We start from the raw sequence: 57,671 nt of genomic DNA, 5'->3' as shown, positions 1-57,671 counted from the left end.
CTTCGCCAGCCCCAATGATGATAATATTCATGAATTGCTTGCTCTGGTGAGCCTCGGCATTCTTTCAACTTAGCTTAACTATGCCAGCAAAAAATCCACACCTATGAGGCTTCCTAAAAAAGAACAAGCAAGTGACTCGAAGTCACTTGCTTGTGTAAAACTATTCGCTTCTTAGCCGAAGCTCATTCTCTTAGAATCCCCATTCGGCGTTGTGCCCACGGGTGTCAATGTGCGTGAAACTGCTGTAGCGCCCCACGCCCCCCTTGAAGAGACCAGCGTTTCTCAGCTTGCGAGCATTCGAGCTGACTGTCCAAGCTGATACACCGCGGAACTTCACATCAACCGCTCTATTCTCCATATGCTGGGAACGGGAACGTCCGCGGACGGCACGGTTGTATTGCGGGCTGCGGTAAATGGAGAGCAGGTCATCCACTGGCGCATTCAAACGGGCTGCCAATTTGTCAATAACACGCAGGGTTCCTGCGATGTGACTCCACATGTGACGAGGAGGCAAACTGTTTGTGGTTCTACCACGGGTCTTAAAATGTGGCTTAAGCACCATACGTGGCGTAACGTTTTTCAATTTCAAACCTTTGATGTAATTCGCATAGCGGAGAACATCGAGGCCCTTTTGGTTTACCCAACTCTGTGGAATACCTTCAACTGACTTTGTACTGTAGAAAAGTCCGGCCTTCGCTTCTTGAGCTGCCATGAGTAGACCACTGCCGAACGCGGTCAACAACCCCAAGAAACGACGACGACCCACCTTCCTCAGAGTCCCTTCACTGGTTATCGTATCGTTTCGCATTGCAAGATTAGTGAAACGATTTTCATGATTTGGCCAGAGAAAATTTCGTAATTCGCTGATTTTCCTGCAATTACACTCTTTTTTAGTATTTTTTTGAACAGTACTTTGCCCTATCTGTCTAAGAAGGGGTGCAATTAATGCTCAAAATGAAACCTATACCTCTCTGGATTTCATTAACTTACGACAAACATCAGCATCATCTTTCACATGTAATTACCATGTGTTCAGAAATCGAGATCTTTGCGCGCGATTAGTAATTTTTTTTATCCTCATCAACCTCCTCTTTCCAGGCCTTGAGCATGTCGTAGATACAAAATAAACAGAGCATCACCACGAAGAGGCCTACCCCTCCCCAGAAGACCAAAAAGCGTACGGGTCCATCATCCAGCCAATCATCAATCAGCCAGGTCCCCAAAGCGATCGCCAGGACCAGCATGATGACTTGCTGCATCATCATCTTCCTCCGCAAATCTCTGCTATTCAGAACACCGCGAGCAATGACAATGCAGGTCTGGACGATTCCTCCTTGCTTCATCCCCCCCCTCCTTCCATGGCCTCATAGGCTTTCCAAAACGCCTGAGTCTGCTTGTCACATGGACAAACTTCCACGACCAAAGGAACCTCGCCCGCTTCGACCTCCATCTCTTCCGCAGAGTCTGCCCGCATATAATCCATTCCCCACATCGCCGCCCAAGCCTCAAAGCTGTAGCCGTGTGAGTTAGCAATCACATCCCTTACTTGCCCATCCATCTTCGCCACCCTCGGCAGGCGGTCAAAAATCTTCCCCCCTCCGTTATTCAAGACGACAATCACGCGTCCCCCCCCCTCACAACCATCGAGCAAAGCCGGCGCTGAGAGATCGTACATGGCGGTCAAATCACCCACCACACACCAGGCATCATCGGTACCGTAGGTCAGACCCGCCCAGGTAGCCAGCTGACCATCAATCCCATTCGCACCACGATTAGCTCGGATGATTTCTATAGGATGCTCACGCTGGGAAAATTGCGCCCATTCACGGATTGGCAGACTATTTCCAAGATAAAGCGTATCGGCGATACTCGCATAAATAGACAAGGTACGGATCATGCTCGGCTCACTATCCGGGTATGACTCAAGCAACTCATCAATCTGGCTCCAGCGTCTTGAATTCTCTTTAAGTAGATCCAACACATCCCCCACTTCACCGATTTCCCCCACACCACGGATAATCCGCCCGATCTGACCAGTGATTACCTGGCTCTCACGGGCCAGCCCCGAGAATCCCGTTCTCGAGAGGGAAAGCACTTCCACTTCCGGCATCTCCTCAAGATCGCGCCAAAATCGACCGACAGGCACTTCTCCAATGCGCAAGACCTTAGCCGGCTTCACCTTCTTAAGCACGCGATCCCCATCGGCAAGCACCAGATTGCCCAATAACTCGCGCAAGCCACTGGTAGCATCTGCGAGAACTGGAACCTTGATCTCCTGCAGGAAATGCATGACCTCACCACGATCCTCGGGCTCCAGACCCCCCAGACAGACCACCACACCTTGCCAGCAAGCATCAAAAAACTTCAACAAGCCACCTACTTCCAGCTTTTCCCGTACAGGCTTAAATTCTGCCAATTGAGCATCACTGGCGATCATCGCATCCGTCTCCTCCACACAGACATTAACATGCCAAGGACGACGCATACTCCATCCAGAAAAACACTCCTCCGCCCCTGTCCGCACATCAATACAACTTTCGGCATAGGCATTAAAAATGCCTACCTGATCGATCACTTGCGGTGCTCCAGAACCACGATACCCCGCAGGTCGGTCTGCACTGATAACCACCAAAGGACGACCTTGATAATGACTCTCGATCACTGCTGGCAAAAGCTCAGCCACAGCAGTACCACTTGTCGTGACTACAGCGCAAGGCTCCCTTGAATCCATCATTCTACCGAGAGCAAAGAAGCCTGCAGCTCGCTCCTCAAAATGAGACCAGACAATCACCTCCTCAGCCCCGGCCAGAGCCGCTACCAATGAGAGGTTTCTAGCCCCTGCACAAACCACATATTCTCGTATTCCTGCGCTCAGGCAGGCATCAATCACCTGTTTTCCAATGGAAGTCTCACTCACTGTGAGCATTCGTACAAAACACCACTCAAATGCAAAGGTCTAATTGTCGTAACTCGCGATCAACTCGATAAAGGGCTTTAGATACTGCTCGGCCTTCGCCTCACCAATCCCTCGAACACGTAATCCCGCCTCCATCGAATTGGGTCGCAGGCGGGTGAGATATTCCAAGGTTTTGTTGGAAAAAACCACATAGGGAGGCACCCCCTGATTCTTGGCAATCTCATTGCGCAACTCCTTAAGCTGAGCAAATAGGCGCCCATCAAACCCTACTTCGCCCATCCCCACACTGGAATCAGTGACAGGTGATTCAGCTGCATAACGCTCCGGCCAGACTAGCTTACAATCAGACTTACCGAACATCACCCGTTCTCCCGCCGGAGTGAGCGTCACCAGGGGATATTCACCTCTCTGGGTATAGATCAAGCCTCCCTCATGCATCCCTCGGAATAATTCGTTGGTGTAGGCTGTTCCCATATCTTTGAGCAGACCATAGGTGGACAACTCATGCAGATTATTCTTCAGAACCTCTTGGGATTTACTCCCCACCAGCATCTGGACGATTCTACCTCGACCGTACCGCCCTTCCCACTTACCTCTGGTTTTCTGACTCATTCTCGCCACACCACTGAGTGCCTTCTTCAGAATCAGAACTTCCGCCTCATCTCCCTCACGGAGCTCCCCCCCGAACTTACTCATGCAGACATCACAGCTACCACACTGAGAAGCATCTTTCTCCCCAAAGTACTCCATGATCCACTGCTGGCGACAAATACGAGCATAGCATAGCTCCACCATGGCACCCAGCTTGTCTCTATCTCTACCCTCTTTCTCCTCAAGCGCTTCACGGTCCAGACCGATACGCGAGGTCAACACATCAGGCTTGAGAAGACGAGTTCCCCTGACCCGGGATCCCGGTACATCATAGCGCTCAATCAGGCCATTCTTAACCAACACCCCAAGCGCACTACCCACTGACATGGCATTCTTCACATCTGCGCCTTGAGCAATCTGGTCCAAGGTCTCCCTGATTTCAAAATTGCCGTCAGCCTGGTTCTGCAAATGCTGATACACCGCACAAACCGTGGCATAGCTCGGATTAGCCCCTTCAATGAAAAATTCCTGAGTACGAGTGTCGGCGTAGTTAAACAACAACTCACAAAAGGCAGCCTCACCATCACGCCCTGCACGCCCCGCCTCCTGATAATAGGCCTCGATACTCCCCGGCACCTCAAAGTGAATCACAAAGCGAACATCCGGCCGATCAATCCCCATCCCAAAAGCATTCGTGGCAATGGCGACATCCGCCTCCTTGCTAATGAAGACATTCTGGGTCCTCTCACGCTCCTCATCACTCATCCCACCATGGTAGGCAATACAGCTCACCCCCCAATCATAAAGCATTTCAGCCACCTCCTCCACACGCTTGCGCGTAGCACAATAGATGATTCCGGTTTTCCACTTCTTGATAACCTCCTTGATGCGCATGTACTTCTGCGTGCGCTTTTCCACAGGAGTCACCGCCAAGGACAGATTCGGGCGGGCAAAGCCACTCATCATATTGAAGGGCGACTGAAGTTGGAGCACCTTCATGATATCCTCGCGCACCACGGAAGTAGCGGTTGCCGTCAGTGCAATACACTGCGGGCGACCTATCCTCTCCAGCGCCTTACCCAAACGCATGTAATCCGGACGAAAGTCATGCCCCCATTGACTCAGACAGTGAGCCTCATCAACTGCAAACAAGGCCACCTCCACTTCCTGGATTGCCTTTACAAAACCCTCAGCCCGGAAGCGCTCCGGCGCCACGTAAACCAACTTAAATTCCCCTGAGCGCATTCGTAAAATTCGCTCACGTTGCTCAGCCAGCCCGAGGGTCGAGTTAATCATCGTCGCAGGGATCCCCTTTGCATTCAGGGCATCCACCTGATCCTTCATGAGGGCGATCAGAGGACTCACCACAATGGTCACCCCACGCAAACATAATGCTGGCAACTGATAACAGAGGCTTTTACCGCCACCTGTCGGCATGACGACCAATCCGTCACTTCCCGAAAGAATCTTTTCGACCACTTCCTCCTGCCCCTCAAGAAACGCCCCAAAGCCAAAGTACTCTTTGAGCGCCTCAAGCGGCTGCTTTACTAGTCGTCCATTCACACCCTCGGTCATCGCGATTCAGCCTAATGGCCACACAGGCTCTCTGGAAATAGAAAATTTAGATTTCCTGAACGATCCATCCAAACACGTAAAAAAGCCATCTCCCCAAAAAGGAGATGGCTAAAATTTTTGTATCCGGTCAAGCCGGTCAAAGACTTACTTGATGCCCTTCTTAGAGAGCTTGGTACCTTTGGTGGTACCTTGGCGAGCCTTGAACTTAGGATTGGTCTTGCAGATAACGTAAAGTGTGCCTTTGCGCTTCACCACTTGGCAATCCTCGTGGCGGCGTTTCATGGAGGCGAGTGAAGAAAGAACTTTCATGATTGGAAAAACTTACGGTTTGAGGGGCGGAAAATAGCCATCGAGGCTGCCTTGTAAAGCAATTTCTCATATATTGACTAAAAATCCCGCAGAATTTACACGATCTTGGATTTATCCTCATTTCTAAGAGCGTGACGAAGTAACCTAAGGTACTCGTCTCGAGACACTTCATATCCTCCGAACTGTTTTAAATGCTCCGTCATCCACTGAGTATCCAAGAGCTCAGCCTCTTCTTCCCTCAACCAATTAACCAAGTGGACCAAGGCAATCTTACTGGCATCCGTCTTCCTTGAGAACATACTTTCGCCAAAAAAGGCGCGACCAATACGCACCCCATAGAGCCCTCCCTGCAGTCCATCCTCATCCCAGCACTCCACCGAGTGCGCGTAGCCGAGATTAAACAACTCGCTGTAGCTTTCTATGATGACGTCATCGATCCATGTTTTGTCCCGCTCTGCACACCCCTTCATCACCTCAAGAAAAGCCGTGTCCATACGAAGCTCGAACGGAGCTTTCCTCAAAGCACGCCTCAAGCCCTTTGGAATATGGAAACGCTCATCCAGCGGAATCACTCCGCGCATCAGCGGAGAAAACCAAATCAGCTCTCCATCATCCGCCATCGGGAAGACCCCCTCGGTGTAGGCTCCTAACAAAATATGTGGTGGAATGAGCTCCATCTCTGACAAGATGCATCATCTCACTAGGGTTGCTCAACCCAAAACAAATGACTTGTTAAACTTTCACATTCCTGAAAGCTACGCTCGACACCACAGGAAAGCCGTACAAGACTATCCTAACTTTCTCATCCAAGTCGCCCCACCAGACCAACTTTCTTCCGATAAAATTTCCTCCTGATGCTCATCGCTGACCGCCATGTAGGTAAACAAATCTTGGGAACCACAGTATTCGCCGTGATTATTCTCAGCGGCGTCTTTTTGCTGGGTAATATCTTCAAGGAGGCACGCCCCCTCTTCGTGGGTAAGCACCCTTCACCCTTCCTCGTTTTTCAATTCATCCTCAGCGTGCTGCCCTTCTCGCTGATGTTCACCATCCCCTTCTCTTTCCTGGCAGCCGTCATGCTGGTATTCGGCAGGCTCTCTGCCGATAATGAGATCGTAGCCATGCGCATGGCCGGACGCAGTATCCCTAGAATTGCCGCTCCCGTATTCGTCATTGGCGCGCTTCTCTCCGCCCTCTGCTTCTGGCTCAATGTGGAAGTAGCTCCTCGCTCCAAGGCCAATGTGAAAAACATCCTCTTGGAAGCAGTGAAAGAGGATCCCAATAAGTTTCTCGATCCCGGAGTCGTCCAGACACAACTGGAAAACAAACGCATCTATGTGCGGGACAGGAAAGGCGACACCCTCTACGGAGTCCACATTCATGATATTGGAAACGAGCAAAACGGTTACAAGCTCAAGTCCTACATCTATGCCGAACAAGCCGAACTCTTCATCGACATGGTGAACAACGAGCTCCAACTGAAGCTCGTCAATGCCACCATGGAGACCGTCGATAAGAACGGCACCAGATCCCCGGTCTCTATCGGTGAAGTGGAGCCTGTGATTTTCAACTTCAAGATGGACTCCAAAAAGCGCGTCAGGGCCTCCTACCTCTCCAACAAGGAAATCGCCGAGTACCTGAAAGAAAACCCAGACCTCGTGAAGAAGAAGCGTGTAGATTTTGTCAATGAAGTCACCCACCGCCGCTCGTTTTCTCTAGCCTGCCTGGCTTTTGCCTTGATTGGCGTACCCCTGGGAATCGGAGCGCGTAGACGTGAAACCTCCACTGGCTTTGCCCTGTCACTCGGCATAGGCCTCTGCTATTTCCTGTTCCACATTTTTGCCAATCAATCGAAAGACGCAAACACCACGACAGCCATCCTGTACTGGATGCCTAACGTCCTCGCACTCGTACTTGGCATCATTCTCTTCCGTCGTGCACGTTCGAGATAGTCAACCCGCTGCCAATAGATTAGTATCGCTTAACCATTTTTTTGCCACGCATGGGTAAACCAAAACATCCAGTCCGAAACCTTTGGCGCGCCACCGTCGCCTTTTTCAAGGAAAACGCACTGGATCCCTTGCCCATCCGCGGCCCACTGAGACGCTATAACAAAACGAAATTTGCAGCCGACTCCAAGGCGTCTCTGAACGTCGCCCTACTCACTTTACCTCAGGGCATGGCCTATGCTGCCATAGCCGAGCTACCCATCTATTACGGAATCATCTGCTCCATCATCGCAGGCTTCGTAGCCCCTTTCTTCTCCAGCTCCAGGCACACCATCCTAGGCCCCACGAATGCGACCGCCTTCATGCTGTTCTCCTTCTTCGTGTCTCACCCCGAAGTAGACTATGAGCAGAAATTGCACATGATCCCTCTGTTGGTATTCATGGTGGGAGCTCTCTCGGTTTTGGGAGCCTTTTTCAAAGTAGCGGACCTACTACAATACGTCTCCAGATCTGTGCTGGTGGGCTACATCACTGGGGCAGCGCTTCTCATCATCACCAATCAAACCAAACACCTGCTGGGCATTGCCGAACAAGTGAACGAGGCGGGCGCCAAGACCTTCTTCACCATCGTGGAGGTCATCGGCTCATTTTACGCAGACTACCAGTGGCAACCACTATTACTTGGAGCTCTCACACTAGCACTCTATCTGTATCTTCAGAAAAGGTTCGCTCTCCTACCCAACTTCGCCATCTGCCTCACGCTTTCTTCACTGATAGGACTACTACTAAGACTCTTCGCCCCATCATTTGGTGGCCTGGAAACCTTTCAAGCCTTCCACAGCTTTGAATTCACCCCGAGACTCCCTAGTTTCAACTTCGACGACATCTCCTTTCTCTCAGGTGTAGCCTTTGCAATAGCCTTCCTCGCATCATTGGAGAACACCGTAATGGGCAAGTCTCTTGGCTCCCGCTCTGGAGACCGCCCCGATGTAAACCAAGACATGCTGTCTATCGGTATGGCCAATATGGCGGCATCCCTACTAGCCCCCATGCCAGCATCTGGCTCCCTGACCCGCTCAGCACTGAATTACGACTCTGGCACCCGTACACGCTTCGCCTCCATTTTCTGCTCCATTCTCTGCATGGGTGGCTTCTACGCTCTGGTGGAGCTCACTATCGTCGAGAACATCCCCAAAGCCTCCTTGGCTGCTCTTGTAGTTGGCATCGCCATCTCACTGATCCGTTGGCATAACATCCGCATTTGCCTGCGTTCCACCAAAGATGATGCGCTCGTTATTTTCACCACCTTTACAGCCACCCTCCTGACACGTCTGGACTACGCCATCTTCATCGGTGTAGCGCTCTCCATCACTCTCTTCCTCAGAAAGGCCTCCAAGCCATACCTAGTGGAGTATGAAATCAGCGATGAAGGCAACCTCCGTGAGCTAGGTGAAAAGCGTCAACGCCCCAATCCAGCCATCTCGATCGTACACGTTGAGGGGGACCTCTTCTTCGGAGCTGCAGAGCTCTTCCGCACCCAAGTCCAGAGAACAGCTGCAGACCCTAACCTCAAAGTCATCGTTCTCCGCCTCAAGAACGCCCGTCATCTGGATGCCACCTCAGTCATGGCTCTTGAAGACCTCATCAAGCACATGCGCAAGCAAGGCCGCCACGTCCTCATCTCTGGAGCCACCAGAGAGGTGTACAAGGTGCTCAAGCTCTCTGGCGTGCTCGACACCGTCCAGAAAGGTTGTGACCGCAAACTGGGAGAGACGAACATTTTCATCTACTCCCCGTCCAACCCCAATCTCTCTACAAGAGATGCCCTACTCCGTGCCCAAGAGCTTCTCGGCACCACCAAGGCGGACATCAAGATCTACTACGATCCCTCTCACGCAAAATCCTAGAGCTTGCCAATCGGCCATTCCGAGTTATCTATCCCTGAGCAGAGCCACTGGCTCCACCTCCATTTTTCACCAACATGCGCAAAACACTCATCATCGACCTGGCAACCCTGCCAGAAGAAGGAAAAGAATTCTCAGGAGAGCTAGATCCGACTGTATTCGATCTTCCGAAGGGAGATGCCCAGCCTCAAGGCCCACTTGAGTACGACCTCTATGTGCAGCGATTTGAGGATGAACTCCTGTTTCGAGGAAGCATTTCCGCAGCCTTCCAATTTGAGTGCGTCCGTGATAACCAGCTATTTACGCAGACAATTTCTATCGAAGAATGCGCGATCGCCATCGAGATCGAATCGTCCACTGTAGATGCCACTGAAGCCTTACGTGAAGAGGTTTTGATCAACTTCCCAGCCTACCCTCGCTGCGATGAAGCGGATGAACCTCATGAATGTAACATCGATGAAAGGTATTTAGCAGTAGACAAACCCACCGATGATGGTGTAGACGAAGCGCCCCCGAGCGAAGGTGACGATCCATGGAGCGCCCTTGACTCATTTAAACACCTTTCAGATTAACAATTAACCGCCTTTCGAGGCACCAATACTATGGCAGTACCTAAGCGTAGAACATCCAAGATGAAGCAAAGAATGCGTCGCGGCGCTAACCGTTGGCGTGCACCTAAACTCCAGACCTGTTCCGAGTGCGGCAGCCGCGTTCCAGGTCACATCGCATGCCCATCATGTGGTTACTACGGAGAGCGCCAAGTTCTCGACGTAGACGCCCTCTAATCGCAGCGCTTCGATAGCGAACCGAATTTTTGCAAAACGACGCGGCGACTAGTTTGCCGCGCGTTTTTTCGTGTCTGGCACCAGATACATTCTCCACACCTTCACATTTTTCCACGGAAATGAAAATCGCACTGGATGCAATGGGCGGCGACCACGCCCCTATGGTCAATATCGTAGGCGCTAAAGACGCACTCGCCCTATACCCTAAAATCACCAAGCTTTTTCTGGTTGGTGACGAGGACACCCTCAAAGCCTCATGCAAAGAACATGGGCTTACCGACCAGCGCGTCGAAATCATCCATGCCTCCCAGGTCGTAGAAATGCACGAGTCAGGTGCCAAGACTCTACGCTCCAAAAAGGATTCCTCCATTTCCGTAGCCACCAGTCTCGTCAAGTCCGGGGACGCTGATGCTGTCATTTCTGCCGGTAACACTGGAGCAGCAGTCGCTGCAGCCACTCTCAAGCTCCGCACATTGAAGGGCGTCGAGCGTGCAGGCATTGCCTCCCCGATCCCCAATGAGCACGGCATCTGCAACCTCCTCGATGCAGGAGCCAACCCAGAGGCCAAGCCTGAGCATCTCGTGACCTATGCCGTCATGGGCTCCATCTATGCCAAGCAGGTCATTGGCGTCAAAGATCCGATCGTAGGCCTGATGTCCAATGGAGAAGAGGACGAAAAAGGCACTACCTTCACCAAGGAAACCTTCGCCCTCCTCCGCCAACTGGAGGCCACAGGCAAAGCTCCTTTCAAGTTCAAGGGCAATGTGGAAGGTCACGACCTCTTCCAGACCAAGCTCGACGTCATCCTGACCGACGGTTTCACCGGAAACATCATTCTCAAGACCTGCGAAGCCACCGCCAAGGCGATGTCCAAGTGGCTCAAGCTCGAATTCAAGCGCTCACCATTCCGCCTCCTCGGCGCAGCCATGGCCAAAGGTGCCTTTAAATCGGTGAAAGAGCGCTCCTCTTACGAATCCTACGGCGGCTCCCCACTTCTCGGCGTGAATGGCGTGTGCATTATCGCTCACGGAGGATCCTCCGCCCTTGCCATGCAAAATGCGATCCGCGTGGGTATGGAGACCGTCGAACAAGGCGTGAACCCGCACATTGAAGAGGCCCTCGCAGCCCTTCAGTAAAAAAGCCTTAGCCTCTCCCCCCACTTATTTCCCTAGCCCGGAAAACTTTCTTTAAATTACCACTTTCATATAACGTTATATATATCACGTTATATGTGTGAACCCTAAACGCATACGTCTTAAAGACATAGCCGAGGCAGCCGATGTCTCGGTGATGGCAGTATCTCATGTTCTCAACGGTTCTGGCCAGGGGCGCGTCTCCGTCAGCAAGGAACTAGCTTCTCATATCCGCCAGATCGCGGATGAAATGCATTATCTGCCCAACCATGCAGCGAGAGCACTCCGAGGGTCATCCATTCGAGTGATTGGCACCATTAACACGGGCGCCATGCACCCTGTAGAACAGCGTGCACTCGTTGGACTGCAGGAGGCAGCCGCCGAAGCAGGCTATCATGTGATGTCTACTTTCTCCCAGTCCAACCATGACGACTGGGCAGATTCAATCAGAGCGATACTCAGCCATGGAGTAAACGCCTTGGTGGCCTTCTGCTATGAATCTGAGAAGGTCAGAATTGGAGACAAACTCTGTAAACAGGAAGGAGTCCCCTTCATTCCTATTCGTCTGGATGGCTGTGAAATCTCTGAATGTGAGGGAGGCATCCAGATCGATACCAAAGCAGGTATAAGAATGGCTCTAGAGCACTTGCGCGTAGCTGGCACCAAACGAATCATCATCTACTACACGAACTTTCAGGACCACTGGGAAGCCATTCTACCGGAATTTGAAAGTGATCACATCATCGCGCAAAAGCTAGATGCTGATCAGTTTCCCTCGATTCAGCCAGACACAGGCATCCTAGCAGGCAGCGATTGGCTTGCCGCCAACCTGATACGCCACACTCCAGATCTAACTCCCGGCACAGACTACAACATCATTGGCTGGGGTAACGCGTCCGGCTGCGAGTACATGAACCCCAAACTGAGCTCCATCGGCCTCAACCTCTGGGAGGTCATGTCTACCGCCGTACAAAACATCGTGTCTCAAGAAAAAGTCAATGTGGCTCCAATCACCCCTCTCCTCTTAGCGCGAGAGAGCAGCCTGAAACAATCTAACTAAACGCATCAATACCAATGACTCTAAAAAAACTAACACAAGCCATCCTAGCAACATCGCTACTAGCTACCAGTGTCTGCACGGCAGCCGATAGACCAAACGTCCTCTTCATCGCTGTAGACGACCTCAATGACTGGATCGGGTGCATGGGCGGCAACGAGCAAAGTATCACACCAAACTTTGATCGCCTCGCTGCCAGCGGCATGTTGTTCACCAATGCCCACTGTGTCGCTCCAGCCTGCAATCCATCGCGCACCGCTGTGATGACAGGGCGATCCACACACAAGACTGGTGTCTACGACAACGGACAGAACATGCGTGATGTTCTGCCTGACGAGCAAATTCTACCCGAATACTTTGCCAAGCACGGCTACTGGTCTGGAGGCTCCGGCAAAATGCTCCACTACTTCACCGATGCACGTTCCTGGGATGAGTATTTCCCGGAAAAATCAAAGGAAATGCCTATTCCTGATACCTACTACCCCAGCAAACGCCCCGTCTCACTAGAACGTGCAGGACCATGGCAATACGTAGAAACCGACTGGGGTCCAATGCCAGTCGAAGGCAAAGAATTTGGTGGCGACTACACGGTGAGCGAATGGGTTGGCAATCAACTCAGCAAGCAGCATGACAAGCCATTCTTCCTAGCTTGTGGCATCTACCGCCCTCATGAGCCATGGTTCGTCCCTCAAAAGTACTTCGATAAGTTTCCACTGGAGGACATCAAACTCCCTCCAGCTTACAAGGAAGCTGATCTAGATGACCTCCCTGAGGCAGGCAAAATCACCGGACGTAACCGCTACTTTGCTCACATTCAGAAACAAGACCAATGGAAACAAGGCGTTCAGGGCTATTTAGCCTCAATCAACTACGCTGACACCATGTTAGGGCGGGTACTCGATGCATTGGAGAACGGACCTAACAAAGACAATACGATCGTCGTTCTCTGGTCAGATCACGGCTGGCACCTAGGCTCTAAAGAGCACTGGCAGAAGTACACCGCCTGGAGGGCCTGCACGCGCATCCCCCTCATGATCAAAGTTCCTGAGCATTGTTCACCAGCTCTGCCACAAGGAATCAAGCCCGGCTCCATTAGTGATCAGCCAGTTTCTCTGATTTCTCTTTTCCCGACACTGACTGAGCTTTGTGGATTACCAGCCAAGCCGCTGGTGGATGGCAAATCCATCGCACCCATGCTTAAAGATCCGAGCCAAGAGGTCGACCCCGTCGCCATCACCTACCTTCACCGTGTTGGCAGTATCGGCATCTCGGGCAAGGATTGGCGCTACATCCGCTATCAAGATGACTCAGAGGAACTCTATGACATTTCCAAGGACCCCTATGAGTGGGACAACCTCGCCAGCAATCCCGACTTCACTGTGAAGCTAGAAGAATTCCGCAAACACATCCCAAAACACTTTGCACCCAAGCCGAAAGTCAAGGTCGTCGACCTACCAGCGCTCAAGTGGCACCCCTACAAGCAGGGCTCTAAAACACCCGCCTCCAAAGTAGACGGAGGCAACATGCGCCTCGCCTTCGTGAACCGCCTCAAGCAGCCAGTAAAAATCCATCGCGTAAGTAAAGACGGCACACTGGTAGAAAAGGCTAAACTGAAGTCAGGCAAGGTCATAGAACTCAAATCAGCCCCTGGTACATCCTGGGCCATCACAACTACCAAAGGCAACAAACTCGGTCACTTCGTTCACGGAGACAGAGATGCCAAAGCAGTCATTCGTAAATCAACCGAAGAATAGCCCCAGAGGAACTGACACAAACAGTTCGAAATCCAAATTGCATGACTTAGCCGCACCCTCAGGGGGGCGGCTTTTTTTGATCGTTAAGAACTCAAATTTTTAACCGATTCACCCTCCACCAAAATCTTGGGAACCGAAATCAACCCTTTTTCCAAGAGACCTCCGTCCACCCACTTCGCGAATGCTCCACTGGAAAAGTTACGCTCCTCTTCCATAGAAGTCAGACGTGGTGAAATCCATAAGGACAGGTCTGATGGGTTGACCAGCAGGATCGATAAGTGATCTGGCACCTTGATACCCGCTTTGGCACAAAACATCATGAGTGAGATCGCCTCCAATGGCTTGGTGATCGCCACAGCTGTCGGCTGAGTACGTGTCAGCAAGCCTGACCAGCACTGGTGCCAATCTTCCGCATTTCTATGATCCACTAAGGGTACCAGTGCCTCTATTTCCTGCGGACTCAAACAGTCTGAGTGGCTCGCACGGTATGCATCAAGCACTCCCTGCCAGACGAATTTGTTAGAAAACTTCCAAGGTACAAGTATTCTCTCGTGCCCCATAGACCTGAGATAGGCTAGTGTATCCCCCCATACGTCAGTCGCAAGATAAGCAAGTATCGTACCTTTGACATCCCCTTCCCCCAGCCAACCGCCTATCCGGAATATGGGGATTCCTGTCTCATAGGCAGCTAGCACCCACTCTCTGGGCGGCATGATCATGAAAACAGCTGAAACCGGGTTCTCTGAAGCCCACCGTTTCATCAAATCGTTCGGAGCACGATTCCGAGTCAGATCCACCTCCTTCACAACCACATGCCCACCTCTTTCCCTCCAAACGTGGGAAGCAATCCGTATATTGTCCTGGCTCTCGACAATGTAGGCCTCAGAAATGTCGACAATGATCAGTAAGGTACCCAGGTCAGTCTTTGACTGACTGACTTCTGGAGTCACCAGAATAGCTCTTTTTTTTCTCGGTTCAGCCTTACCCACCACCCCTTTGCGCTCAAGCAGAGAAATAGCGCGCACACAGGTCACCTTACTCACCTCATATCTGGCCAGCAATACACGATAACCGGGCAAAGTCCCCTTCCAGACACCTTTGATGATGTCTTGCTCCAAGGCATCGGCCACTTGCTGCGGTAGGGACTTTTTGTTCAGTTTAGCCATAAATACTCTTTCCGAGTGATCATTATCACATGCTTGCGTGTGTAAATCGAGACTGTAAGGCTCAGCCGCGTCTCGACAAGTCTTAGCTAAGCAGAGACGATACGCCCCAAGAAATGAAATCACCTTTCCCAATCGTTGCTGTTCTTCTGACGGTACTCGCAGCCTGTCTCTGGGCCCTTTGGCCATCGCTGGAATCCAGCCAGAACAAGCCGAGTCTCACAGTCTACTGCGCGGCTAGCCTTCGATCCCCGATGACTGAGATCGCTGAACGATTCGAAGCCGAGCATGACATCACGATCAGGCTCGTGTTTAATGGCTCTGGAGCCTTGCTCAGCCAACTTCAGCTGAGTGGCGGTGACCTCTATCTCCCTGCGACCGCTGATTATCTGGACCAAGCCTCACACTTGATTACCGCGACACACCCCACCAGCAGCATGACCGCAGTTCTCGTCTTACGTGGTGAAGAACACAACATCCTCGCACTGGACGATCTAAAACGTGAGGACATCCGACTATCCTTTGCGGTGGAGAATGCCGCCATCGGAAAATTCACGCGACAGGTTCTGCATGACTCGGAAGACTGGGCAGCCATTGAGAAAAACATCACCGTCATCAAACCCACCGTGAATAACACCGTAGAGGATGTCTCTCTCGGAGCCGTAGATGCCACCATCGCCTGGGATGCAGTAGCCCTTCAGAACAAGGAACTCAAGATCATCCCTCTCCCGCTTTTTGCGAACAAACCACAGACCACTTCGATTGCTATCCTCAAATCCTCCACACAAGTGAAGCTCGCCAGACAGTTTGTCAGCTACCTCACAGAAGAGGAGAGCAGTAAACAAACCTTCAGGAAATACGGCTTCGGCTCCGTAGCAGCCGACTAACTCATGAAGCACCTCAAGCCAACTCGATCCGACCTTCCTTTCTACGGCAGCATCTCGCTGATTGGTGGCGCCTATGTAGCGCTCCTCACCTTGCTGGTGCTAGCCTGCGCTAGCTTTCTGACTTGGGAAACGTTCACCGAGACATTGCAAAGCCCAGCGATTCTTCAGTCCCTAAAACTCACCTTCCTGACCTGCACGGCGTCCAGCATCCTTGCTCTCTTTGTATCGGTGCCCTTGTCGTACTCACTGTCACGCTTCAGATTCCGGGGCCGCAGCGTGATCGACACGCTGCTTGATATACCGATCGTACTTCCACCGATCGTCGTAGGACTCTCGCTGCTGATTTTGTTTAACAGCCTTCCATCCTCGGAGAACTCGCTCGAGAGGCTGCTGAACGGCCAAGGAACAGCGGTCACCTTCCACGTCCCTGCCATCATACTCGCTCAGTTCACCATCATTACCGCCTTCGCCACCCGAAGCTTGAAAGTCACTTTTGACCAACTACCCGAGCGAACTGAACACATAGCACTCACCCTTGGCTGCAATCGCTTTCAGGCATTCTGGAAAATCTGTCTACCCCAAGCGCAACCCGGCATCCTGGCAGCTGGTCTCCTAGCCTGGGCACGAGCGCTGGGCGAGTTCGGCCCCATCCTGATTTTTGCAGGAGCCACGCGCGGCAAAACCGAAGTCCTCTCTACCTCCATTTTCCTAGAGATCAATACGGGTAACCTCCCTGGCGCCGCAGCCATATCCTTAGTTCTCATCCTTTTGTCTCTCAGCACTATTTCCTTGCTTCGCTTCCTTGGCAGCCGAACCTCTAACAACTGACCTCAGACTATGTTAAGCATCGAAAGCATCAGCATCGAATCCGGTCAGTTCAAATTGAAGGATATCTCCTTCACCGTAGAATCCGGCACCTGCACCTCACTGATGGGTCCCAGCGGTTCAGGTAAGACTACCATCATGGAGGCCATTTGCGGTCTGCGAAAAATCACTTCAGGCACCATTCTCCTGAATAACCAGGACATCACTCACCTGAGACCATCAGAAAGGAAGCTCTCCATTGTCCCTCAAGACAATGCCTTGTTTCCGCATCTCACAGTGAGAGAGCATCTGGCATTTGGCCCTAGCATCCAGAAGTGGAACCAATCTGAAATTGACCAGAGAATAAACCATCTGGCCGAAGGCATGTCCATCAGTCATCTGCTAGACCGCTATCCCTCCAACTTATCTGGAGGAGAAGCAAAACGCGTCGCTCTTGGCAGGGCCTTGGCTACACGCCCCGCACTGCTTTGCCTGGACGAAGCCCTGACTGGACTAGATGATGACACCCACGACGAAATACTAAGCCTACTCAAAGACTCTATTCAGAACGAAGGCATCACAGCTCTCCACATCACTCACAGCATGAAAGAGGCCACCCAGCTCTCAGACAAAGTCATCAAGCTGGGCGACCTACAACCTAACCAAGCACCTTAAGTCTCTTGGGGTCGTATGCGGGTGAAAGTGATGCCTTTGCTGGGTATTTCACCCCTAAATTGAGAATACTAAAATCAGCACCCTTCAGATCAGACGCCTTGATCGCAGAGCCCTGAGGATGACTCACGTAGCCCATGGCGATAGAACGTCCTAGGGTGGGGCTATAGGCAGCACTCGTAGTGTAGCCCACCAAGTGCTCACCCCAATAAATCGGCTCATTCCCCCAAAGCACTGCACTATCATCATCCAGGACAAAGTTCACCAAGCGCTTGCTGAGCTCCTTTTCCTTCGCTTGCAGCAAAGCCTCTTTCCCCAAGAAATCCGTATCCCAGTCGATCGCAAAGCTCAGTCCTGCCATCAGTGGGGTCTCATCTGGTGAGAGTTCATGGCCATATGCACGGTACGCTTTTTCTATGCGCATGGTACTGATCGCATTATTCCCGGCAGGCTTTATGCCGAATTCCCGGCCAGCTTGCATGAGCTCGTCCCAGACATACGATGCCTGGGCCACTGGCACGTGTAATTCCCAACCTAGCTCACCAACGTAAGTGAGACGAATCGCCCTCACCTGATGAATACCAACATGAATCTCTCGGGAGACACCAAATGGAAATGCCTCATTGCTAAAATCCGCTGTACTCAGCCTTTCCAAGACCTTTCGGCTGTTCGGCCCCATCACTGACACCACACTCCATTGCTCGGTGACATCCGTCAGCTGAGCCTGAGAACCCTCAGGAATATGCCGTGTGATCCAATCGAAGTCTTTGCGCTGCTGTCCCGTAGCGGTGACGATGTAATATGAATCTTCAGCAAGACGAACCAATGTCAGGTCACTCTCAAAGGTCCCCCGCTCATTGAACATCCCCGTATACACCGTCTTACAGACTTCGACATCAACATTGGCACCACAAAGCCACTGAAGAATCCCAACCACATCCCTGCCTTGGAATAGATACTTGGCAAAGGTCGATTGGTCTAACAATGCTACACTCTCACGACAGGATTTAACCTCTTCCGCGGTCCACTTCTGCCAGTTCTGGCGTAAGAAAGAATACTCAATCTCCGCTTTCTCATCCACTGGAGCATAGAATAATGGCCTCTCCCAGCCTGCAGTCTCACCAAAGCAGGCATTCAGGGACTTATGCTTCTCATAAAAGGCACTATGGCGTACGTTTCTCGCCGTTTCCATCTGACGACCAGGCCATGCCATCTGATAGTGGAGGCCCAGGACTTCGCTCACACGTTCCTGAAGATATTTTCTCCCGTTCTGGAACGGCATGAAGCGCCTGATATCCACACTCCCCAGATCCATGGTCATTCCGCCATTCTCGATCCACTCGACTGCATACTTGGCGGCACCGGCAGAACAGGCAATCCCCGCAGAGTTCCAGCCACCCAAGACAAAAAGTCCCTCAGTACCGAATGGCTCACCCATGATAAAATTATTATCCGCTGTAAACGCCTCGGGGCCATTCACAAACTTCACGACATCCTCTCTGGAAATCCCCTTGAGGCGATGCATGTGGTCAGCAAACGGCTCCTCAAAATCAGGCCAATCTGGCTCTAACAAATCAAAAGCAAACTGGCTCGGCACCTTGTCTCCCACCTGCCAGGGCTTTGACCTTTTCTTGAAGGCGCCTAATTTCAATCCGCCATCATCAAGAGCACGGAAGTACAGACCAGCATTGGGGTCGCGCGTACAAGGACTGTTCCTTGTCACTCCCTCGATAGGCTTGGTGATCACATAGTGGTGCTCGCAGGGATAAAGCGGCACATCGACACCGATAGTCATCGCCAACTGCCTCATCCACATATTGCCAGCGAGCACCACCCACTCAGCTTTCACCTCACCTTTGTTCGTACATACGCCTGTGATGCGTTTAACCCCGGAACCTTTATCCTCATAAAGCAAAGACGAAACTTCCACGCCTTCAATGATCTTAACACCTCGCTGAAGGGCTCCTTTAGCCAATGATATAACACATTCTCCTGGAAGCACTCTACCGTCTCCCGGCAGATAGATCCCCCCCTTTAAGTCACCTGTATTGAGCATGGACCAGTATTGCTGACACTCTTCAGCCGAAATCATCTGGGCTTCCACCCCGAAGACATCTGCCATCGCGGCATTACGCTGCAGCTGATTCATGCGTTCATCACATGACGCGAGCTGTAAACCGCCGCACTGCAACCAGCCGGGGTCATGACCTGTATCCTCTTTCAACGATGAAAAAATCTCCACCGAGGCTTTGTTCACCTTAGTCTGGGCAGAACTCGCCCGTAGCTGCCCCACCTGCCCGGCTGAATGCCAAGTAGTACCCGAAGCCAATTTGCTTTGCTCTAGCAAGACAATATCCGACCAGCCTTGCTTCGCCAATAAATAAGCCATTGAAGCTCCCGCGATCCCTCCCCCCACAATAACCACTCGAGCGGACTTCGGAAGGTCACTCTCGGGAACTTCAAAATTGGCTTTGACCGGCGTGTTATCAAACAATGTCTGAACCATTTGACCCTGAGATATAAATGTTCAGTTAGAGCGCTGCGCCAGACTTCGTCCAGTACATGGATTCAGAAACTGCCTCGATCAAGCGGTCAATATCCTCTGGGAAGACGTGACCGATCGTGCCTATACGGAAGGAATCGATACCCGTCACCTTACCAGGATAGATCACAAAGCCCTTCTCTTTGAGAAGATCGTAAAACTTCTGGAAGGTATACGTTTCATCATCAGGCTCATGGAATCCAGTGATGATCGGACCTTGATAGGCCTCCGGCAGTACACAGCGGAAGCCAAGCCTCTCCATGCCAGTCACCAGCCTGCGTTGGTTCTCACAATAGCGCTTATACCGGGCAGCAACTCCGCCCTCTTCCTCAAGTTCCATCATCGCCTGATAGAAGGCTCGGGTCACATGAGTCGGACTGGTAAATCTCCACTTTCCATGTCCATCCTCCATCCCTCGCCACTGAGCATAAAGGTCGAGACTGAGTGAACGCGCTATGCCTTGCGTTTTCTCAAGCTCTGAAATGCGGCAGAGAATAAAGCCAAACCCTGGCACACCTTGTATGCATTTATTCGCACTGGAGACGAGAAAGTCGATCTGCAGCTCTTCCATGTCCAGAGGCACACCGCCGAAAGCGCTCATGCTATCCACCATAAAAATTCTACCTGCATTTTTGACAAGCCGCGCAATATCTTCCAATGGATTCATCATGCCCGTGGTTGTCTCATTATGCACGACCACTACGTGAGAGATCTCAGCATCCGCATCAAGAGCCTTTTCCAGCTTCTCCAGATCCGGCCTCTCAAGTTCCCCACTGTCATGCACGATGTGATTGATCTTCAGGTACTGGGCAATCTTCGCAAGACGGTCACCATAAGCCCCATTGGCAAGTACTAGGAGTTTACCTGTTTCCGGCACCACAGAACCAATCATACTCTCCACCGAAAAAGTTCCACTTCCCTGCATCAAAATAGAAGTGAATTTCTCCGGCGCTATTGAGGATGCCAAGTTCACGAGCCCCTCACGAATGGGAGTCACCACTCCCAGATTGTAATCATCGTCCCAAGTACACCAATCACGTACCAAGGTGGCTCTGACTGTTGGACTAGTAGATAGTGGCCCCGGAGTCAGCAAAATGTAAGGATTCTCTAGGGAAGTAGAATCAATCGAATTACTCATGGCTAGTAAGGTATAGCATACCTTGCAGCCCTCAATCGAATAGGAATGGCATAAAAGCTCAGACAAATGGCATTATCAACACCACCCATTCTAGACCTCTTGGCGAGTCGCCAGATAGCGGTTGGCCAAGGCAACCGGAAGCTGCTTAGCAGTCGTATCCACAGTTTGAATCCCATGCGCATTCAGCTCATTGAGAACGAGTCTTCGGTCATCCAGATATCGCTGAGTAGCACCAAATTTGAGCGCATCATCGAGTGTGGCAATTGGAGCCTCCATGGCATCCACCACCTCTTTCTCTCTCAAGTTCGCCAACATCACCACGTGACGTTTACGTAGCATTTGAAGTGGCTGGATCAAATCAGCACCATCCTCCCCACGCACATTGGAGAGAACCACAACCAGTGCACGCCTTCTTTGACGCACCATGAGCTTTTCGACAGCCTCAGCGTAATCACTAGGATTAGTCGAGGTCTGATAGTCATAGAGGTGGTTCAGGATCGTGGTCATGGAGTTGACACCCTTCACCGGCGGCAACCAGCGTTCCTCACCTCCAAAACTTAATATCCCCACATTGTCCCCCTGCCTCAGAGCAACGTATGCCAGTAGGAGCATCGCATTCAAGCAATGATCAAACTGTGGCATCTCACCATCCATGGCCCTCATCCTACGACCACAATCAATGGCCAGAATCACGTTCTGGTCACGTTGTTCCTGATAATCGCGGCTAATCAAAGAGAGCCTTTTAGATGTAGCCTTCCAGTCAATCTGAGAGAGCATATCGCCCAAATGGTAGTCACGAAGCTGATGAAAATCCTTACTCAGCCCTACACGGTTTTTCATCACAATCCCCATCTGCTCGGGACTACTCTCCATGGTCAGTAATGCAAAGCGGATCACTGGCTCATAGTTAGGATAGACTCGACTTTGCTCTTTCTCACCAATCCGTTGCTGCTTGACCCAGAATCTGAATGGTGAACTAACCTGAACGTGAGCTTCATCAAAGGTCGCCATTCCCCTTTCATGCAGAGTAGCTGGGTAAGTAACCTCTTGGTACCCCTTACCTGGTAGCGTTCCAGACCAAGGCAGGAGTTCGCATGCCCCTTCTTCAGGCAAGCCGTCGTAAAGATGAGCCGACAGTGGCCACCTGGAAGAATTACTGACCTTCAAAGTCACATCACCCGCAACCCCAATAGCAAAACGTCCTGGCAATGTTCTCTGCACTTTGACTGAGGGGATGAGCTTGATCCAGATGGCGTCGATCAGAGCTACCAAGGCCCAGAGCCCTGCCAGTATCCACCAGGCCTTCTCCACCTCACCGAAAACGGAAGCCAGCACACCCACCATCAACCAGATAGTGGCACACCATAACATCAAGCCACTTGGCTTTAGCTTGAGGTACCGCCAGATTAGGATCATCGCGATGACTGGCCCCACATAGGTAGACACACCTAGCAGAAATCCAGCAAAGCCCCCCACGGCTAGACTATCAGTCAAGAATGGCATTTATGCGGACTTCTCAATTTATTGGCGAGGCGCTTCTACACTAGCCACAATCGCAGTAATCGCATCATCCACATTTTGCCCGCTGATCGCCAATTCTGGCGCTAGCTGAACCCGGTGACGCAGTACCGGCAAAGATGCCGCCTTGATATCATCTGGAATCACAAAATCACGGCCCTGCATCAGAGCATAGGACTTGGCGACTCGAACCAAGCTAATAGCACCACGAGTCCCCGCACCCAGGCTGATGCCCTGAGCGGAACGTGTTGCTCTGGTAATATTAACGGCATAAGCCACGACTTCATCAACGCAGCGGATCGCAGCCGCCTCTTTTTGCGCATCAATGATCTCCTGAGGTGAACAAATCTGCTCCACAGCTTCAGCCTTGAGCCCCTGACTTCCGGTCACTTGGCGCACTACCTCGGCTTCATCGGCGTGATTCGGGTAATCAATGATCACCTTCATCAAGAAACGGTCCAACTGAGCCTCTGGCAGAGGATAGGTACCCTCCTGCTCGATCGGGTTCTGTGTCGCGAGGGTCATGAATGGAGGATCCAGCTTCATGGTCTCACCATCGATGGTTACCTGACGCTCCTGCATTACTTCTAGCAGCGCGGCCTGAGTCTTGGCTGGTGCACGGTTAATCTCATCGGCAAGCAAGAGACTCGTAAATACTGGTCCACGGCGAACCTGGAAGGTCTGACTCTTCATGTCGAACAAAGTGAAGCCGGTGACATCTGAAGGCATCAAGTCCGGTGTGAACTGGATTCTGCGAAACGCCCCACCAAAGGTGTGAGCCAAAGCCACCACCATGTGGGTTTTGCCGAGACCAGGCTTACCCTCCAACAGAACATGCCCGCCAGCAAGGAAGGTGGCAATCACCTGATCCACCACGTGCTTCTGACCGAACACGACTTTCAATAGCTGCTCGCGAATCTTGTTCACGATTTCCACAGAGCGAGTTTCCGTTACTGGCGGATTGTAGCTACTCTGAGGAGTATAGGCAGTTTCAGTGGTGGTGTTAAGTTCCTGTTCTTCGTTCATAGTGATTTGAGAATAGTTTGAAGGTTTTGGGTAATGCGCACCATCGTGGTGGCGTCGTGAACTTGGGTTTTGGTCATGGCTTCCTGGATCAGTTCCAGGCTCAGGCCTGAGCTGCTGTGCAAGTTTTCAAAAAGGGTCTCTTCCGCGATAGCGTCATGGCCGAATGCCCCGCAACGGCGTCTCACTTCATTCCGGAGTGGATTGAGCAGAGAATCGTCTTTCTTGTGAGTCCAGAGGAAATCACCTGTCGCCAAGAGCTGCTTCTCATAGCTCCGGAAATGACCGGTCACCACATCCATCTTGGGACCAAAGTTAGGTAGATTTTTCCAGAGCCAGAGTGCCAACAGCACCAAGAGAGCAAACACCGCCATCCAGCCATACTCCATCAACATGGACATGAAGCTGCGTACTTTCCCCAGTGAGAATACAACCTTCCCCGGTGGAGATGTATCACTCAAATAGTCGAGCATCGCGGCGTGATCTTTCATCCCAAGATAGGGGTTACGAAAGACTCTACCATCCGAAATCACCGTCACGCGGCCACCTCCATAAGGCCGGCTGTAAAAGCTGTGTTCCTCGCCTTGGTCACTCCAATCATCCATGTAACTGAGACCATTCGCAGACTTCACACGCTGGGTACCTCCCAACAGTAGCTCAAATTCATCATACCCTGTGTCAACTCGAGAGACCTCGGCGTTCGGCAAGATGAGACCACGTTGTGTCTTTTCCCGGGCGCTCATTCCCTCCTCGGTAGCCTCCTCCAAATCGATGTCCAAATAGGGGGGATTTGTTACCGTCACCAGCTCCAGATCGAGCTTTTCCAACAGGTGCTTCAAGCCTAACTGCTCATCATACTCATCATTCCACCACTCAGGGTCATGATCGGCACCTACCCCTACATCCTTCCAATAGTCCTCAGCTCTCTGCAGGAAAATCACAAAATGTCCACCTTGTACCACCCATTCAATGGCTCGTTCGGCGTCCCCAGTGGATCTGAGCGTGGATGCAGGAGCAAAGACAAGCCCCTCCTCTACATCCATTTTGACAACTCCCGTCATCGAGCTGGCGTCTATACCAGACGCTTGTAGATACAGCTCAGCCGCTAGGTATGGGTTTTTACGAGCCAAGCCCTGGTAGCCCAGCACTCGCTCTTTAATGACATAGTCGCCTTTATCACAGCCAGAGACCATTAATGCAGCGATCACTACGGCAAGATATGTAAGACACCTCATCACGCAGCACCCAGCCTTTCTACTGGTTTACTGCTGAACATCCAATCGCGGCACAAGCTATGAAATTCATCCTCACTGGGCTTGATCTTGCCGTAGGCCAACCTCACCCAAGCAATCGTCAGGCGACTAAAATACCTCGCCTTATCGCCAGCCTGTGCTTTCTCCACGGCCAACTCACAATCGCGCTCAGTATCCCCTTCTCCGATCTGGACTTGCCCATAGTTCACCAACCAAGCAATGGAACCGCGATATAGCAGGCTCAATGCCTTCTGATGCTCACCCAGCCTCCAGGCTTCGTGGGCGGCTTTGACCACGTCATCCGGAAGACTCTCCAAAGTGACTTCCATTCCCATTACTGTCTTGATGCTTGGGGCATTTACCTGACTTGCTATGGACTTCCCACCTGAGAACACGTGCCTATTTTGGTAAATCAGCCAGACGATGCCAGCTATCGCTACTCCAAGAATCACCCAAAATAATAGATTCCCAATGACAGCAAACCCACTCATATCTGGAATGTCACCATCCGGTAAGTCTACATGATCATCGCTCACGTAATCTTCATACTCCTCAGTATGAATCGTAAACCTCTCATCAGCCACCACCTTCTCGAGGCGCTCATTCTTCTCCTGGCTGAGAGCATTTCCACCGAGCATCAAGAAACTGGCACCAGCAATCAGCAAAGAAGCAATCTTGCTACCAATTCCCAACCCGCTTGAGGAAACCCTCTCGCTCATTCGCTTGAAAGCCAGCTCGATATCCCACCCTTCAGTGATCGTCCGGCTATTGATGTACATGGCAAAGCCTGCTCCTACAAAGAATGGCTGAATCAAAGTCACCGACATCAGATACAAACCTAGTAAAACCCATATATAGTAGGCTGGTACAAATGAGGCCTCGGTAGCCAAGACATGTTTCACCCAGAATTCTTCAATCTCTACATTGTCTCCAAACAAGCCCATGAAGCTCAGATAGATAAACCAGGCCGAAAACATCGAACATAAGACAAGTACCCAACTAATCAGAATTGCCTGAGTGGCACCCTCACCGCCATTTCTGGCTAGCAGATTGACTCGGCTCCTATAGGCAGATCCCTTGAGCCCTTCAAGCTCGAGCACTGGCTGGGCCAACCCGCGCCCGGGTGAGAAACGCTCCAGAGTCAGAAGCTTGATCGATCTTTTAAAAAACATGCGAGGCCAGGCCTTGAAGACCTCACGCAACTTCACATCCTCGCCAAACAGGGCACGGCTGATCACGAACAAAGGTACGCGATCACATACCGGTAATAACCACCAGCAGGTAAGTAGAGCCATCCATGGCCTACCTTCCGGCCATGGCCAGAGCTGATAGACGCTAATCACCAAAAACCACAAGGGCACCACCGTCACAATCCATGACATGAGCACCTTACCGAAATTCTCACGGACCAGAGCACAGCCTAAGTCGATCGACTCCCAGCGTCCGCGTGGACGAATCTCAGCCGTTACATCCTCAAGCCGCACGTTTCCCCCTTCCCGCAAAAATAAAGTAGTACGCTAGGGCGGCCCACCCCGCAAAACCAACCCAGTACTTGATCGTGCTGGACGCTGGACCGGCAGACCAAAATCCCTCCACACAGGCGGCAAGAAAGGTCAGAGCAAAGGCTCCATAAACCAAAGGAAGGCCCTTCTTACCACTCTCTAACAAAGCACGTCCACGAGTCATTCTCCCTGGATTGAGAATCCCTAAGCCAATGCGCATGCCAGCCATCCCTGCGACAACCATACCTGTCAGCTCATAAGGAGCATGCCCTGAAACAAAACTAAAAAAGCGCACTGGATCTCCATACTCCATCACATAAGCCATTGCCCCACCGATCCCGAGACCATTCATCAAGAGAATAAACAAACTCCCTACCCCGGCCAAGACCCCGCCAGCTACAATTTGAAAATCAATACCGATGTTATTATTCACGTAGTGAGAAAACATCAAGAAATCGGCCCCGGTTTCACCTCGTCCCTCAGACAAAGGGCGAGCGTCTTTGCCGTACATTTCGTCCATGCTTTCCATTCCTGAGCTACCCAGAATGCTACGAACCCAATCGATATCATAATGGATGGAGGCCCACATCCCAAACAAAGGGATCAGGAAAACCAACCAGCACAGTACAAACAATTTCCATTCATTCCGGATGGACTGTGGAAATCCAACGGCGAAAAAGCGCAGTATTTTTTCAGTAAACCCACCACTGTTTCTAACCGTCAATTTATGCCCGCGGATCACTTGTTGATTCAGATACTCGCACATGGGCACGCTGTACATGCGGTGACGAGCCAGAGCGAGTTCGTTACAACGCTCACGAAGCATCTTAGGAACCTCCTCTACGTCAGCCACATTCTTCTGCCCTTTCTCCAGAGCTGCAACCGTAGCCTCGTAGTGGTTCCATTTCTGGATATGCTTTTGCTCGAAATCCTTGACCTTCATATTAATCCCTTTCTGTCAGCCAGTGAGCCACCCCTAACAATTTAGTCATCCCCTCTCTTCCCTTTGAGCCTGAGACCGCCGAAGCATGATCAGCCAGCTCAATCCTTCTCGCTTCAGACCACAGCCCAGCTCTCTCCCTGAATGCAGCAATAGCCGCCTGTTCTTCTTTAGTAAGAACAACCGGAGGAGCTACACTCTTTAAAACTGGCGGTATCGCAGAGCTTAGGTGCCTGACAGGAGTACTGTAGATGACCACGGTGTTCGCCACCATATCGCCCAGACGCTGGAATTTTTTCGATAACAGGCTGGATGTTAGTCCACAGCCATAACCTCCGATCATAATTCCGACTGAGGCAGATGGCACACCTGGCAGCATATCAACAAATCTCAAGAGATTGCGCACGAGAACCTGCCCCCGCGATGCCTCATTTCCAGACCTATCAACCACACGTAAACCCAAGGCTCGCTTACCCGGAGTAGCTCCACGCTTACCGGATTCAAAAAAGGCAAAATAGCCCCAGCCCAGCATGAAAAAGCATAACAGCAAAATACCTATGATTACGTTCCGAGGGAACCAGCTGGAAAGAATCGACATGATGATCCACAGCACCACAATGACTCCGATGATAATCAAATAATCTAACAGTAAAGCCATGGCACGGGGAAAGGGCCCAGCCATCCGGAGAAGGATCTCTACCCCCTCACCAAGCTCGACACTTTGGAGTGTATCAATTTTATCTTTCTCCTTGGAAGCCATGGTTAACGACGCTTCACCAGCTATATCAACTAAGAAGCCTTGGAACTCTAACCTTCACATACGTCCCGTAAAGGAAAAGATCATCCATAGCATGACACACAGCCAGCAAATCACAGAAAGGCATTGCGGCTCAATTACCCCACGCTACACTCACGTCAGATTTTTCAATCACCTTTCATTGTTATGCCTATTCACAGCTATACTGGCGGACACGTTTTCACCAATGGATTCATTGTTGATCACAACGGAACATGCATCGTCATCGACGCTCCAGCTCTTATTCACGAAGTCATTCAGGATCACGGCCTAAAACCGACCCACCTTCTCCTCACCCATCAACACTTCGACCACACAGAGGACGTTGAGGCCCTGCAAAACATGGGAGTGAAGGTGCTCATGCATTCACCTTACTCTGAAACTCTGATTCGCCAGAAGGAAGCACGAGAAAACTGGGGCCTCCCGGTAAACATCACCCCATTCGAGGCTGACACCCTGCTTGATGGTGAAAACGAGATCAAAATTGGAGACCTGGAGATCAAGATCTTCCACATCCCCGGTCACTCGCCGGACAGCGTCGCATTCTACATTCCTGAGCTCGATGTTGTCTTCGCCGGAGATACTCTCATGGCTGAATCCATGGGCCGGACTGACCTACCAGGAGGCTCTCACGAACTGCTTGTCGAAGGCATCAAAAAGCACCTCTACTCCCTGCCGGACGAAACAGCCCTGTGTTCAGGCCATGGGCCTGTCTCCTCAATCGATCACGAGAAGCAGAATAACCCCTTTATTTAATCTCTCCGCCATTCCCCCCCTTCTTCCTCATCTAAGATTACCACCAATGAAAAAGGCGTACCGCAGATTGCGATACGCCTTTTTCGAAAGATACTGCCCGGAGGCAATTCCTGAAATTATCGGGAGTAAAGTTCAACCACGAGCTGAACGTTAACACCGTGATCCATGTCCTCTGGCTCTGGAAGGCGAGCAACAGTACCGGACATTTTCTCGCGATCGATAGTCAACCAGTCCTTGAGAGGTACTGCTTGTGTGAGATCGAGTGCGCGAAGACCGAGCTGCTGTGAAGATGGCTTCTTAGCAACTTCGATTACGTCACCTGGCTTGCACTGGTAGGAAGCGATGTCTACCTTGGTACCGTTTACAGTAACGTGACCGTGGTTCACAAACTGACGAGCAGCGGAACGGGTGTTACCAAAACCGAGACGGTAGCAAACGTTGTCGAGACGAGTCTCAAGAAGGCGAACGAGAGTGTCACCGGTAATGCCACGCTGGCGAGCTGCCTCTGCGTAGTATGCGCGGAACTGCTTCTCAAGTACACCGTACTGGAAACGAAGCTTCTGCTTCTCACCGAGAGCTACTGAGTAGTCAGACTTCTTACGACGACCTGCACGGAGACCGTGCTGACCTGGAGGGAAGTTACGACGCTCAAGAGCCTTGGAAGGACCGAAGAGGGCTACACCGAAACGGCGGCTGATTTTATCTTTAGGGCCAATGTATCGTGCCATAATAAATTGTGGTTAGTAGTTTGGTTCCTTCGTTAAAATTATACGCGACGTGCTTTCTTAGGACGGCAACCGTTGTGTGGTACGGAAGTTACATCCTTGATTGAAGTGATTTCAAGACCGAGAGCCTGTGCAGCACGAACTGCGGACTCACGACCAGCACCTGGACCCTTTACGCGAACCTCAACGGACTTAAGACCGTGAGACATTGCCTGACGGCATGCGTCCTGGGAGACAACCTGTGCAGCATATGCGGTGGACTTACGGGAACCCTTGAAGCCCATCTTACCAGCAGAAGACCAACCGATAGCATTACCGTTTGAGTCTGTTACACTGACAAGTGTGTTGTTGAAAGTGGCTGTGATGTGAACGATACCGGAGTGAACGTTCTTGCTCTTCTTGGCTTTGTGAATCTTGGTGTCAGCTTCCTCAGCGCCAGCGAGCTCAGCAAAAATATCGCGCTTCTTCTCCTCTTTTTTAGGAGCTTCAGCTGTTTCTTCAGCTTTAGGAGCTTCAGTAGCTTCCTGTGCAGCAGGAGCTTTTACTTCTTCCTCAACTGCTTCTGTGTTCTTTGTTTCTTCAGACATTTTATTAACAGGTCAAAGGTTACTTCTTACCTACCACACCTACAGTGCGCTTCTTACCCTTACGTGTACGGGCATTAGTCTTGGTACGCTGACCACGAACTGGAAGGCCGCGCTTGTGGCGCTGACCGCGGTGGCAGTTAATGGAGGTCAGGCGCTTAAGGGCAGCTTGACGCTCACGACGAAGGTCACCTTCGATGATGATCCCCTCGGAAGTGATCACCGTGGCGATCTTAACGAGTTGCTCTTCTGTGAGTTGACCTGTGCGAATATCAGCATCTACACCAGCGTGCTCGAGAATTCTCTTAGCAGTTGTTGGTCCGATGCCGTAGATATATGGGAGAGACGCTTCGATGCGCTTCTCATTTGGAATTTCGATTCCGAAAATTCGTGCCATGGTGATACGGTTTTCTTAATGGTTAATAACTGTGCTCCGCAGGAATTTAGGTGTCAGGGACACCAAGCGGGACGGCTCGTTTACCAGAGATTTCCGTTCTGGCAAGCGAGAAATGGTGCTTTTTCCTCAATTCCAACGGTTAAGTCCACACTTCGGGGTTGAATATTTGCTCTAGCGAGGTCACATCAAGCTCATGCTTCGCATCTGCTTTATCGGCGGCTACGCCATTATGATCCTCTTGGTAATCGCTTTCATCGCGATCAAAACCATTGCCGTGGTGGGCGCTGGTGGACTGGGAGATTTCGCGGCAGGCCTAGACTCCAAGCTTTCAGAGCCCAAATACATGGCCTTGACCACTGGAGGGCTTGCTACTTTCCTCGGCCTGTGGATCACCAGTTTGGTCATTTTGTCCAGACAAGCTCCAGAATGGGAACGCAAGTGGGTCAAAACTCTGATCATTGGCTGCGCCTTCATGATGGTCTTCTTTGTCATCCTTGGCTTCATTGCAGTTGCCGCCATCTATTTAGAAGGACTTCCTAAGGAATTTGCAGAAAAAGTCGCCGGCATGGTCACCTCTCCCGTACTCATGGAGCTCTCTTTCTTTTTCTTCGGCCTCATCCTGCTGTTCAGCTTTAACATCATCCGACGTATCCGTGAGGGCGATGAGTATGTGTATCTGGAAATCGTAGATGCCCCGCAGGCAAAGGAATCCCTCCCTGCCGAAAAACAGCGCACTATCTATAAGGAGGAACCCCAAGCCTTTGATGACGACCTAGAGCTTCAGCTCTCCACCATCGAAGGTGCATTGGACATGCGAGATCACAAACAAGCCTTTGAGTTGCTCATGGATCTCCCGGAGGAAGTCATTGATACCCCGAGAGTCCGCGCACTCAGGCAAAAACTCATTGAGCTTGAGCAAGACTAGATTGCCTGGGCATTGCCCCTCTAGTTTCTTCTCCTTCTGCCAAGGAGCAGGCCACCCCCAATGCCGAGCAAGCCAAGCACTGATGGCTCCGGGACAGCTTGCGCTGCGACATCAACATCCCAACCGATGACATCAAATGCCATCAGATCGAGACCTGAAACCTCATTGATCTGTCCCGCAGGATTTGCAGTAGGGTCCATAATTCCAAGGCCTACTCCATCCCTCCAATGGCTGGCTTGATTGCCGTCACCATAGTCTACCCCTGTGGAGAAGTGCCCCAGATTGGTCGCACCACCATCAATAGAGAAGTAAGCCTCCTCACCAGCCGCAAGATTCAACTCACCCTCGGCACTATAGCGAAACATATCCAGACCTGAAAACACCCTGAAGTTTTCCAGATCAATTCCTGCACCGATAGCATAGTCCACGGTATCTACTCCACTGGTGAAGCCCAAGCTGTGGCCAATCTCATGGATCGCCACACCAACAAAATCTTGAAGTCCTGACCCCACTCCATCTGACTGGTCAAAGTCCCAGTTAAATGAACTACTGAAGGTGATAAAAGCATCCGCATCGGCCGCTCCACCAACGAAGAGCCCAAGAGCTTTTGCATTCGATGTATTTAGATCAAGAACCCTATTGTTTCCACTGCGGTCACGATCAGTCCCGACCACGAGAGAATTTGACTCGGTGTCAGTCTGAGTGAGGAAGGTCAGACTTCCTCCGCCAGCATTCGGCAAGTTAGCCACAGCGACGGCGTCGTCGGCCGTCGTCACATCAGCGTTCAAGGCATTAAAATAATCAACAACAGTGACACTCTGAGTAGTACTCCCCGCCTGCCCCAGCACACCCGGATCCAGCGCGGTAAAATCGATCTCAATATTCACAGTAACATCATCCATGAGCACACTCTCCCAGTAGAGTGCTGCGGACTCGAAGCCATCTAGTGCTCTTTGATCCATACCCGCAGCGGGGCTGAAGACAATATCAAGGGCGGAAGAACTGGCGGTTCCGAGGATGAATATTGATGGGGCGAGGTACTTAAGGTGCTTCATGCGGACGCTGCTTTAGCACAACTCCAGAGCACCTTTCCACTCAAATTAGCCCTGCATATTAAGAGCAGATTAAGATCTACTTTTTCTTCTTTTCCTCTTCCGGTTCATCCCCTCCGCCAAAAATGGAATTCAATCCCTGCTGCAGCACATCGGAACCAGCCTGGACGGGATCCTTGTCCCCCGTTAGCACATCCTTCCCTGCCTCCAAGACATTCTTACCGCTCTCCATGACTTTATTACCACCAGGCACCTTGCCAACAACTTCTCCACCATACTTAAGCATCTGCTTCCCACCCACCATTTCCAACATTCTATCGCCAGCCGCGGCCAACAAGCGCCCGCTGAGGTCCTCCTTCACATCGGCAGTCGTTCCTCCAATGACTACGGTGGTCCAGCTCATCCCTTCTTTCCCTGGGAGGAAAACTTTATCCTCAGCCCCAGGAATGTGGCTTAAGGTCCCCGGCGTAAGACCGACATAAAATTTGCCGTCCAGCTTATCACCATCAATGGTTAACGCCCCCTCAACCCGGATCAAGCCATCACAATGCATGTAAATATCATTCAGCTTCAGTTCCTGGCCCACTTTCTCAAAATGGCAGCGGAAATTTGAAAACCGCAGGGTCTTGAAATCACGTACCATAGTGAATGCCGCGATACTATCGAGAATCGGCAGAGCGGTGAGCTTGCCATCTTTGATCATGATCTCTCCCTTGATAACGGGCTCATTGTCACTGCGTGGCTCGATGCTAAAGGTTGCAGCAAACTCCCCAAATAGTTGCTGCTTCCAGTCCTCCGGAATCACATCGGCACATTGTAAATTCTCAAGCGCCCCCATCAGTGCGTAGCCACTTCCTTCCTCATTAAAATCCACTTCACCTTCCAGCCCGAGCTTTCCTGTATCAAACACCTCAAAATCTGCTTTATCGATGTGTAGACGGTTATTGAGAAATCTTACCTGACCATCTTTGAGATAGGCCTTACCCAGCATTTCCAGCGGCATCTTGAAATAGCCGCCAGAGAGACTGGCATCGTAAGCGGCACTACCATCCTGTTTCACCAACTCAACCTGCACATCCTTCATCTCATAATCACCACCTTCAGTCAGAATTTTCGCTCCAGCCCGCAGTATCGTGGCATCATAAAGTGCTGCCCTCTTTGGCAGAAATTGTTCCAACAACCCCTCAGCCGCATCCCTGACACGTGGTTTATTGAACTCTTTGGTCAAATCTAAATCCACCTGAAGCGCCCCCACTTCGACATTTCTCAGCTCCCACTCTTCCCGTTGCAAGAAGTCACATTTCACATCTAATGACAGATTTTCCGCCTCCAGTTTGGCCAAACCTCCATCACTCACGGCAGTAAATCCGTCATTCTCTCCATGCATTCCATTCCAGGTGAATTTTTCAAATTCCCCCTCAGCCCCCATCAAGTCTCCGACTTTCAGACTCATTGCTTCACTGAACTCAGAGCTATGAATATAAGCCAGAACACGGTTATAACCCACTGCTAATGCAGACACTAACAGCACACAAAAGAGCGCAGACAACTTCCACCCAAGCCCCTTCATCATGCGGTTCTTTCCTCTTCTTCTACTACTTTTTCGTCTTCTGGACATGGGCTACAAGCTAAGTTAATACCTTCAAGTCTCAAGGTTTCTTCTCGCTTCTACGGGAAATTTGCTTTTGTGTAACCATCGTTCTGTAAAAACTTATTATCAACCGTGCTAGAGATAAAAGACCTTTGTTTTACCATTGAGAAAGACGATGAACCCCTCAACCTGGTTGATCGTGTAAGCATTAATATCCCATCTGGTCACTTCATGGCCATCGTGGGACCGTCTGGTTGCGGTAAAACCACCTTGCTCAATACACTTGCCGGCCTGAACGAGCTTTCTGAAGGCGCTATCTACTGGAACGGCAGAGACCTTGAAGAAGATGGCGACTTTGACCCAGCTGAACTTGGCTACGTCCCCCAATTTTCTATCGCCTATGATGAATTGACCGTAGACGAATCCATCGAGGCAGTCACCAAACTCCGAGTGCGTACCCGCAATCTGGACGACTTGGATCTCCGTATTGATCGAGTACTTGAAGAGACTGGCCTGACGAGTATTGCAGACCGCTACGTTAAAGTCCTTTCAGGCGGTCAAAAGCGCCGTCTCGGTTTGGCCATGGAGCTCGTTACTGACCCCAAGCTACTGCTTTGCGATGAGGTGACTTCAGGCCTGGACCCAAGATCCGAGCGAGATATCGTACGCCGACTGCACTCCCTTTCCCGACGCGATGGCCGCATCGTCATCTCAGTCACCCACTCTCTGGCCCATCTAGAACTCTACGATTCCATCCTGGTCTTGCACGAAGGCAGAGTCGCCTACCACGGACCACCAAATGGACTCACCCATTATTTCTCCGTCGAAGACACCGAGGAAATCTACCCTCGTCTGGCTAAGCAAGATGCCAGCAAATGGCAGAAATCCTGGCTCAAGCACAAAGACGTCTACTACAAAAAGATCGATAGTACCCGCCAGAGGCTCATTGACGAAGGCCAGCTCATCATCCCTGAGACCAAGGAGCTGGACACCCCGTCCAAGGAATCCAAAAAATCCACCCAAGATATCGTACTTGATGAGACTGGTCCTCTTGAAGATGACCGCACCAAAAGCGAAATCTCCTCTGACACAGAATTTGATGAGTTCGGTGACATTCCGATCAAGAAGACTGGCAAAGTGCGCGCAAGAAAGCCTCAGAAAATAGAGGACTCTGCCCCACTGGAAGTCGAAACAGAGAAGTTCCTCGACTCCAGCGAAATTGTTTCCGAAGGAGCGGAACCAATCAGCACCCCTAATTTCGCCAGTCAATTCAGCACCTTGCTGGCTCGTCGCTGGAAGATCTTTTTCCGGGACAAAGGCCAGGTCATCCTCCAACTGGCCATCCTGATCTGTTTCCCCTGCCTAGTTGCTCTTTTCGGGGAGCAAGCCAGTGCCCCTCTTCTTCAGTATCCGGATGTCCCAGATGTAGAAGTATCCATGCAGTCGATGAAAAACTTGGAAACCATCGGCGAAAACAGAGCCAAAGTCGGTGGAGCCGTCTCGGGCATCATCATGTTCCAAGTCGTCTTGCTCGCACTGATGGGCTCCAATAACGCAGCCCGCGAGATCGCTGGTGAACGTAAGATCATGGAGAAAGAAAAGTTTGGCGGAGTCAGTCCCTTTGCCTACCTCCTGAGTAAGATTGTCTTCCTATCCGGCATGGTCATCATCCAGTCCGTGTGGATGGCTATTTTCGTAGAGCAATTCTGGCATTTCCCGGAAAACCACGCCACCAATGGATTCTTCGATCACGTCTTGTTCCTCATCCTCGTCAATGCGGCCATGACATCCATCTGTCTGGGCATTTCCTCGCTGATGAAAACCTCTGAACAGGCATCACTCCTGTCCATTTACCTGGTTGGCTTCCAGCTACCACTCTCAGGTGCAGTCTTGGCGCTTCCCGAATTCGTGGGCCAAATCACCCGCCCTTTCATCTCCGCTTACTGGGCCTGGTCTGGCAGCATTGAATCCCTAGAAGACCGTTATCAAGCAGCCATCACTACCGTCACCACGACTCCACTTGATAACACTAGAATGATTTGCCTCTATGTCTTAGGCTTCCAGATCCTCATCGGCCTCATCGCCTCCTACATCGGAATCCGCCGTCATCAATGGGAACATTAATTCCCGACGTCGTAACCATTTCAGCAATCCCTCTTATTATCAGACATCAATCACACTTTCACCATGGCTCGTAGATCCAGAAAAAAGAAACAAAGTAATTCACAGACCACCGTCATCATCGGCATCGCCGTCATCGCCCTAGCTGGCTACCTTGGCTTTAAAGTCATCGGCTCAAGCGACAAGGTCGACGCCAAAGAGTTCCCACTTCAGAGCTACGTCAATGACGGCAACAGCCTGCGTGGTAACAAATACCAGGTCACTGGCGAGGTCTTTTCCAAACCCTTCCACGATCCAGCAAGAGGTCAAAAAATCTACGTTCGCGTGGATGTCGGCGAAGCTAAATATCCAGCGGGTTTACCTCGGGATATTGGTATTTTCGTACCAAGCACAGTCCAAGGCCCGAACCTTGAAACAAAGCAAAATTACACATTCGTCGTCAAAGTCATCAATGGAGGCAATCTGGAAGCCCTCCAATATGCTTCCCAATAGCCCATTTGCCACCGCCTCATAACTAGACTAATTTTCCTAAAATGAAGAAAACTCACATTTCAGTCCTTGCTCTCAGCGTCCTGTCCTTATCGGCATCTGGCCAAGTCCTCTCGCCTACAGGATCAGGCAGCATTGTGCCATCCTCAAAGAATACAGCCTCAGGCAGCAACGACACCACGATCACCCGCACACAGCAAAATTCAGCCTCCCCTCATGGAGAAGAGCTCCCGCTGATTGATCCCACTCAGAAGACAGTGACCTTCCAAGGGCGCACCTATTCCCTGATGGACAACAATCTCGGTGGTCAGTTCGAGGCTTATCTGGCATCCACTGAATTTGCCACTCAGGCAGCCATCGAATACCGTGAGACCATTCAGCAAATTCTTGAGCATCTTTCCCCTACAAACGAAGAAGGACAGAACCTCAAAGCTGCCTACGAGCTGCTCGAAAAAGCCTCCGATTATCCTGGTGACGGAAACATCTGTGAGTCCCTGGGCAACTCCATCTACTCCGCCCTTCTCACCAAGCAAGGCATCGGCAGTAAAAAGGAGGCTATTGAGCGCCTCAACAAGGAACGTGATCGCATCATCTACAACATGGGCATCATGGAGTCCAAACTGGAGTTCCAAACGCCACAGCCTACAGGAGGCAACGGCGGCAAAAACGGCAAGAATGGCCGTCAGCAGAATAATTCACGTGTCACCTCTACCGAGTACCTCATGATGCAGAAGAGGCTCGTAGAAATCGAAGCCATCAAGAAGAAGTACGAAGGAGAAGGAGCTATCAGCCTGACCCAGTCCAAGATCCAGTATCAGGCGATGATGGTGCAGCTCTTCATGCAGCGCCGCTTCGAGCACGTCGTGATCTCCTCCCGCTTCTATAACCTTATCTTCAAAGACGGTGATCAGAAAATGCGCCTCAAGAAAGGCTCTGATACCGAGAAGTTTTTCTCTGAAGGAATAGGTGTGAACCCTACTGTTTCCGGATTAGATGCAGCCGCCAACGAAGCGATTCGTAAGACACGCACCTTGATCGACGCATTCCGCAACAACCTCGCTCAGGACCGCTTACATGCAGCCTCAGAACGCTTGGTTGAAGCCTATGCCATCGGTGAATTCCTTCCTGTCGTTCAGACCGTCCCGATCGACTCCAAAGCAAGAATCCAGCAGTACGTCCAAGACGGCAATGATCTCATCGAAGCTCTGTCCGCCAAGGAACTCGCCAGAGCCACCGAACTCAATGAGTCACTCAAATCTCAGGCCACAGACTACAACAGCTCCAAAGCCAATTCCTACATATCAGCCCACAAGCGCGGGTCAGACAGCTATGTACGTGACGCCAAATTTGCCCTGCTCAATAAAGAAACGGACAAATTCAAAGTGGCCATGGAAAACGCGATCAAGATGTGGCCAGGCAACCCGGCCATCGGTGACCTTAATTCAGCTCTGGATAAACAGATTGCAGGAATGACCGAGGATCAGGACCTTGCCGCAAACGCCATAAAAGACTTTGATAACCTTCTGGCAGCAAAATCCTACCGCGCCATGCTCGAGGAACCTCGCAAGTCCACATTCGTAGTTGTACTCGGCAAGATGAATGATGAGGCTCGCATGAAGCAACTTGAAGAAATCGGCACCTCCATCGAGGAAATCGAAAAAGCTCTGGAAACAGCAAAGCAGCTCGAAGCCGCTGGCCAGCCACATGCCGCGTGGGAGGCCGTCTACAAAGCTCAGGTCAAGTACTTCGATGATCCCAAGATCGCCAATACCAAGGCCCGCCTTGCAGGAGAAGTAGCCACCTTCACCAATGCACTCACCCGCGCCAAGAACCTCGAGGAAAAGAATATTGCTCAGACAGGCTCAGCCCTCTCCTGGTATCTCGAGGCCAAGCGAATCTACCCGAACAGCAAGTTCGCCAATGAAGGCATCCAGAGACTCCTGGACCTAGAGTTTGGCGAAGGCGCAGCAGACGTCAGCAAAGAGGCGACACAAGACGGTGCAGTCAATGCTGAGATAGTAGAATAATCTCCCTCAAACACCCCAAATGCAAAACGGCCTTGGTTCTACAACCAAGGCCGTTCTTTATATGAATGATTACTGCCAGAGCTACTACATGCGCTCAGGCACGTTGATCCCGAGCAGGCCTAAGCCTTTCTCCAGCACGCGAGCAGTGAGCTCACAGAGCACGAGACGTGATTTACGCACTTCTCCCTCACTCTTCAATACTGGGCAAGCCTCGAAGAAGCTGTGGAAGGCCTTTGCCAGATCCAGCAAGTAGTTCGCCAAGATATTCGGGCGCAAATCATCCAGCACACTTGGAAGCACCTCACCGAAACGGGAGAGGATACGGCTTAGGTGGATTTCTCCGTCCTCCGTGATGGTAAGACCCTCGCTATCCAGAACCACCTCTTCCTCCAGCTTACGGAAAATGGAACGAGTACGGACGTATGCATTTTGCAGATATGGAGCTGTGTCTCCCACAAGAGCTACCATTTTCTCCAGATCGAAAATATAGTCACTCGCACGGTGGTGGCTGAGTTCGGTGAATTTCACCGCACCGAGTCCAATTACCTCCGCGAGCTTTTCTTTCTCCTCTTCTTCGAGGTGACCACTCTTCTCTTCGAGAACAATGCGTGACTGCTTGATAGCATCACTGAGCACATCCTCTAGCTGAGGAAGGTCACCATCACGGGTCTTGAGTGGTTTCCCATCTTTGCCGAGAATGGTTCCGAAGGACACGTGCTTCAGTTCGGCCTTGCAGCCGCGACGCTTGGAAACATCGAAGAGCTGCTTGAAGTGAAGCCCCTGACGAGCATCCACCACGTACCAGATCTTGTCCGCATTCCACTCATGCAGACGGTAGTCTACAGTCGCGATATCCGTGGTAGCGTAGTTGAAACCTCCGTCGCGCTTGCGGATGATCATGGGTAGATCACTCCACTCTCCGTCACGCTTCTCTTTGAAAGGGTCGTTACCGGGATCACCTTCACCGCTGGAGAAAACACAGAGAGCGCCGTCACTCTCACGCGCCATACCTTCCTTTTCCATGGTCTCCACCAGTGGAGCCAAGGCATCATTGTAATAGCTCTCACCCAGCCAATGATCAAAAGTCACCTCCAGGCGGTCGTAAATCTTATCGAGGCCCAGCTTGGAGACCTCTACGCACTTTTCCCAGATCGCGTAGTTTTCCTGATCTCCGCTTTGCAGCTTCACCAGCTCTTCACGGCACTGGTCTTTCACGGCCTCGTCTTCCTTGCAGAGAGCATTCACACCTCGGTAGAGGCGCAGCAATTCCTGCAGCGGATCAGCTTTCAGAGCCGCTTCATCGAGCAGATTCTTCCAGCCATAAATCACCATCCCGAACTGGGTGCCCCAGTCGCCGATGTGGTTGTCCGTGATCACATTGTGCCCCAAGAAGCGAGAGATACGGGAAAGGGAATCACCAATGATGGTGGAGCGGATGTGGCCCACATGCATTGGCTTGGCCACGTTTGGCGCGGAGAAATCGACTACGATATTCTCTGGGTTCTCCACCTTCTCAACACCGAGACGTTCATCGCCAAGCAGCTCAGCCACCTTGCCAGCCCATGCCTCAGGCTTGATGCGGAAGTTGATGAATCCTGGACCTGCGATCTCCGTTGTGGCCAAATCTTCCACCTGAAGCGCCTCCACGACCTGAGTGGCGAGTTCGCGTGGGTTCATTCGCAGGCGTTTGGCGAGCGCCATGGCAGAATTGGCCTGGTAATCGCCAAAGCGCAGGTCCGCACTCTGTACGACCTGAGCCTTGAAGCCTTCTGGCAGTTCGATGCCTGCCGCCGCAAATGCTTCTAACAAGCGACTTTCAATAACCTGCTGGAATGTCATGGCCTCCATAAATCAGAAAATCGCCAAACCCGCAACCCCCGTGCGGATCAAAAAACATCTCAGCCAGCAACGCCTGGACTAGCGCTCGCTGTGAATCCGTGAAGGACGAGATCCAAGAATCTCCAGAATATCACGGCGAGTCTCAGCCTCCGCGAGTTGCTGGCGCACCTCACAATTGTTGAACATCTTAGCGATGGCCGCCAAGGTCTGGAGGTGCATGTGGTAGTCCTTCTTAGGCACTACGAAAAGTAGTACGAAGTTTACCGGTGCATTATCCAGGGCCTCGAAGTCTATACCATCCTTGGAGCGCCCGAACATCGCCACAACATGCTCCAGCTTATCGGAAAACGCATGCGGAATGGCTACACCGGAACCAATACCAGTAGAAATCTGATCCTCGCGCACCTGAAGTGCGGCAAGCACATCCTCCTTATTTTCAGGCGCAAGCAAACCTTCTTTGTCAAGATGCTCTACTAGCTCCACAATGGCAGGCCAGTGCTCCTCGGACTTCATGTCCAGCATCACTTGTTCTACAGTCAGTAAACTTGCTAATTTCATAGGAAGATTGGCTCATCGCTGTGCGTACACAACTATGAGGGAAAGGCGTCTACCCTCATAAGTAGCCAAAATCAAGTGATTTTCTCGCACAGCTGCTCGACCTGTAGCATGATTAAGGCCATTCTACGCGATATCTAAAGAAACCATGAGAACTTCCGTCCTTGCACTTTTTTTACTACTCACATGCTTGTTTTACGCCTCAGCCGCCCCAAGAACGATCCACCTTTTCGTCGCACTCTGTGACAATCAGAGCCAAGGCATCGCACCAGTTCCGGCCAAAATCGGCAATGGTAACGACCCAGACAGCAACCTCTACTGGGGATGCTCAGATGGGGCCAAATCCTACTTTTCCAATTCCTCTAAGTGGAAGCGATTGGCGGTGATCAAACCAACGGATAAAGAGTCCCCTATTCTGGAGAGAATCATTTTCCAACACAAGGAAAGCCAGAGCCTACTGGTAGCAGACGCCTACCGAGGCAGCGCGATCAAGACCTGCATAAAAGACTACCTGAATGCCTGTCTCGGGGGATTTGAAGCTAGCGTAGAACATAGCTCCCTGGACAAGAAGCTGGCTATTGGTTCCAAATCCAATCTGGTCGCCTATATCGGTCACAACGGTTTGATGGATTTTCAGCTGAATATCACAAGCGCAGAAAAACCACCCGTCATCCTGACCATCACCCTCTGCTGTCATTCTGAATCCTATTTTTCAAAATACTTCAGACAGGGAAATGTCTACCCACTACTGCAAACCAAATCACTGATGTATCCTGGAGCCTTCATTTTACATGACGCCTTGGAGGGACTATTCAAAAGCAATAATGAAAAAGAAATCAGGATGAGAGCGGTCAATGCTTACGCAAGAAACCAGAAAATAAGCGTCAAAGCGGCTGGCACCATCTTTTCTCCAGCCAAATAATGGACTAGATCACCATTTTGTCCCAATTGTAGAACAACTTGAAACTTGCAAGTTCCACTTTCCAAACCAATCTTCCGGCATGAGCGACTTTGAGGACAAAGTAAGAGAGACCCTCGCTAACCCCAAGAATCAGGGAGAAATGCAAGATGCAGATAGCGTCGGCACTGTTGGCTCTCCCGATTGCGGGGACATGCTGCGCATGTGGCTCAAGTTCAAGGAGGAAAACGGCAAAAAGGTCATTGACCGTGCTTCATTCCAGTCCTTCGGCTGCCAGACAGCCATTGCTGTTGCCTCGATGGCTACGGAAATGCTCAAGGGCAAGACCGAGGAAGAAGCTCGTCATCTGAGTGCACAAGAACTCTCCGGTGACCTAGGGGCCCTGCCTCCCATGAAAATCCACTGCGGCCAGCTGGTTGAAGGCGCCCTAAAAAGTGCGCTGGATCAGAGCCCAGCAGAAGAACCCGCTAAAGCGGAGGATAGCAACACCCTCTCAAATTCCATGCAACAAGCCTCAGGCAAGATCCGCATCGTCAAGTTGGAGGAATAACCCTTTTCTTAGTCAACCCAATAAACCACTTCACCATTGAAACGCAGGTATCTCAGACTCGTTCGTCGCGCCTATCGTTACCTGCGCCACCCCCGCATCCGTAGGATCAAGTGGCTGGATCCTGTCATTAAGTCAGTCTTTAACCGCCGCTACTGGCTACCCTGCCGAGCTACGGTAGCCAATGGACTCTCTGTTGGTTTCTTCTGCTCCATGCTTCCTATACCATTTCAGATGGTCTTGGCGGCACTGGGATGCCTAAGAGCCAGGGGCAACGTACCGGCTGCTATTGCAGCTTGCTGGATTACGAATCCGATCACACAAATCCCTATCATGGCTCTGCAAGAGCGCTTCGGATACTGGTTGCACCATACTCTGGGCATTCCCCGCCCGCCGTATTTTTCCCATTTGGAAATGAGCTTTGAAGCTCCCAGAATCGATATCTTCGGCACCCTGCTTCTGGAAGGAGGCCTAACGACAGCGAACATCGGCAACTTCGTCCTCGGCTTCCTCTTCTCAGGCTTCATCCTCGCCATGTTAGCCTATCCCCTAGTGTACGGAGTCAGCCTCTTTCTACCCAACCGCGGCAAAGCAGTAGAACCGGTCCCTGTGGCAGACACTGACGACTGAGTGCAAAAGTGCCATTCCCGCCCGGAAAGCAGAAAAAAGCAGGCTATTTTGCGTTTTTGATAAAACTTCTGTAACTTAAGCTGGTTTCATAGCTAGTTAGTATGTGGCATTCGTACAGATCCACCTGTATCTTGCTAGCTAGAACCCCAGACAAGTTGAGATCATGATCGTCCATTATCTGCGCCCTTTTATAGGAGTATTCGCCCTTATCAGCACTGTAGCGAATGCCGAACTCTCGCTGGAAGTGGTGAAAAATACCGCTCGTGGCATTGATGAGCGCATTCAAGTGAACAATGCCAAGCAAGGGATCAAACCGAACCCTATCGTAGATGACAGCACCTTCGTGCGCAGAGCCTACCTCAACATCATTGGCCGTATTCCCACTTATCAAGAAACCCAAGAGTTTATCGCCGACTCCACGCCAGACAAGCGCCACAAGCTAGTCGACAAGCTGGTTTACTCACCGGGCTTTAACTCCAAGATGTTCAATTTCTATGCGAATATGCTCAGGCTACAAACCAACCAAGGCCAGTTCGGACTTGGTTGGCACGTCTGGCTCCGTGAACAGGTAAACCAGAATACCCCCTACGATGAGATCGTCTACACCATGCTCGCCTCTAGCGGTCATGCCTCAGACAACCCTGCTGTTGGCTACTACCTCCGTGACACCAACATGCTTTTGGACAACATCAGCAACACGGCCCAGGTATTCCTCGGAACCCAGATTGGCTGCGCGCAATGCCATGACCACCCGTTCGAGGATTGGACGCAAAAGCAATATTACCAGCTGGCAGCCTTTGGAGCGACACTCGAGTATAACCGCAGTGAACTCGCCCAGAAGAAAGTGCGAGAAGTCATCGAATTTAAAAGAGGCACCGCAGAACCTGTTGCCCGAAATGACAGAAAGAAACGCCGCAACAACATGCGCCAAGAAGCACAAGGACTCCGCAATGTCTTTCGTGATTTCAGACGCAACGAAGTCAATTACATCTCTACCAAGCAGCTTCAGCTCCCTCATGATTATCCCTACAACGACGGTAAGCCCGGTGACGTGGTCTCTCCCGCCGTTCTTTTTGGCTCCATGCCAAAGCTCGATGCTTCTAGCTCTGGCACAGAACAGCTGGCAGCCTGGGTCACTTCAAAAGATAACCCTATGTTCAGCAAAGTTATCGCTAACCGCTTGTGGGCACACGCGATTGGCTACGGACTCGTAGAGCCGCAGGATAACTGGACGGAAAGAAGCGACATTTCACATCCTGAAGTCTTAGACAGTTTGGTGAAAATCATGCACCTCACAGATTTCGACACCCGGGAAACACTTCGCATCATTTACCACACAGCACTTTTTCAGAGAGAGACATGTGCCTTCGAGCTCGAAGGCGGAGCGGCTCACGATTTCCGTGGCCCACTGCTGCGCAGAATGAGTGCCGAAGAAATTCATGACTCCCTTCTCACCCTGGAAATGGGCAACATTGACGACAAGGAAAACAAAGCTCTCAACTACAAATGGACAGCCTACACCAAAGGCATTCACCACCTCATGGAGATGTCCCCCAAGGAAGTCATTGAACTCGGCGAGTCTGCCAACGAAGTCGAAAAGAAAACGCGTAAGCTGAGGACTCAAATCACGGAGTTGCGCACCAAAGAAGCCGAATTCAAGGCCGCTGGAGAAACCGAAAAGTCTGCGAAAGTTCGTCGAGACATCGCCAAGCTGGCTCTTCAAGCGCGTCAGATCCGCATGGACGCCTCCAGTGACAAGATGGTGAGCATGACCATGACGCGTAACTTGCGCACCCGAGCAAGAACACCTCTGCGTGCCTCAGAAATGCCAGCCCCCTATAACCCTGGCTCATTCCTCAGAGACTTTGGAGCTTCCGACCGGGAAATCACCAATTCCCAGCACACCTTATCCTCGATCCCGCAGGCATTAAGCCTACTGAATGGCAAAGAGAGTGCGATGATTACGGACAAGCGCGGCAAGCTTGCTGACCTGCTCAACAAAGCGAGCAAGGCTGAAGAGCGCTTGGACATCCTGTTCCTCTCAATCTACAGCACCTTACCTAATGAGAAGGAGAAAGAACAATTTCTCTCCCTGTTGGATGACCCACGAGACACCAGAGCTCTCGCTAAAGCCATGCTCACCTCCAAGCGCTTCATCTTTGTACAATAACCCACCATCATGAAATCGAATAAACTTAATGAGCTCTCTCGGAGAGACTTCCTCGCCACCACGGCCCGTACCTGCTTCGGTGTGACGATCGGAGGCTCCATGGCCAATCTGTTCAGCGCCTCCGCATTTGCAGCTGATCCTGCAGTGGTCGCAGCCGGTGGAGGCAAGGCCAAACATCTCATCTATCTTTTCATGTCAGGAGGCATGTCGCACATCGACACCTTCGACCCCAAGCCCGAGGCGGGAAGCGACATCATGGGAGAAACCAAAGCCATCAAAACTAATGTCGATGGTATCCAGTTTGGTTCACTACTACCCAAGCTCGCTCAGCAGGCAGACAAGATGGCCTTGATCCGCTCGATGAACTCTACCCAGGGAGCCCATGGCCCAGGCCGCTATTTCATGCGTACTGGTTACGCTCAAAGAGCCAGTATCGTGCACCCATCATCCGCCGCCTGGGTTAATAAGCTCACTAGCCCGATGAACGACACCCTGCCAGGATTTGTCACCATCAACTGTAACAATGACCACCCGGGAGCAGGCTTCTTCGAACCAAAGTTCCAGCCACTCCCCGTGGAAAAACCGGAGGAAGGCCTGAAAAACTCTCACCAGCGCAAGGAAGTCACTGATAGCGAATTCGAGAAACAGCTTAAACTCCGTAGAATCCTTGATGCCGAATTTGACGCCAAGTACCACGAGGGTCACAAGGAGACTCGCGCCTACAACGAGATCTACGACTCAGCGGTGCGCCTGATGAAGAGTGAAGACCTGGAAGCCTTTGATCTATCCAATGAGCCCAAGGAGGTTCATGCCCTCTATGGAGCCACTACCTTCTCAAAAGGCTGTCTCCTCGCAAGAAGGCTTGTGGAACGTGGTGTACGCTCCATCGAGGTCGAACTCGGAGGCTTTGACTGGCATGCAGACAATTTCGTAGAAGCCGAAAACAAGCTTCCTATTCTGGACCAAGCTCTCTCCGCACTGTTAATCGACCTGAAAGCAAAAGGACTGCTAGACTCCACACTCGTGGTACTCGCCACAGAATTCGGACGCACCCCTAAAGTCACCGGTAATGCTGGCCGCAATCACTTCCCGAAAGCCTTCACCACCCTCATGGCAGGCGGAGGAATCAAGGGGGGAATGGCATACGGCACTACGGACAAAACCGCTGCTGAGGTCACCGAGAACAAGGTCAATGCCGGAGACTTCAATGCAACTATCGCTCACGCCATGGGGCTCAAGCATGACCAGATCGTTTACTCCAGCAGTAAACGTCCATTCAAGATGGGATCACAACATGGATCCCCGATCCAAGGAATTTTCGCTTAGTCAGACCAGTAACAAAAAAAGCCGTGGTTCGCTCGAACCGCGGCTTTTTCTTTCAAATCTCTTAGTAAGCTGACTTCGCAGAGAGATACTTCTTGTAGGAGGCATCTGGATTCTCCAGATCCAAGGGATCTCCCACTGCCTTCATTTGCTCAGCCAGCTTGGCATGCATGTCTTTCAGGACTTCGGCGTACTTCTTATCGCCTGCAAGATTCTTCATCTCCATGGGATCATTCTTCAGGTCGAAAAGAAGCTCTTGCTTGGCCCTCGGGTACACGATCAACTTATAATCATCCGTACGCACCATGCGCTGTAGGTTCACGTAGCCATTGTAGACAAGTTTGCGCGCCTTGCTGGAATCCCCCTTCACCAGAGGCATCACGCTCTCAAAGTCCACGTGCTCTGGCTTATCTACACCGCCAAGGTCTAAACAAGTGGCAGCCGCATCCTGCAGATAGATTGGTGAATCAATTTTCTTACCCTTAGGAATGCCTGCCCCAGTGATAATCCAAGGCACACGCACTGAGTGGTCATACTGGTTCTGCTTCCCAAGCAAGCCATGGTGCCCACAGGCCAAACCATGGTCTGCACTGAAGATGATAATCGTATTGTCCGCCTTACCCGATTGCTCCAAAGCCTCCAGGATCCTACCAATCTGGTCATCCATATGAGTAATCAGCGCATAATACTCACTACGGTTCACCTGAACCGAATAAGGAGTACGTGGATAGGGGGCGAGCAACTCATCCCTGATTTTCTTCACACCAAGGTTGTATGGATTCTCCGAGACAAAATCCTCTGGAACCTTAATCTTAGAATAAGGATACATGTCCTGATACTTTTGAGGTGCCTGTCTAGGGTCATGAGGCGCATTGAAGGCCACCATCATCATGAAAGGCTTGTCCCCCTTCTCCTTCAACTTCCCGACGGCATCATCCGCTACAATTTCGCTGTAATGCTTCCCATCCTTGGACCAAAAACCACCCCAGCTCTTGTCCGTAGGACTCCAGTTGTCCTTTCCTGGCTCAAAATTACGGCTATAGCGCTTCTTCTGATTATGCATCTTTAGCATACCTGGAAGTACATGCCCGGTTTGCCCCCATGCGGTCTTACAATCCTTATTACTTCCTACATGCCACTTCCCGGTGTAGTAGGTATCGTACCCTTCATTTCTGAGTAACTGCGGAAAACTTTTCCCTTCCGTGATCACGGGCACAGGGCCCTCTTTGTGTACCTTCCATAATTGCTTGCCCGTCATCATCATCGCTCGGCTCGCCATGCAGATAGCACCATTCCAAGCTCCAGGGTTATAGGCATGAGTAAACACGGTCCCATTCTTAGCGAGCTTATCCAAATTGGGGGTCTTAACCTCCTCATTCCCCATGAATCCGACTGACTCATAGGCTAGGTCATCCGCAAAAATAAAAAGAATATTAGGCCGCTCTTCAGCCCCTGCATGTCCTGCCAGAAGTGCCAACGCGGAAAGCGCGCCCAGACACGCTCGCAAAGAAAATCGATAAATCCCAGAATGTCTTTGAGTAATCATGATCTCCTAATTAAGCATATCGGCATCTAATTCTTACACACAATTCAGCCATAACATCGCTCTAATTTGCGACAGCTACGAAAAGCATCAATGAGCTTTTCCCAAGTCTCTTCTCACATCACACACTCAGACCATGAAACCATTCATCCTCACACTGACCTCCGCCACCCTGGCTCTCACAGCTGGGCTTCACGCCGAATCACTCTCCCAGCAAGCAGCCAACGACTATATTGCTCAGTACTCCAAGGAACTCTCCACTCAGCTGAAGAAGGAAAGAGCCAATGATCTGGATGAGAAAAAAATCGTTCACGCGGACAAGACCTTGAAATTTGAGATCAGAACCTATGGCGAAGAACCAGAGGGTGGTCATAGCCTCTATATTTCTATGCATGGCGGCGGTGGCACCACTGCTGCCGTTAACGACCAGCAATGGAGAAACCAAATCGAGCTCTACAAACCAGAGGAAGGCTTCTATGTGGCTCCACGTGCCGCAACCAATACTTGGAATCTCTGGCATGAAGCTCATATCGACCCTATGTTTGACCGGCTGATCGAAGACTTCATCATTCTCAAGGGAGTAAACCCAAACAAGGTCTACCTGACTGGTTATTCAGCAGGTGGCGATGGTACCTATCAGCTTGCTCCACGCATGGCAGACCGCTGGGCTGCCGCAGCTATGATGGCTGGTCACCCCAATGATGCCAAACCAGACAATCTCTACAACCTTCCCTTCTTCATCCAATGCGGCGGCCAGGACAAAGCCTTTGACCGCAACAAGATAGCCCAGCAATGGGGGGAAAAGCTCGATGAACTGGAAAAGCAACATCCTGGCCACTACCCACACAAGTGGATCGTCTATCCTGAACACGGCCACTGGATGAAGCTGGACTGTAAGCAGGCTATTCCCTGGATGGCTAAATACAGCAGAAACCCATGGCCTAAGACAGTCGTCTGGACCCAGGACGATATTACTAAAAACCGCCTCTACTGGCTATCCAATGACAAGCCGGAGAAAGGACAGTCCATCACAGCCAAGGCAAATGGCCAGACCATCACACTAGAGAGCGACTCAGTGAAGGAAATCACTCTTCGACTGAACGATCAATTGATCGATCTCGACAAAGAAATTGTTGTGAAAAATGCAGAAGGTGGAATCCTCTTCCAAGGCAAAGTGGAACGCAGCAAAGAAGCTATTGAAACATCTCTCAAGGAACGCTTTGACCCTACCTCCGCTGCCACAGCCCTACTCAAGGTAAAACTGAACCCGTGATTCTTCTAACACTTCCATGAAAGGCATTCTCTACGGTATAGCCGCCTATACAGTCTGGGGATGCCTTCCTATCTACTGGAAGCAATTAGCGGACATCAATTCAGCTACGATTATTGCACACCGCATCATCTGGGGTGTGCTTACCTTGGTTCCCATTCTCGCCTTTCGCCAGAGGCTCACCCATTACTTCAGACAATGGAAAGACCTTACTGTACTCAGAAACTCTTTGATCACAGGGGCTCTACTGGCGGGCAACTGGCTTATCTACGTCTGGTCCACTCTCAATGACCGAGTGGTGGAGGTGGCCCTGGGCTACTACATCCTACCATTGATCTATGTAATCCTGGGATGTGCTCTTTTAAAGGAAAAGCTCGATGCCTTCAAAGCCGGCGCGGTGCTCATCGCTGCTATCGGTGTCGCCATCCAAGCCATTGGCTTGGGCAGTATCCCTTGGTCTGCACTGGGTGTCGCCTTTTCCTTTGCCCTCTATGGCTTTATCAAGAAAAAGACACAGAGTGATGGCTTAACCGCTCTCACTATGGAACTCAGCTGCATCGCTCCGGTAGCATTGGCCTTCTTAATGATTCCATCAGCCGCCAGAGGTGAGGTGGCCGGAGACGGGTCTTCTCTAACTATTTTCTGGCTAGCCCTTACAGGACTGGCCACAGTCACCCCACTTCTCTTCTTCGCCGCAGCTGCCAAACGGATTAATCTATCCACTCTAGGCATGCTACAGTTCATCGCCCCAACGGGCCAGTTCCTGACAGGCTGGCTTTATTACAAAGAGCCACTGAACAATACGCAGCTCGCTTCCTTCGGCCTCATTTGGCTCGCTATCACCCTCTATTCTCTCAGCTCTCTGAGACGTAAGGCTTAGCTGTAAAATGAAGATGGCGTGATTCACGAGGAACCACGCCATCTCAGATATGTTAGCATTCTATGCTATGAGAAAAACACCTCAATGGCTTAGAAGTACATGCGGTATGCAAGCCAGAAAGTAGTAGCTTCTACGTCTGCTGCTGCGTCTTCACCGTCAAGTGTTTCGTACTCAACACCAGTCATGAGCTTGGAGTTGTGACCGCAGAAGTAGTAGTTAAGACCTGCGTAGAGGGAGTGGTTTTCGTCACCTTTAGCAACGCTGAGATCGTCGAAGCTTGCAGCGTTACGTACGTTACGGCTGTTGATCTTAACATCCTGCTCGTCAGCACCGAAGTACTGGTAGCGAGCTACGAACTCAAGCTTGTCTTCGATGATGTATGTGGATGGCATGATAACAAGACCGTATACAGCGTCGCTGTCCTGAGTCTGGCCGTAGAGACCATTTACCATGAGTTCCCAGTTACCGAGATCAGTTGTGTAGGAAACAGATGTACCCCACTCGAAGTTGAGATCATCATCGTCATCTGCGTCTACGTCGTTGTAGGCAAGGTCAACACCGAACTCACCACCAGCAGCTTCGAAACCGAGGTTAAGGAGGTAGATTTGACCGTCATCCCAGTTACCGATAGCTTCGTCGATGTCAGAGCTGTATACGCTGAAGCCGAAGTCGAAACCGGAGCTCTTACCGCTGAGAGTAAGACCTGTAGGACGAGCTGAGTTGTAGAAGAAGTTAGCAATGTTGGAACGCTCAACAGTCTTGATCTTCTTGGAAGAAGTGTGTGCTTCCTGAGAGAAAGTGAACTTCTGGCGACCATAAGTAAGAGCGAGGTCATCGAAACCACCTACGCTGCCGAGGCTGTATGTAAGCTTAAGTTCGTCGAAGTTGTTGTAACCGAACTCGTGGTTACGGAAACCACCTTGCTCAAGGTTGATGTTACCTTTGAGCTTGAAGTTGTTGAGGAACTTAACCTGAGCGCCAAGACGAAGACGACGAAGTTCGTCACCCTGAGCGTTGAACTCTTCACCGTCTACTTCACCGTCAGTGTAACCCCACTGATACTGTGCACGACCGAAGAACTTGAATTCCTGGATGAAAGGATTGCTCTTGTTCTTGTAAAGCTTGCCTACTTCTTTGAGGCACTCACACCAGTCACCGCATGGTGAGCTAGGAGCTGGAGCAGGAACTTCCACGGTGCCAGCGTTTGCAACGCCTGCAAGGGCGATACCACCGACGATTGTTGTTAATACTTTTTTATCCATGATGTTTGTTGTGGGTTACAGATTATCCAATCGCACCTGAAGTGCCTCGGTTTCTCTGTTTCGCGGTGTTTGTTTAACCCTCTTAAGGAAAAGCAAAACCGCTTTTGTGTGTAAAAAATGTCACATTAGAGTTATCTCAGGCAACCTCAATCCCCACTCAAGCACCCCACAAAAACGCAACAAGCTAATTGTTAGCCACATACAAAACCCAACTTCTCGACATTTTTTGTCACAACAAAATATAAACAATTATAAAAAAATGCGGCACCCGTCAAGGAGCCGCATGAAAGATAAACTTACATTAAAGCTGAGAGCTTAGAAATACATACGGTAACCAAACCAGAATGTGGTGGCATCACCATCGGTATCATAAGTTTCGTTATCGATTGTCTGATACTCTATACCAGCTTGGAACTAGCTGTTATGACCGCAAAGATACCAGTTGAGACCAGCGTAGATAGAGTGATGCTCTTCACCTACGATTTCACCACGAGAGACACCAATGGCTTCCGCAGCTGCGCGTGAAGAATAACGAGATACTGGAATGATATCTTCATCCGCAGCCATGTAGGTATAACGAGCGACAAACTCGAGCTTATCCTAGATTAACCAAGTAGAAGGGAGGATGTAGAAACCATAAATGGAGTCACCCTCCTGAGTTTCTCCGTACATACCGTTTACGATAAGATCCAAAGTTCCGAGCTATTCAGTATAAGCTGTAGAACAGTTCGCAAGCAAAATGGAGCCTCCTGCTTTCACTGAGGAAAAAAGAGTGATCGATGGTCATGAATTGACCTCAGATGACTCAGGATAAGCACTCAGTGCTATTCTACTGCACAGGCAGAGGGAACTGCGGGATGGGCTGAGGTTCCGGCACATAGATGCCCTCAGGAGACAGATGAGGCCGTACCGGTACAGGAGCTCCGCCATATTCAATCACGGTAGGGAGAAACTTAAACTCCTGATTCTTGTCCTCATGAGGCAACATGGAGAATTTAATCCACTCCTTATCACTCTTCTCTTCACCTTTGATCTCAATCAACGCGATCACACTGACTAAGCCATCCGCCTTAGGATAAACCTGTAGTAAGCCCGGAAGGCGAAACACGGCTGTAGTCTTGTTAGACTTTTTATCCTTCACTGGCTCAAATGCAATCGGCCCACCCAACATTTCCTTAGGGTAAGACTCAAGGCGCTTGGTGCGAGTCGCCTTGATCTGCACCTCATGCACCTGCATGGAGACCTGCTTACCCTGTTCTCCAATAGCTTCAATCTGCCATTTGAATGGTCCATCCAGATCAGCGGTACCAGCATAGTAAATCATACGATCAATAGCCACGGAACCCTTGCCCTTCTGCGGCTCCACGGCACTTCTGATAGAAGTACCCACAAAATCTACAACGTCAGTCCTACGTAGACCATCATTCTCAATACCGGCATTCTGACTACAACTCGAAAGTACGAGGGCGAAGACACAGGATAAAAGGCCCAGAAATTTCATGCTTCCCTGATAACATCCCTTCCGCATTCCCGCTACCCCGAAGCGAAAGAATTGCGAAATGTCACCGAAGTGGCATTTCTCGGTTGAACCCCGCCTGACCATCCCATCTACTCTCTGCATCATGGAAAACGCCGTTGGCATCTTTATTCTCGTCTCCCTCATCGCCCTCTGGGCTCTCGACTTCGTGGCTACCCTTTTCAATCTCAAGGCCCTCGACCCCAAACTCCCCGAGGAATTCAGCGAAGTATTCGACGAAGAAAAGTACGCCAAATCCCAGGAGTACACTCGCGTCACTGAGAGATTCGGTATCTTCGAGTCCATCTTCTCCCTCGCGCTCACCCTCGGCTTCTGGCTCTGTGGGGGCTTTGGCTGGCTTGATGGCCTTGTTCGCAGCTGGATTGAAAACGATATCCTGCGCGGCCTCGCTTTCATCGGGATCCTCATTGGCGCCCATACAATCATCAACATCCCTTTCCAGATCTACTCCACCTTCGTCATCGAAGAAAAGTTCGGCTTCAATAAGACCACACCGAAAACCTTCATCATAGACCAAGTCAAAGGACTCGTCCTCATGGCCATCATTGGAGCGCCACTGCTCGCTCTCATCCTCTGGATCTTTAATACTGTGGCACTCGCCTGGCTCTGGGCCTGGGTGGCCTTTACCGCCTTCACCCTGCTACTCACCTACCTGGCTCCAACCTACTTGCTGCCACTCTTCAACAAGTTTGAGCCCATGCCTGACGGCGAGCTCAAGGACGCCATTAATGACATGGCCAAGAAGTGCGACTTCCCGCTTACCGAGCTCTACGTGATGGACGGCTCCAAGCGCTCCACCAAATCCAATGCCTTCTTCACAGGCTTCGGCAAAAATAAGAAAATTGCCCTCTACGACACCCTCATCGAAGGCCATACCACCGAGGGACTAGTCGGCATCCTCGCCCACGAGATCGGCCACTTCAAGTGTAAGCATATCATCCAGCGCATGATCACTGGCATCATCCGCTCCGCAGTCGTCTTCTTCCTGCTTGGCCTCGTCACCAACAAGGACAGCGCCTTCGCCCGTGACCTTTTCAGTGCTTTCTATGTGGAAAACATCTCCGTCTATGCTGGCCTCATCTTCTTCGCTCTGCTCTTCTCACCTATTCAGCGAATTCTCGGTGTCTTCGCTAATATCACCTCACGCAAACATGAGTTCGAGGCAGACGCCTATGCGGCAAATGCTCAAGACACGCCAGAGCACCTCATCTCGGCACTCAAGAAACTGTCCGCAGATAACCTTTCCAATCTCACCCCGCACCCGCTGCCAGTCTTTCTGGACTACTCCCACCCACCGATGTTGGTGCGCCTAGCTGCGTTAAAGAAACTCAGAGCATAAAACCATGTGCGTCCTAAGGGTAACCAGTAGCGATCAGTCCTTCAGCGAACAACTCAGAAGCTCCAAACTTAACCCTTATCTCACCTTTGAGAAGGGTGATCCGGTTACAGCTAAGTCAGCTAAACAAAGGACTGACTATGGCTTTTCGATCGATGTCAGCAAGAGAGCATGGAGCGATCTAGATGCTCAAATCCAAGACGCCATCAAGTTTCTAGATACTCACCAAGCTGAGCTAGCGACAATCATAAAGTCCCATGAGTCTGTGGAAATGACGCTCGATGTCCCATACGAAGCAAAAGGACATTTCGTGCAAACGAACTTTCTGCCTCCAGAGCTAATCTCTCTGGCAGCGAGTCTTAAAATAGGCATCGCCCTCTCCCTCTATTCGCGAGAGGAAGAATAGGCTGATCTACTTACCAATGCAGAAGGTCCCAAAGATCTCTCCTAGGATTTCTTCGGTATCCACTCGGCCAGCGATCTCACCGATCGCATCCAGAGCATCGCGCAAGTCCACGGCGGCGAACTCAGCACCCTCACCCACTTCCAGAGCAGTCTTGGCAATAGAGAGAGACTCGGCCGCACGCTTGAGGCAGGACTGGTGACGCGCATTGATGGCCACGGCATGCCCCCCCCAGGCGGATTCATTCAGCATCAGCTCATCACCGATCGCCTTGCCCAGAGCATCCAGACCGTGCTCCTGCGAACAGGAAATCCTCACGCCTCCGGAGCCAGACCAGACATCGTCTTCGCCAAGATCGGCCTTGTTCACGACTAACAGATGATGTCTCCCACCGATCTGCTCTTCCGTCAGCAAACGCTTGCCAGCCTTGCTCCCGTCGACCACCTCAAGAATGAGGTCGGCCATTTCAATCTGTTTCTCGGTGCGGACTATACCCGCCTTCTCGATCACATCAGAAGAGTCGCGCACCCCGGCGGTATCGATCAACCTCACAGGAATCCCCTGCACGTTGATCACTTCCTCCACCGTATCACGGGTCGTCCCCTCAATATCAGAAACAATCGCACGCTCGTAGCCTAACAGCGCATTCAGCAGGCTGGACTTGCCCACGTTCGGCTCACCGCAGATCACGGTGCGTACACCTTCACGCAGGATTCTCCCCTGCTCGGCAGTCGCCAGCATCTTCTTGATGCCCTCCTGCACGGAGTCTATGCGGCGAAAAAGAGACGCCCCCGTATCCGGATCAATGTCCTCGTCCGGAAAATCAATAAAGGCTTCCACATGGGCAACGACCCCAATCAGGGTCTCACGCAACTGCTCGCTCTGGTCCCCCAGTTTACCCTGAAGTTGTTCATGCGCGGCTCGCATCGCCATGTCCGTCTGCGCGGAAATGAGATCCATGATCGCTTCCGCCTGGGTCAGGTCGAGCTTGCCATTTTCAAAAGCGCGGCGGCTGAACTCACCAGGGTCCGCACTACGGCAGCCGCAGTCCAGCAAGCGCTCTAACACACGGCGCGTGACCAGCACGCCACCATGACACGCCAGCTCCACCACATCCTCACCCGTAAAACTGCGCGGGTTGCGGAACACAGTGGCCAGCACCTCATCAATGATATTGCCCTCGGCATCCAAGACTTTGGCCAAGGCTGCATAACGTTCCGGTTGAGCCTCCAGCCCCCCCTTACAACGTACCGCCTTGGCACAGAGACTCACCGCATCCGGGCCGCTGACACGAATAAGAGAAACAGCCCCCACTCCGGGAGCTGTTGCGATAGCCACTACCGTGTCACCTAAGATCATTACTTCAGAAGCTTGTCCATTACCTCAAGGCAGCGCTTGTTCTCCTCAGGAGTTCCGATAGAGATGCGCACCCAGCCCGGCAGTTTGTAGCCGCGCATCGCACGCACGATCACACCTTCCTGCAGCATGTCAGCGAAAAGCTTGTCGCCGTCACCCACCTCAACGAGGATAAAGTTGGCCACACTCGGCACATAGTTCCAGCCGCGCTGTTGGAACGCAGTCTCATAGAACGCAAGGCCCTCAGCATTATTGGTCACAGTCTTCTCAACGTGAGCCACGTCTTCCAGAGACGCTAGAGCCGCGCGCTGAGCTACCTCGTTGGTATTGAATGGCTGTCTAGCCTTCTGGAGAATCGCAGCTACCTGCGGAGCTGCCAGACCATAACCAATACGTAAACCTGCAAGACCATAAGCCTTGGAGAAAGTACGAAGAACACAAACGTTTCTACCTTCCTTCACATACTTGAGTGTGTCTGGAGCATTGTCTCCAAGGAACTCGTAGTATGCCTCATCGAAGACCACTACCACGTGGTCCGGCACCTTGGCCATGAAACGGTCGATCGTCTCTTCGTCTACGATTGTGCCTGTAGGATTGTTCGGATTGGCGATGAATACGAGACGGGTCTTGTCAGTGATCGCCTCAGCCATTGCATCGAGATCATGAACAAAATTAGGATCAGCCACTTCCACGTAGCCTGCCCCGAAAAGAGTGGCCATGAGTTTGTAGACCACGAAAGCGTGCTCGGCTGCAATCAGCTCCGCATCTTTGTTCAGGAAACAGTGGCAGAGCAGCTCGATGATCTCATTGGAACCATTCCCCAGCACAACGTTCTCCATGCCGAGATCGTACTTCTCAGCAAGCGCGCTACGCAGTTTGTAGCCGCCGCCATCCGGATAGATGTGCATGTCCTCAGCAGCACTGCGAATTGCATCCAGAGCCATCGGCGCAGGGCCGAGAGGGTTCTCATTAGACGCCACCTTCACAATCTGCTCAGGGTTCAGCCCCAGCTCACGTGCGGTTTCATCAATCGGCTTACCTGGCTCATAGGCTACCAGGTCACAAACGAAGCGGTTCGCGTACTGCTCAATACTCATGCCCAGAACCTAGCTATCTGGGCACAAGCCGCAATCCCGAATTATGGAATATCTCGCTATTCCTTGGCTGCGCCACCCAGCCAGCTCATCGCAAGCAACTCACGGAGGCGTGATTCCTCGGTCGC

Annotated in this window: 54 protein-coding genes (2 of these 54 cut by a window edge); 24 read left to right on the top strand and 30 right to left on the bottom strand. The window is 51.2% G+C overall.

Annotated features, from left to right (window positions below; all coding sequences use genetic code 11):
* The 7 genes from trkA to aat all read right to left on the bottom strand — a co-directional run.
* Positions 1-31, bottom strand: partial view of a Trk system potassium transporter TrkA gene (trkA, locus tag BUB27_RS12910; RefSeq protein ID WP_143184258.1) — the beginning only. It extends 1,316 nt beyond the left edge of the window; the window shows 31 of its 1,347 coding nt (coding positions 1-31); the start codon lies at positions 29-31; its stop codon lies off the left edge, out of view.
* A 159-nt stretch (positions 32-190) separates the two neighbouring features.
* Complete coding sequence (locus tag BUB27_RS12905; RefSeq protein WP_143184257.1) at positions 191-808, bottom strand: YcbK family protein; 618 nt, start codon at positions 806-808, stop codon at positions 191-193.
* Positions 809-1,058: 250 nt separating this feature from the next.
* On the bottom strand, positions 1,059-1,343 hold the full coding sequence (locus tag BUB27_RS12900; RefSeq protein ID WP_143184256.1) for a hypothetical protein: 285 nt from the start codon (positions 1,341-1,343) through the stop codon (positions 1,059-1,061).
* Positions 1,340-2,917, bottom strand: coding sequence for a 2-succinyl-5-enolpyruvyl-6-hydroxy-3-cyclohexene-1-carboxylic-acid synthase (gene menD / locus BUB27_RS12895; RefSeq protein ID WP_159434955.1), 1,578 nt, complete (start codon positions 2,915-2,917; stop codon positions 1,340-1,342). Before menD ends, BUB27_RS12900 begins: the two co-directional genes overlap by 4 nt.
* A gap of 39 nt (positions 2,918-2,956) precedes the next feature.
* Positions 2,957-5,083, bottom strand: coding sequence for a RecQ family ATP-dependent DNA helicase (locus BUB27_RS12890; protein WP_143184254.1), 2,127 nt, complete (start codon positions 5,081-5,083; stop codon positions 2,957-2,959).
* 144 nt (positions 5,084-5,227) lie between these two features.
* Positions 5,228-5,392 (bottom strand): type B 50S ribosomal protein L36, encoded by a 165-nt coding sequence (gene ykgO / locus BUB27_RS12885; protein WP_143184253.1) that lies wholly within the window; start codon positions 5,390-5,392, stop codon positions 5,228-5,230.
* Between the two features lie 95 nt (positions 5,393-5,487).
* A complete protein-coding gene (aat, locus tag BUB27_RS12880; protein ID WP_143184252.1) occupies positions 5,488-6,069 on the bottom strand; it encodes a leucyl/phenylalanyl-tRNA--protein transferase in 582 nt (193 codons plus the stop codon).
* A 177-nt stretch (positions 6,070-6,246) separates the two neighbouring features.
* On the opposite strand from aat, the gene BUB27_RS12875 reads away from it, so the two are divergent.
* The 7 genes from BUB27_RS12875 to BUB27_RS12845 all read left to right on the top strand — a co-directional run bounded on the left by BUB27_RS12875 (position 6,247) and on the right by BUB27_RS12845 (position 13,974).
* Positions 6,247-7,344 (top strand): LptF/LptG family permease, encoded by a 1,098-nt coding sequence (locus BUB27_RS12875; RefSeq protein ID WP_143184251.1) that lies wholly within the window; start codon positions 6,247-6,249, stop codon positions 7,342-7,344.
* A 50-nt stretch (positions 7,345-7,394) separates the two neighbouring features.
* Entirely contained in the window at positions 7,395-9,248 is a 1,854-nt protein-coding gene (locus BUB27_RS12870; RefSeq protein WP_143184250.1) for a SulP family inorganic anion transporter, read from the top strand.
* Between the two features lie 74 nt (positions 9,249-9,322).
* Positions 9,323-9,817, top strand: coding sequence for a YceD family protein (locus BUB27_RS12865; protein ID WP_143184249.1), 495 nt, complete (start codon positions 9,323-9,325; stop codon positions 9,815-9,817).
* Between the two features lie 30 nt (positions 9,818-9,847).
* Positions 9,848-10,030 (top strand): 50S ribosomal protein L32, encoded by a 183-nt coding sequence (rpmF, locus tag BUB27_RS12860; RefSeq protein ID WP_143184248.1) that lies wholly within the window; start codon positions 9,848-9,850, stop codon positions 10,028-10,030.
* Between the two features lie 119 nt (positions 10,031-10,149).
* Positions 10,150-11,166, top strand: coding sequence for a phosphate acyltransferase PlsX (gene plsX / locus BUB27_RS12855; protein ID WP_143184247.1), 1,017 nt, complete (start codon positions 10,150-10,152; stop codon positions 11,164-11,166).
* A gap of 97 nt (positions 11,167-11,263) precedes the next feature.
* A complete protein-coding gene (locus tag BUB27_RS12850; RefSeq protein ID WP_143184246.1) occupies positions 11,264-12,223 on the top strand; it encodes a LacI family DNA-binding transcriptional regulator in 960 nt (319 codons plus the stop codon).
* 14 nt (positions 12,224-12,237) lie between these two features.
* The gene (locus BUB27_RS12845; RefSeq protein ID WP_143184245.1) at positions 12,238-13,974 is read left to right on the top strand and encodes a sulfatase; all 1,737 of its coding nucleotides are present in this window, start codon (positions 12,238-12,240) and stop codon (positions 13,972-13,974) included.
* 83 nt (positions 13,975-14,057) lie between these two features.
* Here BUB27_RS12845 and BUB27_RS12840 read toward each other — a convergent pair whose 3' ends face one another.
* Positions 14,058-15,140: a substrate-binding domain-containing protein gene (locus tag BUB27_RS12840; protein ID WP_159434954.1), complete on the bottom strand. Its 1,083-nt coding sequence runs from the start codon at positions 15,138-15,140 to the stop codon at positions 14,058-14,060.
* 113 nt (positions 15,141-15,253) lie between these two features.
* Between BUB27_RS12840 and modA the strand changes: the two genes are divergently transcribed.
* Genes modA through BUB27_RS12825 form a run of 3 tightly spaced genes read left to right on the top strand, consistent with a single transcriptional unit; the run spans position 15,254 to position 17,503 of the window.
* On the top strand, positions 15,254-16,024 hold the full coding sequence (modA, locus tag BUB27_RS12835; RefSeq protein WP_143184243.1) for a molybdate ABC transporter substrate-binding protein: 771 nt from the start codon (positions 15,254-15,256) through the stop codon (positions 16,022-16,024).
* Between the two features lie 3 nt (positions 16,025-16,027).
* Positions 16,028-16,852 (top strand): ABC transporter permease, encoded by an 825-nt coding sequence (locus BUB27_RS12830; RefSeq protein ID WP_143184242.1) that lies wholly within the window; start codon positions 16,028-16,030, stop codon positions 16,850-16,852.
* 9 nt (positions 16,853-16,861) lie between these two features.
* Positions 16,862-17,503: an ABC transporter ATP-binding protein gene (locus BUB27_RS12825; protein ID WP_143184241.1), complete on the top strand. Its 642-nt coding sequence runs from the start codon at positions 16,862-16,864 to the stop codon at positions 17,501-17,503.
* Here BUB27_RS12825 and BUB27_RS12820 read toward each other — a convergent pair.
* The 8 genes from BUB27_RS12820 to BUB27_RS12785 form a co-directional block, all read right to left on the bottom strand.
* Positions 17,487-20,006 (bottom strand): GcvT family protein, encoded by a 2,520-nt coding sequence (locus tag BUB27_RS12820; protein ID WP_143184240.1) that lies wholly within the window; start codon positions 20,004-20,006, stop codon positions 17,487-17,489. The genes BUB27_RS12825 and BUB27_RS12820 overlap by 17 nt on opposite strands.
* Before the next feature lie 25 nt (positions 20,007-20,031).
* Complete coding sequence (gene phnW / locus BUB27_RS12815; RefSeq protein WP_143184239.1) at positions 20,032-21,180, bottom strand: 2-aminoethylphosphonate--pyruvate transaminase; 1,149 nt, start codon at positions 21,178-21,180, stop codon at positions 20,032-20,034.
* Between the two features lie 90 nt (positions 21,181-21,270).
* Positions 21,271-22,683, bottom strand: coding sequence for a DUF58 domain-containing protein (locus BUB27_RS12810; RefSeq protein WP_143184238.1), 1,413 nt, complete (start codon positions 22,681-22,683; stop codon positions 21,271-21,273).
* 18 nt (positions 22,684-22,701) lie between these two features.
* Positions 22,702-23,724, bottom strand: coding sequence for an AAA family ATPase (locus BUB27_RS12805; protein ID WP_143184237.1), 1,023 nt, complete (start codon positions 23,722-23,724; stop codon positions 22,702-22,704).
* Positions 23,721-24,956 (bottom strand): DUF4350 domain-containing protein, encoded by a 1,236-nt coding sequence (locus BUB27_RS12800; RefSeq protein ID WP_143184236.1) that lies wholly within the window; start codon positions 24,954-24,956, stop codon positions 23,721-23,723. Before BUB27_RS12800 ends, BUB27_RS12805 begins: the two co-directional genes overlap by 4 nt.
* Positions 24,956-26,458 (bottom strand): DUF4129 domain-containing protein, encoded by a 1,503-nt coding sequence (locus BUB27_RS12795; protein WP_143184235.1) that lies wholly within the window; start codon positions 26,456-26,458, stop codon positions 24,956-24,958. The genes BUB27_RS12800 and BUB27_RS12795 overlap by 1 nt, the downstream gene beginning before the upstream one ends.
* Positions 26,448-27,419: a stage II sporulation protein M gene (locus tag BUB27_RS12790; protein WP_143184234.1), complete on the bottom strand. Its 972-nt coding sequence runs from the start codon at positions 27,417-27,419 to the stop codon at positions 26,448-26,450. Before BUB27_RS12790 ends, BUB27_RS12795 begins: the two co-directional genes overlap by 11 nt.
* 1 nt (position 27,420) lies before the next feature.
* Positions 27,421-28,176, bottom strand: a complete 756-nt coding sequence (locus BUB27_RS12785; RefSeq protein ID WP_143184233.1) for an RDD family protein — start codon at positions 28,174-28,176, stop codon at positions 27,421-27,423.
* 183 nt (positions 28,177-28,359) lie between these two features.
* Here BUB27_RS12785 and BUB27_RS12780 point away from each other — a divergent pair, with 183 nt between their 5' ends.
* Entirely contained in the window at positions 28,360-28,968 is a 609-nt protein-coding gene (locus tag BUB27_RS12780) for an MBL fold metallo-hydrolase (protein WP_143184232.1), read from the top strand.
* Positions 28,969-29,084: 116 nt separating this feature from the next.
* Here BUB27_RS12780 and rpsD read toward each other — a convergent pair whose 3' ends face one another.
* The 3 genes from rpsD to rpsM are packed head-to-tail and all read right to left on the bottom strand — an operon-like array spanning position 29,085 to position 30,674.
* Positions 29,085-29,696, bottom strand: a complete 612-nt coding sequence (gene rpsD / locus BUB27_RS12775; RefSeq protein WP_143184231.1) for a 30S ribosomal protein S4 — start codon at positions 29,694-29,696, stop codon at positions 29,085-29,087.
* Between the two features lie 38 nt (positions 29,697-29,734).
* Positions 29,735-30,280 (bottom strand): 30S ribosomal protein S11, encoded by a 546-nt coding sequence (gene rpsK, locus BUB27_RS12770; protein WP_143184230.1) that lies wholly within the window; start codon positions 30,278-30,280, stop codon positions 29,735-29,737.
* A gap of 19 nt (positions 30,281-30,299) precedes the next feature.
* Positions 30,300-30,674, bottom strand: coding sequence for a 30S ribosomal protein S13 (gene rpsM / locus BUB27_RS12765; RefSeq protein WP_143184229.1), 375 nt, complete (start codon positions 30,672-30,674; stop codon positions 30,300-30,302).
* Between the two features lie 193 nt (positions 30,675-30,867).
* On the opposite strand from rpsM, the gene BUB27_RS12760 reads away from it, so the two are divergent.
* Complete coding sequence (locus BUB27_RS12760) at positions 30,868-31,599, top strand: hypothetical protein (RefSeq protein WP_143184228.1); 732 nt, start codon at positions 30,868-30,870, stop codon at positions 31,597-31,599.
* Positions 31,600-31,619: 20 nt separating this feature from the next.
* On the opposite strand, the gene BUB27_RS12755 is transcribed toward BUB27_RS12760, so the two are convergent.
* Positions 31,620-32,654 (bottom strand): NF038122 family metalloprotease, encoded by a 1,035-nt coding sequence (locus tag BUB27_RS12755; RefSeq protein ID WP_143184227.1) that lies wholly within the window; start codon positions 32,652-32,654, stop codon positions 31,620-31,622.
* A 76-nt stretch (positions 32,655-32,730) separates the two neighbouring features.
* A complete protein-coding gene (locus tag BUB27_RS12750) occupies positions 32,731-34,269 on the bottom strand; it encodes a hypothetical protein (RefSeq protein ID WP_143184226.1) in 1,539 nt (512 codons plus the stop codon).
* A 105-nt stretch (positions 34,270-34,374) separates the two neighbouring features.
* Here BUB27_RS12750 and BUB27_RS12745 point away from each other — a divergent pair, with 105 nt between their 5' ends.
* From BUB27_RS12745 to BUB27_RS12735, 3 genes are all read left to right on the top strand, one after another.
* Entirely contained in the window at positions 34,375-36,366 is a 1,992-nt protein-coding gene (locus BUB27_RS12745; protein WP_143184225.1) for an ATP-binding cassette domain-containing protein, read from the top strand.
* Positions 36,367-36,429: 63 nt separating this feature from the next.
* Positions 36,430-36,855, top strand: a complete 426-nt coding sequence (locus BUB27_RS12740) for a hypothetical protein (protein ID WP_143184224.1) — start codon at positions 36,430-36,432, stop codon at positions 36,853-36,855.
* A 41-nt stretch (positions 36,856-36,896) separates the two neighbouring features.
* Entirely contained in the window at positions 36,897-38,879 is a 1,983-nt protein-coding gene (locus BUB27_RS12735) for a hypothetical protein (protein WP_143184223.1), read from the top strand.
* Between the two features lie 84 nt (positions 38,880-38,963).
* Here BUB27_RS12735 and argS read toward each other — a convergent pair whose 3' ends face one another.
* Positions 38,964-40,718 (bottom strand): arginine--tRNA ligase, encoded by a 1,755-nt coding sequence (gene argS / locus BUB27_RS12730; RefSeq protein ID WP_143184222.1) that lies wholly within the window; start codon positions 40,716-40,718, stop codon positions 38,964-38,966.
* Positions 40,719-40,796: 78 nt separating this feature from the next.
* Positions 40,797-41,276 carry a PTS sugar transporter subunit IIA gene (locus BUB27_RS12725; RefSeq protein WP_143184221.1) on the bottom strand — a complete coding sequence of 160 codons (480 nt, stop codon included), beginning with the start codon at positions 41,274-41,276 and terminating at the stop codon, positions 40,797-40,799.
* Positions 41,277-41,421: 145 nt separating this feature from the next.
* Between BUB27_RS12725 and BUB27_RS12720 the strand changes: the two genes are divergently transcribed.
* The 5 genes from BUB27_RS12720 (at position 41,422) to BUB27_RS12700 (ending at position 46,865) form a co-directional block, all read left to right on the top strand.
* Positions 41,422-42,195, top strand: a complete 774-nt coding sequence (locus tag BUB27_RS12720) for a hypothetical protein (RefSeq protein ID WP_143184220.1) — start codon at positions 41,422-41,424, stop codon at positions 42,193-42,195.
* A 79-nt stretch (positions 42,196-42,274) separates the two neighbouring features.
* Positions 42,275-42,742: an iron-sulfur cluster assembly scaffold protein gene (locus BUB27_RS12715; protein ID WP_143184219.1), complete on the top strand. Its 468-nt coding sequence runs from the start codon at positions 42,275-42,277 to the stop codon at positions 42,740-42,742.
* Positions 42,743-42,778: 36 nt separating this feature from the next.
* Positions 42,779-43,369 (top strand): DUF2062 domain-containing protein, encoded by a 591-nt coding sequence (locus tag BUB27_RS12710; protein WP_143184218.1) that lies wholly within the window; start codon positions 42,779-42,781, stop codon positions 43,367-43,369.
* 163 nt (positions 43,370-43,532) lie between these two features.
* On the top strand, positions 43,533-45,539 hold the full coding sequence (locus tag BUB27_RS12705; protein WP_143184217.1) for a DUF1549 domain-containing protein: 2,007 nt from the start codon (positions 43,533-43,535) through the stop codon (positions 45,537-45,539).
* A gap of 9 nt (positions 45,540-45,548) precedes the next feature.
* On the top strand, positions 45,549-46,865 hold the full coding sequence (locus BUB27_RS12700; RefSeq protein WP_143184216.1) for a DUF1501 domain-containing protein: 1,317 nt from the start codon (positions 45,549-45,551) through the stop codon (positions 46,863-46,865).
* Between the two features lie 61 nt (positions 46,866-46,926).
* Here BUB27_RS12700 and BUB27_RS12695 read toward each other — a convergent pair whose 3' ends face one another.
* Positions 46,927-48,369, bottom strand: coding sequence for a sulfatase family protein (locus BUB27_RS12695; RefSeq protein ID WP_234991750.1), 1,443 nt, complete (start codon positions 48,367-48,369; stop codon positions 46,927-46,929).
* Positions 48,370-48,541: 172 nt separating this feature from the next.
* Here BUB27_RS12695 and BUB27_RS12690 point away from each other — a divergent pair, with 172 nt between their 5' ends.
* On the top strand, positions 48,542-49,678 hold the full coding sequence (locus tag BUB27_RS12690) for a dienelactone hydrolase family protein (RefSeq protein ID WP_143184214.1): 1,137 nt from the start codon (positions 48,542-48,544) through the stop codon (positions 49,676-49,678).
* A 16-nt stretch (positions 49,679-49,694) separates the two neighbouring features.
* Positions 49,695-50,555, top strand: a complete 861-nt coding sequence (rarD, locus tag BUB27_RS12685; protein ID WP_143184213.1) for an EamA family transporter RarD — start codon at positions 49,695-49,697, stop codon at positions 50,553-50,555.
* Between the two features lie 89 nt (positions 50,556-50,644).
* Here rarD and BUB27_RS12680 read toward each other — a convergent pair whose 3' ends face one another.
* The 3 genes from BUB27_RS12680 to BUB27_RS12675 all read right to left on the bottom strand — a co-directional run bounded on the left by BUB27_RS12680 (position 50,645) and on the right by BUB27_RS12675 (position 53,318).
* Positions 50,645-51,817, bottom strand: coding sequence for a porin (locus BUB27_RS12680; RefSeq protein WP_143184212.1), 1,173 nt, complete (start codon positions 51,815-51,817; stop codon positions 50,645-50,647).
* Positions 51,818-52,231: 414 nt separating this feature from the next.
* Positions 52,232-52,384: a hypothetical protein gene (locus BUB27_RS18930; RefSeq protein WP_159434953.1), complete on the bottom strand. Its 153-nt coding sequence runs from the start codon at positions 52,382-52,384 to the stop codon at positions 52,232-52,234.
* Positions 52,385-52,646: 262 nt separating this feature from the next.
* Positions 52,647-53,318, bottom strand: a complete 672-nt coding sequence (locus BUB27_RS12675; protein ID WP_143184211.1) for a hypothetical protein — start codon at positions 53,316-53,318, stop codon at positions 52,647-52,649.
* Positions 53,319-53,439: 121 nt separating this feature from the next.
* On the opposite strand from BUB27_RS12675, the gene BUB27_RS12670 reads away from it, so the two are divergent.
* Both BUB27_RS12670 and BUB27_RS12665 read left to right on the top strand, forming a co-directional pair.
* Positions 53,440-54,693 (top strand): M48 family metallopeptidase, encoded by a 1,254-nt coding sequence (locus BUB27_RS12670; protein WP_143184210.1) that lies wholly within the window; start codon positions 53,440-53,442, stop codon positions 54,691-54,693.
* Between the two features lie 4 nt (positions 54,694-54,697).
* The gene (locus tag BUB27_RS12665; RefSeq protein WP_143184209.1) at positions 54,698-55,096 is read left to right on the top strand and encodes a DUF4279 domain-containing protein; all 399 of its coding nucleotides are present in this window, start codon (positions 54,698-54,700) and stop codon (positions 55,094-55,096) included.
* 6 nt (positions 55,097-55,102) lie between these two features.
* On the opposite strand, the gene mnmE is transcribed toward BUB27_RS12665, so the two are convergent.
* The 3 genes in view from mnmE to BUB27_RS12650 are tightly spaced (at most 56 nt apart) and all read right to left on the bottom strand, a layout consistent with a single transcriptional unit that may run on beyond the window.
* A complete protein-coding gene (mnmE, locus tag BUB27_RS12660; protein WP_143184208.1) occupies positions 55,103-56,452 on the bottom strand; it encodes a tRNA uridine-5-carboxymethylaminomethyl(34) synthesis GTPase MnmE in 1,350 nt (449 codons plus the stop codon).
* Positions 56,452-57,546, bottom strand: a complete 1,095-nt coding sequence (gene hisC, locus BUB27_RS12655) for a histidinol-phosphate transaminase (RefSeq protein WP_143184207.1) — start codon at positions 57,544-57,546, stop codon at positions 56,452-56,454. Before hisC ends, mnmE begins: the two co-directional genes overlap by 1 nt.
* Positions 57,547-57,602: 56 nt before the next feature.
* Positions 57,603-57,671, bottom strand: partial view of an MYG1 family protein gene (locus BUB27_RS12650; protein ID WP_234991749.1) — the 3' portion only. The gene runs 852 nt beyond the window's last position; the window shows 69 of its 921 coding nt (coding positions 853-921); its start codon lies beyond the right edge, outside the window — the gene reads right to left on this strand; it ends in the stop codon at positions 57,603-57,605.

The organism is Rubritalea squalenifaciens DSM 18772 (genome assembly GCF_900141815.1).
GTDB lineage: Bacteria > Verrucomicrobiota > Verrucomicrobiia > Verrucomicrobiales > Akkermansiaceae > Rubritalea > Rubritalea squalenifaciens.
The sequence above is the reverse complement of the archived record's forward strand: the minus strand, read 5'-3'. Positions and strand labels throughout refer to the sequence as shown.

Excerpts from the sequence above, each read along its gene's own strand:
- BUB27_RS12905 (WP_143184257.1), bottom strand. The coding sequence starts at position 808 with ATGCGAAACGATACGATAACCAGTGAAGGGACTCTGAGGAAGGTGGGT.
- BUB27_RS12900 (WP_143184256.1), bottom strand. The coding sequence starts at position 1,343 with ATGAAGCAAGGAGGAATCGTCCAGACCTGCATTGTCATTGCTCGCGGT.
- BUB27_RS12890 (WP_143184254.1), bottom strand. The coding sequence starts at position 5,083 with ATGACCGAGGGTGTGAATGGACGACTAGTAAAGCAGCCGCTTGAGGCG.
- ykgO (WP_143184253.1), bottom strand. The coding sequence starts at position 5,392 with ATGAAAGTTCTTTCTTCACTCGCCTCCATGAAACGCCGCCACGAGGAT.
- aat (WP_143184252.1), bottom strand. The coding sequence starts at position 6,069 with ATGGAGCTCATTCCACCACATATTTTGTTAGGAGCCTACACCGAGGGG.
- BUB27_RS12875 (WP_143184251.1), top strand. The coding sequence starts at position 6,247 with ATGCTCATCGCTGACCGCCATGTAGGTAAACAAATCTTGGGAACCACA.
- BUB27_RS12870 (WP_143184250.1), top strand. The coding sequence starts at position 7,395 with ATGGGTAAACCAAAACATCCAGTCCGAAACCTTTGGCGCGCCACCGTC.
- BUB27_RS12865 (WP_143184249.1), top strand. The coding sequence starts at position 9,323 with ATGCGCAAAACACTCATCATCGACCTGGCAACCCTGCCAGAAGAAGGA.
- rpmF (WP_143184248.1), top strand. The coding sequence starts at position 9,848 with ATGGCAGTACCTAAGCGTAGAACATCCAAGATGAAGCAAAGAATGCGT.
- plsX (WP_143184247.1), top strand. The coding sequence starts at position 10,150 with ATGAAAATCGCACTGGATGCAATGGGCGGCGACCACGCCCCTATGGTC.
- BUB27_RS12845 (WP_143184245.1), top strand. The coding sequence starts at position 12,238 with ATGACTCTAAAAAAACTAACACAAGCCATCCTAGCAACATCGCTACTA.
- BUB27_RS12840 (WP_159434954.1), bottom strand. The coding sequence starts at position 15,140 with ATGGCTAAACTGAACAAAAAGTCCCTACCGCAGCAAGTGGCCGATGCC.
- modA (WP_143184243.1), top strand. The coding sequence starts at position 15,254 with ATGAAATCACCTTTCCCAATCGTTGCTGTTCTTCTGACGGTACTCGCA.
- BUB27_RS12830 (WP_143184242.1), top strand. The coding sequence starts at position 16,028 with ATGAAGCACCTCAAGCCAACTCGATCCGACCTTCCTTTCTACGGCAGC.
- BUB27_RS12825 (WP_143184241.1), top strand. The coding sequence starts at position 16,862 with ATGTTAAGCATCGAAAGCATCAGCATCGAATCCGGTCAGTTCAAATTG.
- BUB27_RS12820 (WP_143184240.1), bottom strand. The coding sequence starts at position 20,006 with ATGGTTCAGACATTGTTTGATAACACGCCGGTCAAAGCCAATTTTGAA.
- phnW (WP_143184239.1), bottom strand. The coding sequence starts at position 21,180 with ATGAGTAATTCGATTGATTCTACTTCCCTAGAGAATCCTTACATTTTG.
- BUB27_RS12810 (WP_143184238.1), bottom strand. The coding sequence starts at position 22,683 with ATGCCATTCTTGACTGATAGTCTAGCCGTGGGGGGCTTTGCTGGATTT.
- BUB27_RS12805 (WP_143184237.1), bottom strand. The coding sequence starts at position 23,724 with ATGAACGAAGAACAGGAACTTAACACCACCACTGAAACTGCCTATACT.
- BUB27_RS12800 (WP_143184236.1), bottom strand. The coding sequence starts at position 24,956 with ATGAGGTGTCTTACATATCTTGCCGTAGTGATCGCTGCATTAATGGTC.
- BUB27_RS12790 (WP_143184234.1), bottom strand. The coding sequence starts at position 27,419 with ATGAAGGTCAAGGATTTCGAGCAAAAGCATATCCAGAAATGGAACCAC.
- BUB27_RS12785 (WP_143184233.1), bottom strand. The coding sequence starts at position 28,176 with ATGGCTTCCAAGGAGAAAGATAAAATTGATACACTCCAAAGTGTCGAG.
- BUB27_RS12780 (WP_143184232.1), top strand. The coding sequence starts at position 28,360 with ATGCCTATTCACAGCTATACTGGCGGACACGTTTTCACCAATGGATTC.
- rpsD (WP_143184231.1), bottom strand. The coding sequence starts at position 29,696 with ATGGCACGATACATTGGCCCTAAAGATAAAATCAGCCGCCGTTTCGGT.
- rpsK (WP_143184230.1), bottom strand. The coding sequence starts at position 30,280 with ATGTCTGAAGAAACAAAGAACACAGAAGCAGTTGAGGAAGAAGTAAAA.
- rpsM (WP_143184229.1), bottom strand. The coding sequence starts at position 30,674 with ATGGCACGAATTTTCGGAATCGAAATTCCAAATGAGAAGCGCATCGAA.
- BUB27_RS12760 (WP_143184228.1), top strand. The coding sequence starts at position 30,868 with ATGCTTCGCATCTGCTTTATCGGCGGCTACGCCATTATGATCCTCTTG.
- BUB27_RS12755 (WP_143184227.1), bottom strand. The coding sequence starts at position 32,654 with ATGAAGCACCTTAAGTACCTCGCCCCATCAATATTCATCCTCGGAACC.
- BUB27_RS12750 (WP_143184226.1), bottom strand. The coding sequence starts at position 34,269 with ATGTCCAGAAGACGAAAAAGTAGTAGAAGAAGAGGAAAGAACCGCATG.
- BUB27_RS12740 (WP_143184224.1), top strand. The coding sequence starts at position 36,430 with ATGGCTCGTAGATCCAGAAAAAAGAAACAAAGTAATTCACAGACCACC.
- BUB27_RS12735 (WP_143184223.1), top strand. The coding sequence starts at position 36,897 with ATGAAGAAAACTCACATTTCAGTCCTTGCTCTCAGCGTCCTGTCCTTA.
- argS (WP_143184222.1), bottom strand. The coding sequence starts at position 40,718 with ATGACATTCCAGCAGGTTATTGAAAGTCGCTTGTTAGAAGCATTTGCG.
- BUB27_RS12725 (WP_143184221.1), bottom strand. The coding sequence starts at position 41,276 with ATGAAATTAGCAAGTTTACTGACTGTAGAACAAGTGATGCTGGACATG.
- BUB27_RS12720 (WP_143184220.1), top strand. The coding sequence starts at position 41,422 with ATGAGAACTTCCGTCCTTGCACTTTTTTTACTACTCACATGCTTGTTT.
- BUB27_RS12715 (WP_143184219.1), top strand. The coding sequence starts at position 42,275 with ATGAGCGACTTTGAGGACAAAGTAAGAGAGACCCTCGCTAACCCCAAG.
- BUB27_RS12705 (WP_143184217.1), top strand. The coding sequence starts at position 43,533 with ATGATCGTCCATTATCTGCGCCCTTTTATAGGAGTATTCGCCCTTATC.
- BUB27_RS12700 (WP_143184216.1), top strand. The coding sequence starts at position 45,549 with ATGAAATCGAATAAACTTAATGAGCTCTCTCGGAGAGACTTCCTCGCC.
- BUB27_RS12690 (WP_143184214.1), top strand. The coding sequence starts at position 48,542 with ATGAAACCATTCATCCTCACACTGACCTCCGCCACCCTGGCTCTCACA.
- rarD (WP_143184213.1), top strand. The coding sequence starts at position 49,695 with ATGAAAGGCATTCTCTACGGTATAGCCGCCTATACAGTCTGGGGATGC.
- BUB27_RS12680 (WP_143184212.1), bottom strand. The coding sequence starts at position 51,817 with ATGGATAAAAAAGTATTAACAACAATCGTCGGTGGTATCGCCCTTGCA.
- BUB27_RS18930 (WP_159434953.1), bottom strand. The coding sequence starts at position 52,384 with ATGGCTGCGGATGAAGATATCATTCCAGTATCTCGTTATTCTTCACGC.
- BUB27_RS12675 (WP_143184211.1), bottom strand. The coding sequence starts at position 53,318 with ATGAAATTTCTGGGCCTTTTATCCTGTGTCTTCGCCCTCGTACTTTCG.
- BUB27_RS12670 (WP_143184210.1), top strand. The coding sequence starts at position 53,440 with ATGGAAAACGCCGTTGGCATCTTTATTCTCGTCTCCCTCATCGCCCTC.
- BUB27_RS12665 (WP_143184209.1), top strand. The coding sequence starts at position 54,698 with ATGTGCGTCCTAAGGGTAACCAGTAGCGATCAGTCCTTCAGCGAACAA.
- mnmE (WP_143184208.1), bottom strand. The coding sequence starts at position 56,452 with ATGATCTTAGGTGACACGGTAGTGGCTATCGCAACAGCTCCCGGAGTG.
- hisC (WP_143184207.1), bottom strand. The coding sequence starts at position 57,546 with ATGAGTATTGAGCAGTACGCGAACCGCTTCGTTTGTGACCTGGTAGCC.